The organism is Alteromonas sp. Cnat3-28, from assembly GCF_022348265.1.
Classification (GTDB): Bacteria; Pseudomonadota; Gammaproteobacteria; order Enterobacterales; family Alteromonadaceae; genus Alteromonas; species Alteromonas macleodii.
This window is the reverse complement of record NZ_JAKREY010000005.1, coordinates 115,024-172,694: the sequence shown is the minus strand read 5'-3', so window position 1 is coordinate 172,694 and position 57,671 is coordinate 115,024. Positions and strand designations below refer to the sequence as shown.

Annotated in this window: 50 protein-coding genes and 1 tRNA gene (1 of these 51 running past the window's edge); 29 read left to right on the top strand and 22 right to left on the bottom strand. The window is 44.8% G+C overall.

The features are described 5' to 3' along the window. Positions 1–88: 88 nt before the first annotated feature. A complete protein-coding gene (locus MHM87_RS07420) occupies positions 89–997 on the bottom strand; it encodes a LysR family transcriptional regulator (RefSeq protein ID WP_239258348.1) in 909 nt (302 codons plus the stop codon). Positions 998–1,105: 108 nt separating this feature from the next. Here MHM87_RS07420 and MHM87_RS07415 point away from each other — a divergent pair, with 108 nt between their 5' ends. From MHM87_RS07415 to MHM87_RS07400, 4 genes are all read left to right on the top strand, one after another. Beyond that, a complete protein-coding gene (locus tag MHM87_RS07415) occupies positions 1,106–1,972 on the top strand; it encodes a type 1 glutamine amidotransferase domain-containing protein (RefSeq protein WP_239258346.1) in 867 nt (288 codons plus the stop codon). Between the two features lie 14 nt (positions 1,973–1,986). Further along, complete coding sequence (locus MHM87_RS07410) at positions 1,987–3,141, top strand: iron-containing alcohol dehydrogenase (protein WP_239258344.1); 1,155 nt, start codon at positions 1,987–1,989, stop codon at positions 3,139–3,141. Between the two features lie 63 nt (positions 3,142–3,204). Then, entirely contained in the window at positions 3,205–4,311 is a 1,107-nt protein-coding gene (locus MHM87_RS07405; protein WP_014949897.1) for an NADH:flavin oxidoreductase/NADH oxidase, read from the top strand. A gap of 413 nt (positions 4,312–4,724) precedes the next feature. After that, complete coding sequence (locus MHM87_RS07400) at positions 4,725–6,608, top strand: bifunctional diguanylate cyclase/phosphodiesterase (protein WP_239258342.1); 1,884 nt, start codon at positions 4,725–4,727, stop codon at positions 6,606–6,608. A 144-nt stretch (positions 6,609–6,752) separates the two neighbouring features. Here the strand turns inward: MHM87_RS07400 and MHM87_RS07395 are convergent, their stop codons facing one another. Next, entirely contained in the window at positions 6,753–7,424 is a 672-nt protein-coding gene (locus MHM87_RS07395; protein WP_239258340.1) for a nitroreductase, read from the bottom strand. A gap of 229 nt (positions 7,425–7,653) precedes the next feature. Here MHM87_RS07395 and MHM87_RS07390 point away from each other — a divergent pair, with 229 nt between their 5' ends. The 7 genes from MHM87_RS07390 to MHM87_RS07360 all read left to right on the top strand — a co-directional run bounded on the left by MHM87_RS07390 (position 7,654) and on the right by MHM87_RS07360 (position 14,367). Next, positions 7,654–9,156, top strand: a complete 1,503-nt coding sequence (locus MHM87_RS07390; protein WP_239258338.1) for a catalase — start codon at positions 7,654–7,656, stop codon at positions 9,154–9,156. A gap of 239 nt (positions 9,157–9,395) precedes the next feature. Beyond that, positions 9,396–10,925 (top strand): DUF3369 domain-containing protein, encoded by a 1,530-nt coding sequence (locus MHM87_RS07385; protein WP_239258336.1) that lies wholly within the window; start codon positions 9,396–9,398, stop codon positions 10,923–10,925. Beyond that, on the top strand, positions 10,922–12,274 hold the full coding sequence (locus MHM87_RS07380; RefSeq protein ID WP_239258334.1) for a GAF domain-containing sensor histidine kinase: 1,353 nt from the start codon (positions 10,922–10,924) through the stop codon (positions 12,272–12,274). The genes MHM87_RS07385 and MHM87_RS07380 overlap by 4 nt, the downstream gene beginning before the upstream one ends. 232 nt (positions 12,275–12,506) lie before the next feature. After that, on the top strand, positions 12,507–12,650 hold the full coding sequence (locus MHM87_RS07375; RefSeq protein ID WP_239258332.1) for a hypothetical protein: 144 nt from the start codon (positions 12,507–12,509) through the stop codon (positions 12,648–12,650). Between the two features lie 207 nt (positions 12,651–12,857). Further along, positions 12,858–13,670: a helix-turn-helix domain-containing protein gene (locus MHM87_RS07370; protein ID WP_239258330.1), complete on the top strand. Its 813-nt coding sequence runs from the start codon at positions 12,858–12,860 to the stop codon at positions 13,668–13,670. 48 nt (positions 13,671–13,718) lie between these two features. Further along, a complete protein-coding gene (locus tag MHM87_RS07365) occupies positions 13,719–14,168 on the top strand; it encodes a carboxymuconolactone decarboxylase family protein (protein ID WP_239258328.1) in 450 nt (149 codons plus the stop codon). Between the two features lie 19 nt (positions 14,169–14,187). Further along, the gene (locus tag MHM87_RS07360; protein ID WP_014976860.1) at positions 14,188–14,367 is read left to right on the top strand and encodes a YrhK family protein; all 180 of its coding nucleotides are present in this window, start codon (positions 14,188–14,190) and stop codon (positions 14,365–14,367) included. Positions 14,368–14,516: 149 nt separating this feature from the next. Here MHM87_RS07360 and MHM87_RS07355 read toward each other — a convergent pair. The 4 genes from MHM87_RS07355 to apbC all read right to left on the bottom strand — a co-directional run bounded on the left by MHM87_RS07355 (position 14,517) and on the right by apbC (position 18,213). Next, a tRNA-Pro gene (locus MHM87_RS07355) sits at positions 14,517–14,593 on the bottom strand. A 134-nt stretch (positions 14,594–14,727) separates the two neighbouring features. Then, complete coding sequence (locus tag MHM87_RS07350) at positions 14,728–16,164, bottom strand: SLC13 family permease (RefSeq protein ID WP_075177467.1); 1,437 nt, start codon at positions 16,162–16,164, stop codon at positions 14,728–14,730. Positions 16,165–16,288: 124 nt separating this feature from the next. Continuing rightward, entirely contained in the window at positions 16,289–16,882 is a 594-nt protein-coding gene (gene dcd, locus MHM87_RS07345; protein WP_014976864.1) for a dCTP deaminase, read from the bottom strand. A 224-nt stretch (positions 16,883–17,106) separates the two neighbouring features. Beyond that, positions 17,107–18,213 carry an iron-sulfur cluster carrier protein ApbC gene (gene apbC / locus MHM87_RS07340; protein ID WP_239258326.1) on the bottom strand — a complete coding sequence of 369 codons (1,107 nt, stop codon included), beginning with the start codon at positions 18,211–18,213 and terminating at the stop codon, positions 17,107–17,109. 108 nt (positions 18,214–18,321) lie between these two features. Here apbC and metG point away from each other — a divergent pair, with 108 nt between their 5' ends. Further along, complete coding sequence (metG, locus tag MHM87_RS07335) at positions 18,322–20,349, top strand: methionine--tRNA ligase (RefSeq protein ID WP_239258324.1); 2,028 nt, start codon at positions 18,322–18,324, stop codon at positions 20,347–20,349. Positions 20,350–20,691: 342 nt separating this feature from the next. Further along, positions 20,692–21,531, top strand: coding sequence for a mechanosensitive ion channel domain-containing protein (locus MHM87_RS07330; protein WP_039225292.1), 840 nt, complete (start codon positions 20,692–20,694; stop codon positions 21,529–21,531). Between the two features lie 187 nt (positions 21,532–21,718). Here the strand turns inward: MHM87_RS07330 and MHM87_RS07325 are convergent, their stop codons facing one another. After that, positions 21,719–22,576, bottom strand: a complete 858-nt coding sequence (locus MHM87_RS07325) for a methyltransferase domain-containing protein (protein WP_239258432.1) — start codon at positions 22,574–22,576, stop codon at positions 21,719–21,721. An 84-nt stretch (positions 22,577–22,660) separates the two neighbouring features. On the opposite strand from MHM87_RS07325, the gene gloB reads away from it, so the two are divergent. The 4 genes from gloB to MHM87_RS07305 all read left to right on the top strand — a co-directional run bounded on the left by gloB (position 22,661) and on the right by MHM87_RS07305 (position 26,839). Then, a complete protein-coding gene (gene gloB / locus MHM87_RS07320; RefSeq protein ID WP_239258322.1) occupies positions 22,661–23,452 on the top strand; it encodes a hydroxyacylglutathione hydrolase in 792 nt (263 codons plus the stop codon). Positions 23,453–23,516: 64 nt separating this feature from the next. Further along, the gene (locus MHM87_RS07315) at positions 23,517–25,181 is read left to right on the top strand and encodes a LysM peptidoglycan-binding domain-containing protein (RefSeq protein ID WP_239258321.1); all 1,665 of its coding nucleotides are present in this window, start codon (positions 23,517–23,519) and stop codon (positions 25,179–25,181) included. Between the two features lie 80 nt (positions 25,182–25,261). After that, complete coding sequence (locus MHM87_RS07310; protein ID WP_014976870.1) at positions 25,262–26,293, top strand: hypothetical protein; 1,032 nt, start codon at positions 25,262–25,264, stop codon at positions 26,291–26,293. A 120-nt stretch (positions 26,294–26,413) separates the two neighbouring features. Then, positions 26,414–26,839, top strand: a complete 426-nt coding sequence (locus MHM87_RS07305) for a halomucin (protein WP_239258320.1) — start codon at positions 26,414–26,416, stop codon at positions 26,837–26,839. Positions 26,840–26,858: 19 nt separating this feature from the next. Here MHM87_RS07305 and MHM87_RS07300 read toward each other — a convergent pair whose 3' ends face one another. Beyond that, a complete protein-coding gene (locus MHM87_RS07300) occupies positions 26,859–27,293 on the bottom strand; it encodes an Lrp/AsnC family transcriptional regulator (RefSeq protein WP_014949919.1) in 435 nt (144 codons plus the stop codon). Positions 27,294–27,506: 213 nt separating this feature from the next. Here MHM87_RS07300 and MHM87_RS07295 point away from each other — a divergent pair, with 213 nt between their 5' ends. Continuing rightward, positions 27,507–29,513: an arginine N-succinyltransferase gene (locus MHM87_RS07295; RefSeq protein ID WP_343213319.1), complete on the top strand. Its 2,007-nt coding sequence runs from the start codon at positions 27,507–27,509 to the stop codon at positions 29,511–29,513. A gap of 122 nt (positions 29,514–29,635) precedes the next feature. Here the strand turns inward: MHM87_RS07295 and cysS are convergent, their stop codons facing one another. Then, positions 29,636–31,018 carry a cysteine--tRNA ligase gene (gene cysS, locus MHM87_RS07290; protein WP_239258319.1) on the bottom strand — a complete coding sequence of 461 codons (1,383 nt, stop codon included), beginning with the start codon at positions 31,016–31,018 and terminating at the stop codon, positions 29,636–29,638. Between the two features lie 185 nt (positions 31,019–31,203). Between cysS and MHM87_RS07285 the strand changes: the two genes are divergently transcribed. The 4 genes from MHM87_RS07285 to MHM87_RS07270 all read left to right on the top strand — a co-directional run bounded on the left by MHM87_RS07285 (position 31,204) and on the right by MHM87_RS07270 (position 35,077). Next, complete coding sequence (locus tag MHM87_RS07285) at positions 31,204–31,695, top strand: peptidylprolyl isomerase (protein ID WP_014949922.1); 492 nt, start codon at positions 31,204–31,206, stop codon at positions 31,693–31,695. A 140-nt stretch (positions 31,696–31,835) separates the two neighbouring features. After that, positions 31,836–32,561 carry a UDP-2,3-diacylglucosamine diphosphatase gene (lpxH, locus tag MHM87_RS07280; RefSeq protein WP_014949923.1) on the top strand — a complete coding sequence of 242 codons (726 nt, stop codon included), beginning with the start codon at positions 31,836–31,838 and terminating at the stop codon, positions 32,559–32,561. 113 nt (positions 32,562–32,674) lie between these two features. Continuing rightward, positions 32,675–33,289 carry an OB-fold-containig protein gene (locus MHM87_RS07275; RefSeq protein ID WP_014949924.1) on the top strand — a complete coding sequence of 205 codons (615 nt, stop codon included), beginning with the start codon at positions 32,675–32,677 and terminating at the stop codon, positions 33,287–33,289. Between the two features lie 18 nt (positions 33,290–33,307). After that, entirely contained in the window at positions 33,308–35,077 is a 1,770-nt protein-coding gene (locus tag MHM87_RS07270) for a flotillin domain-containing protein (protein WP_039236487.1), read from the top strand. A 58-nt stretch (positions 35,078–35,135) separates the two neighbouring features. Here the strand turns inward: MHM87_RS07270 and MHM87_RS07265 are convergent, their stop codons facing one another. Further along, entirely contained in the window at positions 35,136–36,041 is a 906-nt protein-coding gene (locus MHM87_RS07265) for a LysR family transcriptional regulator (RefSeq protein ID WP_239258318.1), read from the bottom strand. A 112-nt stretch (positions 36,042–36,153) separates the two neighbouring features. On the opposite strand from MHM87_RS07265, the gene MHM87_RS07260 reads away from it, so the two are divergent. The 3 genes from MHM87_RS07260 to gtfA all read left to right on the top strand — a co-directional run bounded on the left by MHM87_RS07260 (position 36,154) and on the right by gtfA (position 39,189). Beyond that, complete coding sequence (locus MHM87_RS07260; RefSeq protein WP_239258316.1) at positions 36,154–36,909, top strand: SDR family oxidoreductase; 756 nt, start codon at positions 36,154–36,156, stop codon at positions 36,907–36,909. A gap of 230 nt (positions 36,910–37,139) precedes the next feature. Continuing rightward, positions 37,140–37,319: an oxidoreductase-like domain-containing protein gene (locus tag MHM87_RS07255; RefSeq protein ID WP_014949928.1), complete on the top strand. Its 180-nt coding sequence runs from the start codon at positions 37,140–37,142 to the stop codon at positions 37,317–37,319. A gap of 373 nt (positions 37,320–37,692) precedes the next feature. Beyond that, complete coding sequence (gene gtfA / locus MHM87_RS07250; RefSeq protein ID WP_239258314.1) at positions 37,693–39,189, top strand: sucrose phosphorylase; 1,497 nt, start codon at positions 37,693–37,695, stop codon at positions 39,187–39,189. Between the two features lie 212 nt (positions 39,190–39,401). On the opposite strand, the gene MHM87_RS07245 is transcribed toward gtfA, so the two are convergent. Further along, entirely contained in the window at positions 39,402–39,842 is a 441-nt protein-coding gene (locus tag MHM87_RS07245; protein WP_275443305.1) for a helix-turn-helix domain-containing protein, read from the bottom strand. 228 nt (positions 39,843–40,070) lie between these two features. Here MHM87_RS07245 and MHM87_RS07240 point away from each other — a divergent pair, with 228 nt between their 5' ends. Next, positions 40,071–41,066: a YhdH/YhfP family quinone oxidoreductase gene (locus tag MHM87_RS07240; RefSeq protein ID WP_239258312.1), complete on the top strand. Its 996-nt coding sequence runs from the start codon at positions 40,071–40,073 to the stop codon at positions 41,064–41,066. A gap of 64 nt (positions 41,067–41,130) precedes the next feature. On the opposite strand, the gene MHM87_RS07235 is transcribed toward MHM87_RS07240, so the two are convergent. Continuing rightward, complete coding sequence (locus MHM87_RS07235; RefSeq protein WP_039225280.1) at positions 41,131–41,892, bottom strand: TerC family protein; 762 nt, start codon at positions 41,890–41,892, stop codon at positions 41,131–41,133. Positions 41,893–41,968: 76 nt separating this feature from the next. After that, positions 41,969–42,982 carry a zinc-binding alcohol dehydrogenase family protein gene (locus MHM87_RS07230; RefSeq protein WP_239258426.1) on the bottom strand — a complete coding sequence of 338 codons (1,014 nt, stop codon included), beginning with the start codon at positions 42,980–42,982 and terminating at the stop codon, positions 41,969–41,971. 99 nt (positions 42,983–43,081) lie between these two features. Here MHM87_RS07230 and MHM87_RS07225 point away from each other — a divergent pair, with 99 nt between their 5' ends. Then, positions 43,082–44,014 carry a LysR family transcriptional regulator gene (locus MHM87_RS07225; protein WP_239258310.1) on the top strand — a complete coding sequence of 311 codons (933 nt, stop codon included), beginning with the start codon at positions 43,082–43,084 and terminating at the stop codon, positions 44,012–44,014. Positions 44,015–44,147: 133 nt separating this feature from the next. Here MHM87_RS07225 and MHM87_RS07220 read toward each other — a convergent pair whose 3' ends face one another. Further along, the gene (locus MHM87_RS07220; protein ID WP_239258423.1) at positions 44,148–45,764 is read right to left on the bottom strand and encodes a carboxypeptidase; all 1,617 of its coding nucleotides are present in this window, start codon (positions 45,762–45,764) and stop codon (positions 44,148–44,150) included. Positions 45,765–45,914: 150 nt separating this feature from the next. Next, the gene (locus MHM87_RS07215; protein WP_239258308.1) at positions 45,915–46,502 is read right to left on the bottom strand and encodes an ACP phosphodiesterase; all 588 of its coding nucleotides are present in this window, start codon (positions 46,500–46,502) and stop codon (positions 45,915–45,917) included. A 182-nt stretch (positions 46,503–46,684) separates the two neighbouring features. On the opposite strand from MHM87_RS07215, the gene miaE reads away from it, so the two are divergent. Continuing rightward, entirely contained in the window at positions 46,685–47,467 is a 783-nt protein-coding gene (gene miaE / locus MHM87_RS07210; protein ID WP_239258306.1) for a tRNA isopentenyl-2-thiomethyl-A-37 hydroxylase MiaE, read from the top strand. Positions 47,468–47,677: 210 nt separating this feature from the next. After that, positions 47,678–48,277: a Yip1 family protein gene (locus MHM87_RS07205; RefSeq protein ID WP_014949940.1), complete on the top strand. Its 600-nt coding sequence runs from the start codon at positions 47,678–47,680 to the stop codon at positions 48,275–48,277. Positions 48,278–48,353: 76 nt separating this feature from the next. Here MHM87_RS07205 and purF read toward each other — a convergent pair whose 3' ends face one another. From purF to MHM87_RS07170, 7 genes are all read right to left on the bottom strand, one after another. Continuing rightward, positions 48,354–49,877: an amidophosphoribosyltransferase gene (gene purF / locus MHM87_RS07200; RefSeq protein WP_014949941.1), complete on the bottom strand. Its 1,524-nt coding sequence runs from the start codon at positions 49,875–49,877 to the stop codon at positions 48,354–48,356. 14 nt (positions 49,878–49,891) lie between these two features. Further along, on the bottom strand, positions 49,892–50,380 hold the full coding sequence (locus tag MHM87_RS07195) for a CvpA family protein (protein WP_014949942.1): 489 nt from the start codon (positions 50,378–50,380) through the stop codon (positions 49,892–49,894). 160 nt (positions 50,381–50,540) lie between these two features. Beyond that, a complete protein-coding gene (locus tag MHM87_RS07190) occupies positions 50,541–51,161 on the bottom strand; it encodes an SPOR domain-containing protein (protein WP_014976881.1) in 621 nt (206 codons plus the stop codon). A gap of 46 nt (positions 51,162–51,207) precedes the next feature. Continuing rightward, entirely contained in the window at positions 51,208–52,539 is a 1,332-nt protein-coding gene (gene folC, locus MHM87_RS07185; RefSeq protein WP_239258304.1) for a bifunctional tetrahydrofolate synthase/dihydrofolate synthase, read from the bottom strand. Next, positions 52,539–53,384 carry an acetyl-CoA carboxylase, carboxyltransferase subunit beta gene (gene accD / locus MHM87_RS07180; RefSeq protein WP_014949945.1) on the bottom strand — a complete coding sequence of 282 codons (846 nt, stop codon included), beginning with the start codon at positions 53,382–53,384 and terminating at the stop codon, positions 52,539–52,541. The genes folC and accD overlap by 1 nt, the downstream gene beginning before the upstream one ends. Before the next feature lie 309 nt (positions 53,385–53,693). Continuing rightward, positions 53,694–54,485, bottom strand: coding sequence for a tRNA pseudouridine(38-40) synthase TruA (gene truA, locus MHM87_RS07175; RefSeq protein ID WP_014976883.1), 792 nt, complete (start codon positions 54,483–54,485; stop codon positions 53,694–53,696). A gap of 204 nt (positions 54,486–54,689) precedes the next feature. Next, on the bottom strand, positions 54,690–57,671 hold the 3' portion of the coding sequence (locus MHM87_RS07170) for a FimV/HubP family polar landmark protein (protein ID WP_239258302.1). Its footprint extends 1,416 nt past the window's final position; only the last 2,982 of its 4,398 coding nucleotides appear in the window; its start codon lies beyond the right edge, outside the window — the gene reads right to left on this strand; the stop codon is at positions 54,690–54,692.

Sequence of the window (57,671 nt, the reverse complement as noted above, 5' to 3'; positions counted from 1 at the left end):
ATCAAAGACCAACAAGCCCTGTTTATTTAAACTAGGAACAAGTGGCGACGCCTTGTCTAAATGCGTCGCCCTTTTTAGGCGTCTAGCTTCAATCAGGAAGTGTCGAAAGATAGTTAATGTTTGCAAAAGCCATTATGACATCTTTGGCGAAGTCGACCCTAGGATGACGAAGCGCTCCCTTTTTCCACACTAAATAAACATCGTTTTCTGGGCCTGGCTTGCCCAGCGCGACCAATTCGCCTTTTGCAATACCTTCTTTACACAAGTAGTCAGGCAAAACCGAATAACCAATCCCCGCTTTGATAATACTACTTATTGCTCTTATATCGGGGCAAACAGCCGCGACAGGCGACTCACACGCAGCGTTAAATACCTCCGAAAAGTATCGCCGAACAAGCGGTAACTGTTCATCATAGGTTACGACTTTATGTTGGTTGAGTAGCGCTGCCGATATTTCTCTTTCTCGCAGCAACTTTCCCTGCACACGGTTCATCACTAAGATTAAGCGCTCTTTATCCAACTTCTGATATTCATACACCGCGTCAGTGGGCTCAGAGGCCGTAATGGCAAGCTCAGCTACATCGTTCTCCAACAAATGATAAATATTACTTTTGTTGCCGGTATGGATCACTAAATTCACTTTATCGGCCTGAAGCAAGTTAGCGAGTGCCGGACCTGCCACCTGACTAAGGTACTCTGCAGGGCCTGCTAGGTGTAACGTACCGTAATCGGTAGAAGCGCGACTGCGAATAGAAGCCACTTTCTGCTCTAACGTATCAATGTGACTAGCGACCTGCAGCGCCAAGTCATCAGCGATAGCCGTTGGCTCAACGCCTCTCGCTTTTCTTATGAACAACTCTTTACCGACAATATTCTCCATCGCTTGTATGTGAGAAGTGACCGCTGGCTGAGACATATGAAGGCGAGCTGCAGCACGCGTAATGTTGCCGCTTCGATAAACTTCGACAAAGGTTTTTAACTGTGTTAAGTAAGACATAATCCCTACCCATCAGATTTTTGATGACTCGTCACAATTTATCTGACTTCTCGATGTAAGCCAACCTCCCTAAGATACACGCACTTTCTAATGCGACAGGAGCTACACATGACATCAGCATTATCAATTTTATCGCTCGCCATTATTGCGGGCTTATCACAGTCGGCCTATGCGGCAGACGTTAAAGCTGCGAATGCCGGTAAAGGCGAAATACTTGTACTACTTTCAAGTGAAAATGTAATGCAACTTGCAGATGGCAAAACAGAGCCTACAGGCTATTACCTTAACGAGTTTGGTGTGCCGGCAAAAGCATTGGTAGATGCAGGCTACAAACTGGTATTGGCCACGCCAAAAGGCAATGCGCCATCTGTAGATAAAAAGTCAGTAATACCGCAATACTTTGATGGCGGCGAATCGCAAATGAGAGACATTCAAACGTTTGTAACGTCAATAGAAGGCATTGATGACACGCTGTCATTGAGCGAAGTGATTGGACAAGGCCTAGAAGAGTTTGAAGGCGTTTTCATTCCAGGCGGTCATGCACCGCTTATCGACCTGGCAAACAATCCTCAAGTGGGTGAAATTTTGTCTCACTTTCACAGTGAAGGAAAACCTACTGCCGCAATCTGCCATGGTCCAATCGCCTTACTTTCTGGGCAGTCTAACCCGCAGGCATTTGAACTGGCATTGAAATCCGGAGAGCAAGCCTCATCTGAGAGTTGGATTTATGATGGCTACAAAATGACAATCTTCTCCACTCCGGAAGAGGCCTATTTTGAAAGCACGTTAAACGACGCAACGTTATTGTACTACCCAGCAGACGCCATGGCGCAAGCGGGTGGCAAGATGGAATTCAAAGAAATGTGGGCGCCAAATATAGTAGTAGACCGTGAGCTTATTACAGGCCAAAACCCGTTTTCTGATGAACTGTTAGCTGAAAAGCTTTTACAACAGTTAAATTCACAACCTAATTAAGGACAGGCAACACTATGCTTAATTTTACGTTCAAAAATCAAACCGAAATTTTGTTCGGCAAGGGGCAACTAAGTGAAGTGCCTTCACGTTTGCCTAAACAAGCAAAAGTCCTCTTCCTCTACGGTGGCGGCTCAATTAAGACAAATGGTATTCACGATAAAGTAACGACTGCACTAGCAGGTGCTGAGGTTATTGAATTTCAAGGTGTTGAACCAAACCCAGAATTTGAAACACTGATGAAAGCTGTGAATGTCGCCCGTGAAAATGACGTGAACTTCATTCTTGCTGTTGGCGGTGGAAGTGTTATTGATGGCGCGAAATTTGTAGCTGCTGCCGTTAACTTTGCAGGCGATCCATGGGACATACTTATTAAAGGTGCAGCATTTGAAAATCCATTACCTATTGGCGCAGTACTTACTTTACCTGCGACAGGTTCTGAGAGTAACGGTAACTCGGTAGTAAACAGAAAAGAAACGTCGCAAAAACGCGCGTTTTCTTCTGAAACAGTTCAGCCTGTTTTTGCCGTACTTGATCCTGAGTTCACCTATTCACTTCCACCACGTCAAGTATCGAACGGCGTGGTTGATGCTTTTGTTCACGTGATTGAGCAATACCTTACCTACCCTGTAAACGCACCGCTTCAAGACCGCTTTGCAGAAGGAATTTTACAAACCTTAGTTCAAGAAGGTCCTAAAGCGTTAGCGACGCCTGAAGATTACGATGTGCGTGCAAACGTAATGTGGTCAGCAACAATGGCGCTTAACGGATTAATCGGCAAAGGTGTACCGCAAGACTGGGGCACACATATGATAGGTCACGAACTTACTGCGTTACACGGTTTAGATCACGCCGTGACCCTAGCAATTGTTCTACCGTCGTTAATGTTCGTGCAGCGCGACAAAAAGCAGGAAAAAATTCTGCAGCTAGGTGAGCGCGTGTTTGGCATTCAGGAAGATGACAAAGAAAAGGCCATAGACTTAACCATAAAAGCGGTTCAGGACTTTTTTGAAACTATGCAGGTTAAAACCCGCCTGTCAGACCACAACATTGAAAAGTCTGCCATTGATGGGCTAATCGAGAACCTTGAACGCAACGGCTTAACAGCGCTTGGCGAGCATGGTGACATCGACCTTGCTAAAGCCCGTGAAATTCTAACTCTCGCGGCATAACCCCTAGGTTTTAAAGCACTCAGCCTTCGCTGAGTGCTTTTGTTTATTTAGAAAGAGAGAAATATGACTGCATTATTTGAACAATTTTCGTTAAAAGACGTGACGCTTCGCAATCGTATTGCTGTGCCTCCTATGTGCCAATACTCTGCAGAAGATGGGTTTACAAACCAGTGGCATGAAGCAAACTACCAGTCATTTGCCCGAGGCGGTGCTGGATTGGTTATCGTTGAGGCAACCGCCGTCTCGCCAGAAGGACGTATCACGCCAAATTGCTTAGGTATTTGGAAAGATGAACACGTTAGTGGCTTAAAAAATGTTGCTGATCGTATAAAAAGCCAAGGCGCTGTTGCTGGAATTCAAATTGCACATGCCGGGCGCAAAGCGAGTGCTAACCGCCCTTGGGAAGGCGATGACCACATTCAGCCAAGTGAAGAAAAAGGGTGGCAGCCTATTGGACCTTCGGCAGAAGCCTTCGGGGCACACTTACCTGTTACGCCTACAGAAATGACTAAAGCCGATATTGAGCGCGTTAAGAGTGACTTTGTGAAAGGTGCCCAGCGCGCGCTTGAAGCTGGATTCGAGTGGCTTGAACTGCATTTTGCCCACGGTTATTTGGCTCAAAGCTTTTTCTCGAAGCACGCCAATAAGCGTACCGACGAATACGGCGGTGATGCGCAAGGCCGTGGTCGATTCTTACTTGAAACACTGAGCGCAGTGCGTGCGGTTTGGCCTGAAAACCTACCGCTTACCGTACGCTTTGGCGTTATCGAATACGATGGTGATGACGAACAGACGTTGAGCGAGTCTATCGAACTTGTAAAACAGTTCAAAGAAATTGGTACTGATTTCGTTAGCGTTAGCGTTGGCTTTAACACGCCTGATGCGAATATTCCTTGGGGCCCGGCTTTCCTTGCTCCAATTGCGAAAAAGGTACGTGATGAAGCCGGGATCCCGGTTGCTACAGCTTGGGGAGTAGACACACCAGAGCTCGCCAACGATACCATTGAAAACCAACAACTTGACGTTGTTATGGTAGGTAGAATGCATCTTACTAACCCACACTGGTCTTACTTTGCAGCGAAAAAGCTAGGCGTTGAAAAACCATCTTGGGTAATGCCTGCACCATATGCACACTGGTTGGAGCGTTACGCACCATCAGACGAAAGGTAATTATTGACTTTACAGGCAGCAGTGTTTTCGAGCACTGCTGTGTTTTTCCTCGTCTTTTGCCAATAACATATAATACCAGTCCGCATAGATAATTACCCACTCAGCGAGACTTAAAATGTTCGTAATCGCGGCGTGTTACCGCAGGTATAGTGGTTCTACATTAAGGTGACACAACAAAGAGTACGGACATTTTAAACTCGCCCTTCGGGAAGGTCTGGCAAGCTTCCTAGCTTCATTCTGGGAATTTGAAAGGGAACAGCCATTCCTACATTCCCACGCTTCGCTAGGAAACTTGCCAGCACCTTCTGAGTGGGCAATTATCTATGCGGATTGGTATAACGTTGCGTCTCTGCACTTGCTTTTTTCCAAGTTAGGTTTAAGGTTGCTATAAACCTTCTTCAAGATTTGAAAGAATGCAGGTTAAAGATTTTTTTTCCTCATCAGCAAAGCTTGCTGATCTAACGTCACTCCGAAGGCGCCGTGTCATTCAAATAAGCGCGGTAACAGGCTTCGGGCTTTTTGTTTCGTCTCTGGTCGCGAGAGGCATAACTTTTGATATCGTTTTACTGAGCCTGTTCTCATTAATCGTCACTGGCTCGCTCGCATACAAGTATTACGTTACCACCAGCAGCTACCTACTTTTAGGCGCTATGTCGTCAATGCTGTTTGCCCTATCCGCAACAGGTGCAGGCGTATTTGATATCGCCATGATTGGCTATCCTGGCGTCATCATATTTGCAGCTTTATTAGGTGGAATTGCCCTATTTGGCACCGTTTTATCTTTAGTGCTTCTTCAGTGCATTACGCTTACGTGGTTGATAATGCACGATGTGGTAACACCAAACCCGCCTATTTTGAGCTGGTCTCATGTGCTTTTCATCATGGTTATTTACGTTATTACGGGCTTCAGCGTTTTTGTTTTAATACAGGATATTCGTCGACTTATGCAGTCACTGCAGCAAGAGGTGTCTAAAGTTGAGCAAAATAGAGCACATATCCAGCACTTGGCACATCACGATCCGCTCACAAACTTGCCAAATAGGATTTTAGGCGAGCGACTTTTCAACGAAAAGCTACGCGAGAGTGAAGATAAAGGGCTTCAGCTCGCGCTGCTGTTCATAGACTTAGACAATTTTAAACCCGTGAATGACGCTCTTGGCCATGCTGCGGGCGATCGGTTTCTTCAAAAAATATCTCAAACCATCACCGACCACCTATCCACAAAGCAAAGTTTAATTCGCTTCGGTGGCGATGAGTTTATTGTGTTGGTGCCAGAAATATCAGACAAATCTGAAATCGATGACTTATGTAAAAACTTAATTACGTGGTGTTCGAACGAGTTCGAAGTGCTGCAAACCAAAGTGGTAGTATCGGGTTCAATTGGTGTGGCACAAGCGCCTTATGACGGAATTAAATTTAAGCAGCTGTGCCGAAAAGCGGATATTGCCATGTACGAAGCGAAACGCAACGGCAGAAATAGATACGAATACTATGACGTGCGCTTTGACGAAGAAAACGATGAAAGATTCACACTTACTCAGCGTTTGCGCCCGGCCGTACATGCCAATGAATTCGAGGTCTACTACCAACCATTGATAGACCTTGCCTCTAACAAGGTTCAAGCCGTAGAGGCGCTTTTGAGATGGCCTCAGAAAGACGGCTCAATGATATTCCCCGACAAGTTCATACCTTTAGCCGAAAGCAGTGGCTTGATCATCCCTCTTGGTGCTTGGGTATTAAATCAGGCTTGTGAATTTTGCGCTAAACAGCATGAAAACGGTCATACTAATCTTACGGTTGCCGTAAACTTATCCTTTGCACAATTCAAAGATGGTACGCTCCCCGCTGTCGTTGAGCAGGCCTTGCAAAATTCACAATTAGCACCGCAATTTTTAGAGCTGGAGCTAACTGAAACCATACTCGCGGATGAAAATGGCACCACTGGCGAACAACTCGAAGCCATTAAATCGTTAGGCGTGCACTTTGCCATTGATGATTTTGGTACCGGTTACTCTAATTTAAATTATCTACAGACATTTAGCGCTCGCAAACTCAAAATAGACCGCATTTTTATCAACACCTTGGGCATTGGAGAAAACGACGGACCTTTAGTTGCAGCAATAATCAGCATTGCCGACAGCCTTGGCATGAAAGCGGTAGCTGAAGGTATTGAAAGTAAACCCGTTTTAGAAAAGCTAATAAAAATGGGGTGTGACTTGGGTCAAGGCTATTATTGGAGCAAGCCACTCCCCGCGCCCGAGATAGAACAATTCTTAAGTAATCATCCAACAAAGTAACCACTTACACTAAAAATTCGGAAATGTTCCGCTGTGAAGGCGCTGTTTTAGAGACCCATGATATTTCAAACGGACGTTTTCATGCCGAAGGCTTAACGCAGCATTAGCTTGCTAAAAATACCCATCCGCCTAAATCGAAAAACACTAAAACCCGTGATACGTCACAAACTCTTCGTTGTCGGCGCGAGTTGAGCGAACCTCGTTTGCAGCGAACTCTGGGTCTGGATAGCCCAAGGCTATGCAAATCATAATGGCCTCATCATCAGGGATGTTAGCGTGCTTGTGTACCACATCAGACTGCATAATGCCCTGACCATTGATAACACAACCAAGCCCTAAGTCCCATGCAGCTAGCACAATGCCATACGCCAGCGACCCTAAACCAAACTGCGTGATCCCTGCTGGCTCTAAAGCCTTGTCATAGGTAAGCACCAAAGAAACGGGTGCATCAAACTGCCTAAAGCCGCGCATCATCCAATCCATACGCTTTTCCTTGTCTTCTCGGGTTATTCCCATCACGTCGAACAGCTGTATGGCTACATCAATTTGACGCTGGCGGTGAATCCCCTCGTAGTCCTCTTTGTAGGGAAAGTCTCGAGTGTGCGGTTTACCTTCAAGTGTATTTTTGGTGTTGCCTTCACGAATTCTATCAAGCACGTCGCCTGTTACTGCATGAATTTTCCAGGTTTGCGTGTTATAGGACGATGGCGCCCACTTCGCTGCGTTGATAATCGCGTCTACTGTTTCCTTAGTAACGGGCTGTTTAGTGAACCCTCTAACACTCTTTCTTGATGCTGCAAACTCTGCAAAATTCATACACTTCCTTAAACGCGGTAATTGAACTTGTTAAGTTAGAGTAAACACGACGAGTTTGCTCTTCAATAGGTGGCAAACCTAATTCAGATTGTTTGTTTTTATAGATATATATAGAGGTTTGTAAACCCTTTCATTTAGCAGTGCGTAGCAAAAGCATGTCATGAGTCAGGCACACATGATGTTTATGGAAGTTTGGCTTTCAAAAGAAGCATACGAAAGGAGTTTTATAATGGCTAAGAAACCGCAGTTAACCACGTCGGCAGGCGCCCCCGTAGTAAGTAACGAAACCACTAAAACAGCAGGAGAGCGCGGCCCCGCCCTCTTACAAGATTATCAACTAATCGAAAAGTTAGCGCATCAAAACCGCGAACGAATTCCAGAACGTGTCGTTCACGCGAAAGGCTGGGGTGCACAGGGCACATTTACGGTCACGCACGACATTACCGATTACACATGCGCTGACTTATTCTCAGAAGTGGGCAAACAAACTGAAGTATTAAGCCGGTGGTCTACGGTAGCAGGAGAATCAGGCGCAGCTGATACCGAGCGTGACGTGCGAGGCTTTAGCTTGAAGTTTTACACACAACAAGGCAACTGGGATATGGTAGGTAATAATACTCCTGTCTTCTTCATTCGTGATGGATACAAGTTCCCTGACTTTATTCGTACGCAAAAACGCCATCCGAAAACTAACCTGCGTTCACCAGAAGCCATGTTCGACTTTTGGGCTGCACAGCCAGAAAGCGTGCACCAAGTTACCATTTTAATGTCGGACCGTGGTATTCCAGTGTCACCTATGCACATGAACGGCTATGGCAGCCACACTTTCAGCATGTGGAATAAAGAAGGCAAGCGTCATTGGGTAAAGTTCCATTTCAAAACTCAACAAGGCATTAAAAACTACACCAATGAGACGTCTGAAAAAATCATTGGAAGCACTCGGGAAAAATATCAAGAAGAGCTATATAACGCCATTGAAGAAGGCAATTTCCCAAAATGGACAATGTACATTCAGGCCATGCCAGAAGAGGAAGCAGGACAGCAAAGCTATAACCCGTTTGACCTAACCAAGGTGTGGCCTCACGATGACCATCCGCTTATTGAAGTTGGCGAACTGGAAATGAACAGAAATCCAGAAAACTACTTTCAAATGATAGAAAACGCAGCATTCAGTCCGTCAAATGTTGTCCCTGGTATTGGTTTTAGCCCTGACAAAATGCTTCAGGCTCGCATATTTTCTTATGCTGATGCCCATCGCTATCGTTTGGGCACACACTATGAAGCACTCCCCGCTAATGCGCCGAAAAATAGCAAGGTAAACCACTATCACAAAGACGGCGCAATGCGCTTCTTTACCAATGATTTTGGTAACCCTGACGCCTACTACGAGCCTAACCAATACGAAGGTCCGGTGGCTGACTTTTCGGTGAAAGAGCCCCCGCTTCGCATTGATGGAGATGCCGATAGATATCATCAAGATGAAGCAGATGTGGATTACGTGCAGCCGCGAAAACTGTATGAGATGTTTTCTGATGATCAAAAAGAACGGCTATACAAAAACTACGCTGCCGCTATGGGCCCGTGCTCAGATAGCGTAAAAGAGCGTTGGTATGCCGTACTAGAAAAGGTACATCCAGACTACGCCGCAGGCGTACGAAATGCGGTAGAAAGCTTAGATACCGACGTAAATACGGTACCGATTACTGAAAATACCCCTATCGAAAATAGCTAAACGCTATTGTTGTAAGGTATCGCAGCCCAGCGGTTTTCTCCTACTGAAATCTGCTGGGCTACACAATTAAACAAACATGGCATATTTTTACTTGCCTAAAACACGTCTAACTGATGATAAAGAGACTTCTGTCATCAAAATATGCTCATTGAACTTTAGAACAAAACTTGTCGAGTAGGTTTGCGAGATTGAAAATTGTGGCTTACGTTTAATGTATCTTAACGTTTATAGCGCTATGTATGTCGTTATTTAAGAAGTCAAAAACAGAACAATCCACCTCTCGCCAAGCTCCATGGAAAATAGCCATAATCGATGATGAAGAAGGCGTACATGAGGTTACTAAACTCACTCTGCGGAAATTTAATTTCGAAAAACGCGGGGTTGAATTTCTATCAGCTCACAGTGGCGCTGAAGGCCTAGCACTTTTCAAAGCAAATCCAGACATCGCTCTCGCTTTCGTTGATGTGGTAATGGAAACTGACGATGCGGGTTTGAATTTGGTTGATGCCATTCGCAACGAGCTCAATAACCATACCGCCCGCCTTATTCTGCGAACAGGTCAACCTGGTCAGGTGCCGGAAGAAGAGGTAATCAGGCGTTACGACATAAACGACTACAAAGCCAAAACCGAATTATCATCGCTTAAACTTAAATCATGCGTATACACAGCAATAAGGTCATATCGGGATATTCAGACCATTGAGCAAGGTAAGCGCGGTATGGAAGACGTTTTAAAATCCTCGTCTTCCGTTTTAGCAAGCCAGTCTTTAGCCCAATTTGGCACCGCAGTGTTGAAACAGACACTTACACTGCTTAACCTAAACAACTCTGTACTCTACTTGTCTACTCAGCACACCGACTTATATGGCGATACGACCATGACGGTGCTAGGTGCCAGCGGCGACCTAGTTGGATTATGCGAACCTGGAATTTCTAGCCGAATTCCTGAAACCATCGAAGAAGAAATCAAACAAGTCTTAGAAAACAAAAGTCACTATCAGTCTAAAGATTTATTCATCGGCTACTACCCTATTGGAGAAGATAGCCACAACATTTTATATGTTAAGTTAGATCATCCACTGGATGCTCTGCAGCGCAAGACCTTAGAGATGTTTGCCTCTAATGTGGCGGTAATATTCCAAAATCTCACGCAAAAAGAAGACATACAAAAAACCCAAAAAGAACTCATTATGGTGCTTAGCGACGCAATCGAAATGCGGAGTAAAGAGACCGGTGGCCATGTGAGAAGGGTCATTCTTATGACCGAATTTCTCTCTGAAAAGCTTTACATGAGCCGAGAGTTTATTGAGACCATACGGTATTCAGCCGCACTTCATGATGTGGGTAAAATTAGCATCCCTGAAACTATTTTACATAAGCCGGGCAAACTCGACCCCGAAGAATGGGAGATCATGAAGACCCATGCACAAAAAGGCTATGAGCTACTTGCGGGATCTGATCGCATCGTTGCTAAAATGGGCGCCATCATTGCGAAAACGCATCATGAGCGGTGGGATGGTCAAGGTTACCCTGAAGGTTTAGCTGGAGACGACATTCCCGTGGAGGGTCGTATTATGGCAATTGTCGACGTTGTCGACGCATTGCTATCTAAGCGCTGCTATAAACCGGCATGGAGTCCTGAGGAAGTAAAAGCCTATCTTCATGAGAATTCCGGGAAACAATTCGATCCGCTAATCACCCACATTATGATAGAGCACTTCGACAGAATCCTTGAAATCCGAGCCACAGAACCGGACGAAGATGAATGAAAGAATCGCTAGAACTAATCTTATTACGCGTTAGCCAAAGCGCAGATATTGATAAAGGTGAATTAGACGTTGCTTCTAGACTTATTATCAACTCGGTGTGTGAGGGTTTGCAAATTACTCGAGCTGGCATTTGGTTGTATGATGAAATGCAAACACTGGTACAGTGCACATTGCTCATTGATAAGGGTAATGACCTGGACCACGAAAGCTTAGTACTTACCCGAAAAGACTTTCCTCATTATTTCGAGGCGCTAGATTCAGAGAGAACCATTGCGGCCCACGACGCATTAACAGATGTTGCAACATTTGAATTTGCAGAAGTGTATTTAACGCCGCTTGGGATTAGCTCTATGCTTGATGTCCCTATTCGCCACCGCGGCAAAATGATTGGGATAATTTGCTGTGAACATCAAGGCAAAGCCCGTGAATGGCATGCCGATGAAGTTGTATTTGCGGCGTCACTGGCAGACCTTTACGGGCGTGCAGTGAGTGCAAATGAGCGCGCAGATTACGAGCAGAGGCTAATTGAGGCCAACCAAACCCTTGAGCAAAAAGTAATAGACCGCACGGCTGAACTTGAGGCCGCACAAGAAAAGCTCGTCGAGTCAGAAAAAATGGCGGCGTTAGGAAATCTAGTCGCAGGCATTGCTCACGAAGTTAATACGCCGTTAGGCATTGCACTTACCTCCGTCAGTAACTGCAAAGAAGAACTAAAAGGCATCTATCGAGACTTCGAAAACGATGAATTAACCGAGCAGGGTTTTAAAGACTTCGAAGCTATTTGCTCTGAAGGGCTAAACTTGGCTGAAACAAGCCTGATGCGGGCAGCGAATTTAGTACAAGACTTTAAGCGCACTTCTGCTGACCAAACGTCGTTAGAAATAGAAGAAATTGCATTAGACGAATATATCCCTAGAGTCTGTAACCCCTTAAAACCCATGCTTCGCAAAGAACAAGTCGAGCTAAGCATAGACGTTACGCCCAATTTAGTGATAACCACCTGCCCTGGTATAATTGCCCAATTGCTAACAAATTTAATCTCGAATGCTCAGCGTCACGCTTTTGGTCCATCGGTAAATAACGACGTAAATAGAGTAAGTGTGAGCTGCAGCAAAAATGCCAAAGGCATTGTGATTAGCGTACAAGACAATGGCAAAGGTATACCAGAGGCACTTCACAAGAAGGTATTCGAGCCATTTTACACCACGGCTCGTGATAAAGGCGGTACAGGGCTGGGCCTAAATATTTTATACAACTTAGTACGACAAAAATTTAACGGTGAGATTGACTTAACATCAACCCCTGGAGAGGGAACGAAAGTAACCGTCTGTATTCCGGTTGAAGACTAGCGTGCCTCTCATTTTCCACTACCTATACCCTGCGTTATAAATTCCCTGTGCAGCGCGCGACATTATTAAAATGTCGCCCTCACGACAGACCTGAAATCAAAGGCTGGGCAAGCTAAATACAAAAGCATAACAAGGCATGTAGAAATGCAACTTTCACAATGGCGAAGTTCCGGCCACTTTTTAAACGTCGACGGTCAGCAAGTTTTTAATAAAACAGAATGGTCACCAACACATGCACTTACTTTTGGACTATATGAAGCAGCGTAAACAATACCGAGAGCGCTGGGTAAGTGCACTGCAAAATGCCAATGCCCCTCTTCGACTAACCGCAGGCATGGCTGAACCAATCTCTGGCGCGCATATGGTGGCGCGGTAGGAATAACTCATTCCCAATGCAGACGTAATTGAGCTCGATCAAATTGGGCACTATCCGCAAATTGAAAGTGCTGAAGCCGTGGTGAAATCTATAACAAGCTTTTTAGGTCGCTACGCTAACTAAACGTGAAACTTTGTCTTGATACGGCACGCGACAGGGGTAATATAAAGCTTCACTGATTTAACTCTAGACTCGCAACCAACGTTTATGGACGCTTCAACCAACAACGAAATTATTCCTGCCGCTAGCTTTAAGCAGATTGATATTGGTTTCGTGACCCCTGCTGCTTCCATAAAACGGTTTGTACAATGCATATGGGTGATTGATAACCCAGAAGGCTCAGCTACAACGCTAAACGAAAAATTTTATCCCGATGCAGGTGCTAGTTTGACTTTTTATCTCGATCAAACTAACTGTGAAGCACAATTGTTTTACCATACTCAGGTCTGCGCCATGCCGTGGGAACTGGCTTGCAGACAAATAAGTGTAAGATTTAGGCCCGGTGCCTTGAAATACTTGTTCGGTTTAACCTTTGATGACAGTCAAAACCAACAAATCGACATCGCGTTGGCTATGGTTAAGCAGCGTGATTCCTATCAACGACTGCAAGCCTATCTTATTGGAAAAACTATTAGCCAGCAGTGCTTAGCAATACAGCACTGGTTGATTGAGCTAGCAGAAAATACTGATGGAGCCTTTCAGAAATGGGAGCGCATGCTTTATCAGTCGATGAATTTACTGGTGCCCCCACAACATCTTGCCGATCAGTTCGGCGTCAGCCGAAGAACGCTGGAGCGCCAATTTCGCACGAACTTTGGTTTCTCGCCAAACAAACTGTATAAATTTGCTCAAATACGCCATGCACGATCGTTATTAACCTCAAATTCTGAAGCGCTGAGCCACGTCGCCTTGGCATGTGGTTACTTCGACCAAGCGCACTTTACGCATTCGTTTAGTGATTTCGCGCTGGAAACGCCCCTTCAGTATAGAAAGCGAAAGTTGTCGCAAATTTACAATTAAGCATTTTGCTTAGACTTTATAGTTCTCCGCAGTTTAAAGGAGATCACTATGAAAAAACGTATTACACAATCTGAGCTATATTCTGAATATCCCCATATTCTTGAACACCTCACAGGCTTAGTTAAGCCATCTTTCAAAAGTACTTTAAGTCATAAACTCATACATTTAGTTAAGCTTCGTGCGTCACAAATTAATCAGTGCGGCTTCTGCCAACACATGCACGCCGAAGAAGCGAGAGTGTCTGATGAAAATCAGTCAAGGCTTGATGTATTGTCTGCATGGAGAGAGCTAGATTGTTTCAGTTTTGAAGAGAGAACAGCATTAGCGTGGACGGAAGCGTTAACGCTTATCCACTCTTCCACTATTACTGAAGAAATGTATAACAGTGTAGAAAGCACCTTCGGAAAAGAAGGGCTGATAGAACTCACGTCTATTATTCTTCAAATTAATAGCTGGAACCGTATTTCAGTAAGCCTTCAGTTTCAACCTTCTATTTAGTAGTAAGGAAGACGTGAAAATGACTATCATGAAACAAGTACAAAATAACAAATTGGGTGTAGCCGCCTGCTTGTGCTTTTTTTGGGGAAGTACCCTTTTCTTGCCAGCCTTCAGCAAATTTGCAACCGCTGGAGTATGGTTGTTTATGGCGGGTTCTCTATTGATGCTTTTAGACATCTTGAGCATTAAAACCAACTAGGCTTTGCGCTAATAGTGTTTAAGAGTGTATATACAACTATGCACTCTTTTATTGAGCGAAATTTACTGCTGTATATTGGTACAAGAAAAGTGAGTTTCGATTTTACTTTGATATATATGGCATAAGCCATTGAATGGGGAGAGAGAAGTTGGTCGGTGTGAGAGGATTTGAACCTCCGACCCCTGACACCCCATGACAGTGCGCTACCAGGCTGCGCTACACACCGACCGAAAGAGCGGATAAGTCTACTCAAATTTGTTCACATTGCAACGAGAATTAGCAATAAGCCTGTTTAAGCGCTCAATTGCTAACCATCTTCACTAATTTCTACGTCAAATCACATAGTTGCCAATTAATTTGTTAGGCCAGCGTAACGTAACACACCCCAGTTACTACCAGTGCAACTAACACGTTGAGCACCACACCCTCTCTGGCCATAGTTTTTATGTCGAACTTTTCCGTTGAGTATGCAATGGCGTTAGGCGCTGTAGCTACTGGCAGCATAAAAGCGCAACTTGCGCTAATTGCCGCGGGGATCATCAACAACTTAGGATCTACGCCCACAGCCATACCCGCGGCCGCTAGAATTGGCATTAGTAGTGTAGATGTTGCCGTGTTAGAGGTAATTTCCGTCAAGAAGGTAACGAACAAGCAAATTCCAAGTACCAATAGAAGAACAGGAAGCGTAGAAAGTCCCGTTAGCCATGTTCCCATAAGAACACTTAAGCCTGATGACATAAATGCTTTGGCAATACAAATACCGCCAGCAAACAATAACAACATGCCCCACGGAATATCGTTTGCGGTTTTCCAATCAAGAAGTTTGTCGTTGTTTCCTTTTTCGTCTACTTCACCGCTATCGTTTCCGCTGTTTGTAAAGAACATAGCAGCAACACCCGCTACGGCAATAGTACTGTCACTTATTGTGCTTATGCCTATCCAAGCAGTCCAAAAAGGTCTGAAAATCCAAGCTAAAGCGACAGTGCCAAAAATAGCAAGAACACGCTTCTCGGCTTTTGTCCATGTGCCTGGGACAGGTAAATCGATGTTCCCCACTTGTTTAATACCGCGCGCTAACCATAAGGCCATAATAGGTACGCCTAGTATTACGATTGGTACGCCTGTTTTCATCCAGTCGATAAAGCTGTATTCAATACCTTGTGTTTCTTCATACACGCTCATAAAGATAATATTAGGTGGCGTCCCAATCGGTGTCCCTACCCCACCTAGGCTTGCCGAATAAGCGATACCAAGTATAAGCGCCACGCCAAATCGAGGATTGTCTACTGCGTTAATAATAGCGATAGCCATTGGCAACATCATTAGGATTGTTGCCGTGTTACTAATCCACATACTGAGTACTGCGGTTGTTAACATGAAGCCCAGTACCAGTTTGAGCGGGCTACCGCTGCCCGTGATACGCAACATGTAAATGGCGAAACGCTTGTGTAAGTTAGCGCGCTCCAACCCTTTTGAAAGCATGAAAGCAGCCATTAATAGAATGATAACGTGGCTTCCGAGAGCAGAGGCAGCTTCGCTGTGAGACAACACACCAAATAGCGGGAATAGCGCGAAGGGTAAAAGTGAGGTAGCGGGAATGGGGAGCGCTTCAGTCACCCAGAGCACAGCGACAAATAGCGTAATTGCTGCGGTAAAAATGATCTCACTGGGCTGATCAATGGCCCACAATCCCAAGCCACATAGTACTGAAGCGATAAAGGCAAATAGAATTATGCTGTTTTTACGTGTTGGCTTTCGTTGTAGAGTTTCTGAAGAAGGTTCAGAGTTTGTGTGCATTGCGCTTCCCGTTACTAATAGCTTTATTATAAGTGCTAGTTATTGCTCTTATATTTTCTATCAGTAATTAGCGGGAAACGCACTACGCTTTTGCGAAAAAAACGTGTTTTTAAGACGGTTTCTTTTATTTACTCTCGTCGTCTGACGAGATTCGGCTTGCAACTGCGCCTGCTTGGCCTTTGTATTTAGCGTCCACTCGTGCGTTGTACGGCTTTTCGGCTGGCGCCGATAAAACCTCAAAGCTAAGTGCCCCTATTTTCATTTTAGGGCGAAGCGCCAGCGGTAACTTACCACTGTTGTAAAACTCAAGAACGATGTTGCCCGACCAACCTGGATCTATTCGATGCGCGGTCACGTGAACCATTAAGCCCAAACGCGCAAGCGAAGAACGCCCGTCTAACCAACCTACGATGTTGTCAGGCAAAGTTACTGACTCGTGGGTAATAGCAAGCGCCAGTTCTCCGGGGTGTAGAAAGAAGGCTTTACCCTCTTCTAGTTCAATTTCATCGCTCATAACATGGTCGAGCGCTTCTTGAACCTGTGCTTTCGGCCCACTTAAATCGATAAACGGCGCTTGGTGATCTTCAAACACGCGAAATTTATTACCTAGGCGGATATCTACCGTTACACCACTTATTTGATCGTAGCTGGGTGTAGGGTCAATTTTAATTTTTCCATCTTGCAGATGTTGGTAGATATCGCGGTCGCACAAGCGCATGGTGTATTCCTCATTTCGTTAGGCCGCTATTATGCGTATGTCGCCGCATGCATTCAACTGCTCAAAGGCTTGTTTTATCTGCTTTTGCGCAATTTTCGTATAGTTTTATCAAATTTTAAATTTAAGCAATCGAACCTGGCTATAATTCACCTTTACTACACCTGTCTGAATTTACCTATCCGTCGGGCATTCCTGATATTTGTTACCTAGATATTTCAAGCTAGTTACTCTTTACCAACAATGCCAATCGGGTTGCCCTTAATGTGTCTAACTGCCCCTTTTCGAGGCGCAACAGTAAGGGCCAATTGCATAGACAGTGCTCTAGCTGCCTCGCGATAGCTTTCACTTAAGTCGCTATCAGGCGAAGTAATTAACAAAGGCGTGCCGGCATCGCCATGCTCGCGAATATGGATATCAAGCGGTAGCTGACCTAAAAGTGGCAGTCCATGGCGTTCGGCAAGCGCCTCGCCCCCGTCTTTTGAAAACACATAGTCTTTGGTACCACAGGCTCTGCACTGGTAATAACTCATGTTTTCAATAAGCCCTAATACAGGTACGTTAACTTTTTCAAACATGCTTATGCCTTTTTGGGCGTCGGCTAGCGCTAAGTCTTGCGGCGTTGTAACTACCACTGAAGCAGTCAGCGGAACCTGTTGCGCCATCGTCAGTTGAATATCGCCTGTTCCTGGTGGCATATCTACAATTAAGTAGTCCAGCACGGGCCATAGGGTTTCATCTAATAACTGCTTTAACGCCCTGCTTGCCATTGGCCCTCGCCATACGGCCGCGTCTTCCTGAGGCACTAAATAGCCAATTGAGTTCGCCACCAGCCCATGTGACATAAGGGGCTGCATGTGCTTATTATCTTCACTTTCAGGGTGAGCATCGGGGTTGCCCAACATAATGGGAATTGATGGCCCATAAATATCGGCATCCAAAATCCCTACTTTCGCGCCTTCCTGCATAAGCGCAAACGCTAAATTAATGCTGGTTGTCGACTTACCTACGCCACCCTTGCCTGAAGCCACCGCTATGATGTTTTTAATGTTGGTGACCGGAGCTACTTCTGTTTCTCCACTTGCTACACTTTGTTTAAACGTAAGCTGGTCATCGCCAAGCTTCCCTTTTAGCTGTTTAAGCACTTCTTGTTTTAGCGTGTCTAACTGGGTAGCAATACAAAATGGCAAGGTAACTGTCACGCCTCCATCTTCGTTCTCTGGCTGACTAAAAGCACACCATGGCAAGGTAACTTCAACATCTAATGAAAAATACTTGGCCAAAATTGCAGCAACTTTTTGAGTTGCCGGCTCTGCTTTGCGAGAAAAGAACATAAAATGCCTTACTAGTAGTAGAATTGTGTGAATTACGTAATGCAAAAAACGCGGTTTTCCGCTAGTATTTGCAGCCATTTTGAAACGCAAAGAATCAATAACGTCATTATGTCAGAAAAACGCCGAATTCTGGTAACCAGTGCGTTGCCATACGCAAATGGCTCTATTCACTTAGGTCATTTGCTAGAACACATTCAAACCGACATCTGGACTCGTTTTCAGCGCCTTCGCGGAAACGAATGTTACAGTGTTTGCGCCGACGATGCACACGGTACGCCGGTTATGCTTAAAGCCCAAGAGCTTGGCATTACACCAGAAGAAATGGTGGCAAGAACGCGTGCTGAACATCACCAAGACCTTGTTGATTTTCACGTAGATTACGACAACTACTATGTAACCCATTCGCCAGAAAACAAGGCGCTGTGTGAAGAAATTTACACCCGTTTAGATAACGCGGGTTACATCAGCAAACGCACCATTAACCAGCTGTTCGACCCTGAAAAAGAAATGTTCTTACCGGATCGTTTCGTTAAGGGTACCTGCCCAAGCTGTGGCGCAGAAGATCAAAACGGCGACAGCTGTGACGTATGTGGCGCAACGTATAGCCCAACAGAAGTAAAGAACCCGCGCAGCGTTGTATCGGGTGCTACACCAGTACTACGTGAGTCTGAGCACTTCTTCTTTGACCTGCCAAAATTTGAAGGCATGTTAAAAGAGTGGATCCGCTCAGGTGCCCTGCAGGAAGAAATGGCTAACAAGCTGCAAGAATGGTTTACTGAAGGTCTTCAGCAGTGGGACATCAGCCGTGATGCGCCGTATTTTGGTTTTGAAATTCCAGGTGCGCCGAACAAATTTTTCTACGTGTGGGTAGATGCGCCTGTTGGCTACATGGCAAGTTTCAAAAACTTCTGCGACCAAAACAATCTAGAGTTTGATGACTTCTGGAAAGCAGACTCAGACGCTGAGCTTTATCACTTTATTGGTAAAGATATTACCTACTTCCACTGCCTGTTCTGGCCTGCCATGCTAGAAGGCGCGGGATACCGTAAGCCTACTGGCGTAAACATTCACGGTTTCGTAACCGTAAACGGTGCGAAAATGTCAAAGTCGCGCGGCACGTTTATAAAAGGCCGTACTTACCTTGACCACCTGAACCCAGAATATCTGCGTTACTACTTTGCGTCTAAGTTAGGCGACGGTGTTACCGACATCGACCTTAACTTTACTGACTTCGCACAAAAAGTGAATTCAGACCTGGTCGGCAAAGTGGTTAACATTGCTAGCCGCTGCGCTAGCTTTATTACTAAGCGTTTTGACGGCAAATTATCTGACAACGTGATTGAGCCGGAGCTGATTGCTGAGTTCCAAAACGCGTCAGACAGCATTGCTGCACTCTTCGAGAAGCGTAAGTACCACCAAGCCGTGCGCGAAATCATGGCCCTTGCTGATAAAGCGAACCAGTTCATTGATAACAATGCACCTTGGGTAACCATTAAAGACGAGACTAAGCAGCAGTTCACACACGATGTATGCTCGCTAGGTATCAACATGTTCCGTCTGTTAGTGATTTACTTGAAGCCTGTGCTTCCTGTACTTGCAGAAAAAGCAGAAGAATTCTTAAACGATAAGTTCGACTGGAATTCACTTCAAACCCTATTGAAAGGCCACGCCATCAACAAATTTAAGCCAATGATGCAGCGTGTAGAAATGGAGAAAATCGACGCCATGGTTGAAGATTCAAAAGAAAGCCTAGCGCCAGCAGCACCGGCAATCGACCCAGACAGCCCGCTTGCTAAAGACCCTATCAGCGACACTATCTCGTTTGATGAGTTCGCTAAGGTAGATTTACGTATTGCACGTATTGCTAAAGCTGAACACGTAGAAAAAGCTGACAAACTTTTACGCTTAGAGCTAGATTTAGGCGGCGAAACTAAGCAAGTTTTTGCAGGTATTAAGTCGGCCTACTCGCCTGAAGCCCTCATCGGTAAGCACACGGTAATGGTGGCAAACCTAGCCCCTCGTAAAATGCGTTTTGGCATGAGTGAAGGCATGGTATTAGCCGCGGGCCCTGGTGGCGACGAGCTATACATTCTTGAGCCGCACGAAGGTGCAAAGCCGGGTATGCGCGTTAAGTAAGCTTTGAAGTGCCCCATAAAAATAAGGTGTCATTCAGCGCTATAACGCGACGGGATGTCACCTTTTTTATTGGGCGGTCAAAGCGGCGCCTAGATTTATAAAGCAAAAATCATATAACCAGAATCAAGGTGCAAGCACGTAACTTGGTATGCTAATAAGCCTTATCATCCTACACTCCTCCCTCACTAATTACTTACCCACTCACTAACCTTATCTGCCTAAGGCAAATCGGCTAGAAAACTCTTGTCAAAAAACAGCGCAGTTCAGTTCGGTTTGAATCTAGGCGATCTAACCCTCTTTTTTTAACGTAATCAACGTGATTAATTAATAAAAGAGGTATTTATGGAAGATTTCTTCGGGACTAATATCGATTTATCGGAATTAACCGAAAAAGCTATTTCACTGGTGATGACTTACACCCCCAAATTATTATTGGCTATTCTTACTTTGGTGGTGGGTCTCTGGTTAGTGAATCGTTTTGTAAACCTATTAGATCATCGGCTAGGTAAAAAGGATCCCACGTTAAATAAGTTTCTGTGCGGACTTATCAGTGCGGTGCTAAAAGTAATGCTGTTGATTTCAGTTGCCTCAATGATAGGCATTGAAACCACCTCATTTATTGCCGTCGTAGGTGCAGCAGGTTTAGCTATTGGTCTGGCATTACAAGGCAGCCTGGCGAACTTTGCTGGCGGTGTGCTAATACTGATTTTTAAACCCTTTAAAGTGGGTGACACCATTGAAGCAGAGGGTCATTTAGGCTCAGTGTCAGAGATACAAATTCTTTATACTGTACTTAACACTTTTGACAATAAGCGCATTGTTATTCCCAATGGCAGCCTGTCTAATGCTACGTTAATTAACGTTAGCGTATATGATAAACGCCGTTGCGACATGACATTTGGCATAGGTTACGATGACGATATCGATAAAGCGAAGAAGGTGTTGCAGCGTCTATTTGAAGAAGATGAGCGCTCGTTGACCGACCCTGCACCAAGAATTTGTGTAGGCGGATTAGGCGATAACTCAGTCGATTTAATGTTTAGACCGTGGGTCGCCACAGATGACTTGTGGCCTTACTACTGGGATATGCAGGAAAAAGTTAAAAAAGCTTTTGACGAAGAAGGTATTAGCATCCCATATCCACAACGAGATGTGCACCTCTATAAAACGAGTAACGACTAACGTCTCAGTTAGGAGATAGCAGTCTATGCTATCTCCAATTCCCCTTTCAAACTTGCGTAAAAACACGAAAGCCATCCATTTTAGTTACAACATCTTGGTAAATATAGAAGATGGTTAGCGTCTGTCGCTGCTTTCAAGTTAAGAGCTTGGCGTGCTCTCTTTGCACATGGCATACACATTAACAATACTAGCGCAGCGTGCGATTCATCGTAGAGGTCCTTACACTGGCGCCCACCGCCGAAAAACGCGGCTTCAAATTGCGTTTGGGCTTTATTGCGGTCATGGGTATAACCCGCTTTTTCGCGAGTATTACGTACACCGCACTGCACCATGGCAAGTAAGATGCTAAATAGTCTTGAAGCTTAACCGCCCCTTTCCACTTTTGTTGAAAAAAGAGCGTTGAGAACATCACTTGACGTTGTTCAACAATTTCAAATCCCAGTAGCTGAAGCCAATCTTTAATGCGATAGGACGTAAAAAAGCGTGCATCGTGTAGGATATTTCCGCGCTTAACAGGTAGAAATTTGGCAATGCCGGCGAGGCTTAAGGGGTTAAAGCCACTTATGATCACATAACCGTTTTGTGTAATAACGCGGTCTACTTCTCTTAATATTTCGTGAGGGTCTTGTGCAAAATCTAATTCATTAGCAAGTAGAAAGCCATCAATGCTGTTTTCGGCGAAGGGTAAGCAGTGCGACTGGCCAACTACCGTGTTTTCTCTACTTATTTTCAGTTCGCGTTTATCACCGCCTAACGATATACCCGATGCATTGTGATTGGGAAAGCCCTCTTTCGCTTCATTGTGGTGTGGCTGCTCGCTAGCTAGGTCATTAAACGGAACGTGATTAATGTGGTGTCGGATTGGACTAGTGTCGAGATTTATATCGGCACTTAGCGAGCCTAGTTTGGCAAAGTGATACCCAAAAATTCGCTCAGCATAATCGCTACAAACTGCATTGACCGCATGTCGAATGTGCTCTCCCGCGGGGAAATCATTCCAATTTGTAGGGTAGCGTGGCGGTTTGGCTTTAAACGCCGATCTCATTAACACTGCGCGCTCTTAGGTTGCTCTGCTCTTCACAAGTCCCTATAGTAACGCATAATTCTACCTACACAAGCAGGTACTCTTATGACGGCAGAAACACTTCCTTCAGGCGTAGCCATTCATCCTATTCCCGCTTTTACCGACAATTACATTTGGTGTATTTATAACGAGAGTAGCGCTATTGTTGTCGACCCAGGTGATGCTGAGCCAGTGCTGGCCTTTATTAAAGCCAAAGGCTTAACGCTAAGTGCAGTTCTCATCACTCATCACCACAGAGACCACACAGGTGGTATTGCTAAATTAGTATCTGCAGTACCAGATTTGCCAGTTATTGGCCCAAGAGGCAATCACATAAGAGGAATAACTAAATCTGTTTCTCAAGGCGATACTGTCTCGCTACCTGTTTTTAAAATGGCACTGCAAGTAATGGAAGTGCCAGGTCATACCCTTGATCACATTGCTTTCTTCGGGCATGGCGCATTGTTTTGCGGCGACACGCTATTTTCAGCAGGTTGCGGACGATTGTTTGAAGGTTCGCCAGAGCAAATGCATCATTCACTGAATAAGTTAAAGCGACTGCCAGACACCACGAAAGTGTTCTGTACACATGAGTATACTCAGGCTAATGTCCAGTTTGCTTTAGCGGTAGAGCCAGACAATGAGGCGCTGTGTGACTACGCACAGTGGGTGGCAGAAAAACGCGCTCAAGGTCAGCCTACACTACCAAGTAATCTCAAAGAGCAAAAAAACATAAACCCATTTTTACGGGCTCATGAACTTTCTGTGAAAACTGCTGCCGAAGCCTATTGCGAAAATAACCTGGCTGACGATGTAGCGGTATTTGCTGCAGTTCGCCGCTGGAAAGATGAGTTTTGATGCAAAAGTAAGCCGATTATCGTAACATGGTCGGTTTGCAGTGCTCCACGAGGTTTCTTCATATATGCAGTTGAAGTTTTTCCCACTGTCGCCACTGATATTGGCGCTAGGTTTAACGGGTTGTCAGTTAACCGATAATAATAACGACAATGCACAATTAGAAAGTAACGAAACCGCTTCACTAGAAGCGTGCAGTGAAATTCATAACAACGAAGAAGCCATTTCTGATTGTGAAATTGCAAGAGACGGCGTTATTGATGTTGTTCACCCCAATGATGATACGCTAGAAGAAGGCGCTGAGCTTACCGATACACCGGATATGCATACGCAGGCGGTCGTTACTGACGTATGGGAACGTGCAAGTGCGAATTTCGCCTTACCTATCCCTGACGACAAACGCATTAGCGCACAGCGTAAATGGTACCTGAAGCACCCAGAGTATATGGCTCGCGTTGTAAAACGTGCCAAGCCTTTTCTTTATTACATTACCGAAGAAATTGAAAAGCGCGACATGCCGATGGAGCTTGTGCTTTTACCAATAGTAGAAAGTGCTTTCGATCCCTTTGCTTATTCCCATGGCCGAGCGGCTGGTATGTGGCAGTTTATTCCTGGCACAGGCAAGCGCTTTGGTATGCAACAGAATTGGTGGTATGACGGACGTCGAGACGTTGTTGCGTCTACTCAAGGTGCACTTGACTATCTAACCTATCTAAACGAAATGTTTGATGGTAATTGGCTGCACGCACTTGCCGCCTATAATAGTGGCGAAGGCCGCGTTCAAAGAGCTATTAAAGCTAACAAACGCGCGGGTAAACCTACCGACTTTTGGAACTTAAATTTACCCAAAGAGACACGTGCTTACGTGCCTAAATTGCTTGCGCTGGCTGATATTCTAAAAAATAAAGATGAATATGCGTATGCGTGGCCTGAAGTTGAGAATGTTGCGGTTATCGAAGTGGTTGATATCGGCTCACAAGTCGATTTAGCGTTTGCCGCCGAACTTGCTGGTATGTCTTTAAAAGAACTACACGGGTTAAACCCAGGGTTCAATCGTTGGGCAACGTCACCAGAAGGACCACATAGATTAATACTTCCCCTTGATAAGGCTGCTGCGTTCTCTCAAGCACTGGCTAAAATTGATCAAAAAGAGCGATTGAACTGGGTGCGCCACTCGGTGAAGCCCGGCGACAGCTTAGGTAAAATCGCTAAGCAGTATCACACCACAGTGAAAGTTCTTAAAAAAGTGAATGAGCTAGACTCGTCCATGATCCGCGTGGGTCAAGCGATAATGGTACCAGTAGCACTTCAAGAACTGGACAGCTACACATTATCTCAGGAACAGCGTCTAGCCAGCTTGCAGAACGGCAACACGTCTAAGCAAAAAGTACGTCATACCGTACAATCTGGTGATACGCTTTGGGATATTGCCCGTAAGTACAATATAAGCACTAAACAGTTAGCTAAATGGAACGGTATGGCCCCTGGCGATATGCTTCACCCTGGCAAAACCTTAGTTATCTGGCAGGAAGGTAAAGCGCAAGACGGTGTTACCAAAAAAGTGACCTACACAGTAAGAAATGGCGATTCGTTGTCTCGTATCGCCAGCAAGTTCAATGTTAGAGTAAGCGACATAGGCAAGTGGAATTCACTTAATACTAAGCGCTATTTACAACCTGGTCAGAAGCTAAAACTTTATGTAGACGTTATAAGGTTGAACGCATCAAGCTAACCTTTAGTACTTAAAGTTCAATACTGTTCATGCCTAACTGCATTTACGTTACGCTTTAAGTCAGAATACAGGATAAGGAAATGCTAAGAATTAACCGAGAAAATTTGCGAAACAGTCATGAAACGCCTTGGTTAATCTTAGATTTAGTCATGTTAGGTATACTTTTTGTGAACCTAACATGGCTCATTTTCGACGCCTTATACGCCACCGACTTTGTCTATGGTCTATTGGGCACGTATTTTCCCGCTTTTCTTAGTGCTTACGATCCCGTTCACAACAACTTTCTGTTGGTCGACTTGGTGTTTATCGCCATTTTCTTCAGCGAATTTTGCTTCCGGTGGGTTGTAGCTATTGTGCGTAAGGAACACTTACGCTGGTACTTTTTTCCGTTTTTGCATTGGTACGATATCATAGGTCTAATCCCTACTGGACCTACCCGCCTATTTCGTTTCTTGCGCATATTTTCTATTTTGCACCGCCTGCACAAATTCGAAATCATCGACTTAAATCAAACCGCGGTCTTTCGTTTTTTTGCGTTTTACTACGATGTATTTGTTGAAGAGTTAAGCGACCGGATTGTTGTAAAAGTGCTCAGCGATGCGCAAAAAGACATCTCAGCAGGTTCGCCTTTATTAGACGATATCAACGCACAAGTACTGGCCCCCCGCCGTCCTGTCATTACCCAATGGATGGCTGGCGTTATCAACCATTTAGGCCAGTCAATTCAAAGCGAAGAGCACGGCGAGGTGATACGGGAGCACGTGCGCAAGAGCGTGGGTAAAGCGGTGAGAAGTAATGCACAAGTTTCTTCCCTGCATTACCTACCTGTTATCGGCAAAACCATTGAAAATACGTTGGAAGAGTCAGTCACCGATATCGTGACCACATCGCTGGTTAATCTGTTAAGCGACTTAGACGCAGAGCGCATCGACCATTTCATTTCAGTCGGCATGCACGACTATACCCCTACCGCCGATGCACTTGATAAAGAAGTACTTAACGTTGTAAACGAATGCTTAGAACTGGTGAAAGCGCACGTTGCACAGCAGCGTTGGAAGTCACATCTCACCGAAAAAGAATCGGCTATCCCCACTGGCAAGCCCGAAATTTAATTAATTTGTAAAGCGGTAGAGTCAAGGTGAACGCTAGCCAGTATTCCGTTCAGCCATTGTTCATACAAATAAGCTAATATAAAGTCCTTACGAATATAATTATAACGATTAGAGGGACTTATGATGAAAAGTAAACGCTGCCGAATGTTCAGCCGCTCATTTAACCACGCAATACTAGTAATTTGTATAGCGGCATTTGCTTCAGGCTGTATGGTGATCTTGCCGACCTCTTCTATTTCCACTAACCAAGAACCTGAAAAAATAGTTGAGCGCATTGAATACAATGCAAACCGATGCTGGTCCACACTGCATCAGCCAATCCATAGCGATATAGTCGTAAACACGTACACAATACAAAACGGCTACAAACTCACGGCCAGTCGTAAAGAAGGGAGCACCCCGCAATATCCTTTTTTACACGTCACCGTTACCCACTCAACCTACGGCAGCGAGGTATCTGTTCGAGAAGGTGAGTTTAACTTGGGCACAGACTTAAATTTAAGTGATGATGTAAATCGATGGATAAATGGCGACAATAGCTGCTAAGACTGATAAGGCGTACACACTATTTTTCAGTAGTAGACAGAATAATACTCGTCTCACTATTAAGCACGCCTTTAACGCCGCGCACTTCTTTTAAAATGCCATCTAAGTGCGCGAGACTTTCGGCGGTTATAACAATAAGTAAATCCCAATTTCCGTTTGTAGTATGAAACCGTTCAACACCATTCACCTGCCTAAGCTTACTAATAAGCTGTGTTGTACTAAGCCCTTCAAGCTCGACTGACATAAGAGCTTTTATTTTGTCTGGTTGCAGCTGCTCGTTAACACGAATAGTAAAACCGTCGATCACCCCCGAATTTACTAACCTGTCGATTCGTTTTTGCACCGTATTTCGCGATAACGAGAGGACTTCAGCTAGCACGGTTACAGGTGTTCGCGCATCGCGCTTCAATATATCGAGAAGCTCGCGATCTTTCGCATCTAAATCTACATACATAGCCATTTCCCCAATAGATAAATGAATCGTCGAGTCATTAACGCATTATCCAAGACTAATTAGCGAAAAGCATAATGATAAAACAATTGAGCATTATGCTTAAACTAAATAACAACTTGCAACACCTTGAGCATGGTTAAGTGAATTCGCCAGAGAATAAAATACACGCTCTTTTCAGTGGAAATATTTCAGCTAAGGGCTGTAGGACGTTATATGCAAGCCAGTCACATCAAAAACTCACGATCAACTACACCAAATTCCGTTTTAATGGTACGCCCCTGTGCCTTTCGCCCCAACGAACAAACAGCCAAAGACAATAGTTTTCAGAAGCCCCTTGTATCGACGGGAAAAAATAGAGCGAAAATATCAAAGAATGCGTGTGCGGAATTTGATGAGATGGTTCGGACTTTACGTATGAACCACATAACGGTAGAGGTGTTTAAAACCGAAGGGGAAAACACGCCCGATGCCGTATTTCCAAATAATTGGTTAAGTACACATCCCAATGGTTTGCTTGTCACCTACCCTATGTACTGTGAAAACCGCCGAGCGGAGCGTCGTGACGATATTGTCAGTTATCTGCAGCAACACTATATCGTACAGCAAGCTAAAGATTTATCTTTCCTTGAAGATGACGGAGATTTTGTTGAAGGTACAGGGGCTATGGTGATCGACCATGTAAACGCGCTAGCCTATGTTTGCCTATCCCAACGAGCCAATAAGAGAGCTGTAATATCGGCGTGTAAAGCTATTGGTTTAACGCCTATATGTTTTAGCGCCTTTGATACTGCTGGTACGGCGATTTACCACACCAACGTAATGATGTGTGTGGGCAGTGATTTTGCCATTGTTGCTACTAGCATGATAGAAGAAAGCGACAAAAATGTGGTGCTTTCAACACTTAAGGAGACAGGTAAAAACGTCATCGAAATTAGCGAAGAACAAGTGAATAGTTTTGCCGGAAACTGCCTAGAGCTTTTGAATAGCAATGGAAAACGTTTATTACTTATATCAGACACTGCTTTTAGTTCAATGAACGAAGAGCAACTAGCTTTACTACCCAGCGATCTTACTTTACTTCCCATCGCAGTGCCTACTATTGAAATGGGAGGAGGCTCCGTCCGCTGCATGGTCGCGGGTATTCACCTTGAGTGTAAAACGATTGGCGCTAAACAAACTACGACTAATAACATCAGCTTTGACACCCGCGTGAGGCTAGCAAAAGGTGATGACTTGGAAGGCTTGCTTGCGTTAGCTGAAGCTGCATCGCCAGGTATGACAACCTTCCCACCGGATAGAGCAACGCTTGATAACAAATTAAAGCGTTCAATTAGAGAAGAACAAAAACTTATGCGTCAAGAGCGTCCAGACTACCTTTTGTTTGTATTGGAGGACCTTCGAACTGGCAAGCTTATTGGTACATCTGCAATTTTTGGTGAATTAGGAAAAGAGGACAGTTTTTATAGTTACAAGCGAGAAAAAGTCGCACAGCGAAATAAATCACTAGGCGCACACTACACCCACGACATACTGCACCTAAGTCACCATTTTGAGGGGTACGCGGAAGTGGCATCACTCTACTTACTGCCTGAATACAGAAAACACTTCAACGGAAAACTACTTTCAAAAGTACGCTACCTTTTTATGGGTTTACATCAGCATGTATTTCCAAAGCAAGTCATGGCCGATCTACGAGGCTATGTAAATAAGGATGGGGAATCGCCTTTCTGGAATGCCGTCGGACGTCACTTTTTTCCTATGACATACGCTGAAGCGGATTTATATGGTGCCGTAAACGGAAATCAATTTATTGCTGATTTAATGCCCAAACTTCCACTGTATGTAAATATGTTACCCAAAGAGGCTCAGTCGGCTATTGGTAAACCACATAACGACGGCCAACCCGCTATGGCAATGCTAGAAAAAGAAGGGTTTAAATTCACGAACTACATCGATATTTTTGATGGTGCGCCAAGTATGGAAGCTGAAGTTTCAAGCCTAAAAACTGTCAAATCAACAAAGCAAGTAAGAATAAAAGTTGGCGAAGGTACAAGGCGCGGCACCGAGAGTAAAATGAAGCTTATCGCCACGTTAAGCCAGCCTTTTTATGCAATGATGGCAGAAACCGAAGAACAAGACGAAATAGCTGTTATTTCTCGCAAAACAGCACAAGCATTAAACGTTAGCTCGGGATATACCATTTTACTTTCAGATGTTTAGCCTCGTGCGTATATCCAAAAACCGCTGTTCAATGACGAAAACTCGGTGTGCGCTTTGAGCTTAACTAAAAAGAAAGCCCGCAAATGCGGGCCTTCATTCTGTTAAAAAGTATGGGCTGCTAATTACGCTTTACGCCACGTAGTACCGCTTGGGCCGTCTTCTAACACTACGCCTTTTGCGTTTAACGCATCGCGTGCGGCATCTGCCGCTGCCCAGTCTTTGGAGGCACGGGCATCGTTACGCTGTTTAATTAACGCTTCAATCTCTGCTGCTTCATCGTCATTGCCTTCACCGCCTTTAAGGTAAGTATCTGGGTCACTTTGAAGCATACCTAAAATTGCACCTAGACCTTTAAGAACAGCAGCCAGTTTACCTGCTTCTTCTACGTTATCTTTTTGGCGGTTAAGCTCACGTGCCACATCGAACAACACCGAAAAGGCTTCAGGTACGTTTAAGTCGTCGTTCATTGCCGCTTCAAAGCGCGTTAGGTAGCCACCGTGGTTAAGGTCAGTACTTTCGTCTACTGTTACACCACGCAGCGCGGTGTACAAACGCTCTAGGGCGGCCTTCGCTTGAGTAATATTGTCTTGAGAGTAACTTAACTGGCTACGGTAATGCGCCGACATCAGGAAGAAACGCAATGTTTCTGAGTCGTGCTCTTTAAGCACATCGCGCAAGGTAAAAAAGTTACCCAATGACTTAGACATTTTTTCGTCATTAACCTGTACCATACCCGCGTGCATCCACACGTTTACGTAAGGTGTGTCATACGCACAGCACGACTGAGCCACTTCGTTTTCGTGATGTGGGAACGTTAAATCTGAGCCACCGCCGTGAATATCAAAGTGCGCACCAAGATGCTTATGATTCATTGCAGAACATTCAATGTGCCATCCCGGACGTCCCTCGCCCCATGGCGATTGCCATGCAGGCTCACCAGGCTTGGTGGTTTTCCACAGTACGAAGTCTAGCGGGTCGTCTTTTCCTGCCGCCACTTCAACACGAGCACCCGCTTTAAGCTGATCTAAGTCTTGTTTGCTTAACTTGCCATAATCTTCGTACTTGCTTACGTCGAATAGTACATCGCCGCTTTTAGCTTGATAGGCGTAGCCTTTGTCCATGAGTCGCTGGATAATTTCAATGATCTCATCCATATGTCCACTTACTGTCGGCTCGACGTCTGGCTCTAGTAAGTTAATCGCCGCAAAGTCTTCGTGCATCATGGCAATAGTGCGTGCAGTTAGCGCCTCAAAGCTTTCGCCATTTTCATTGGCGCGAGCAATAATCTTATCGTCGATATCGGTGATATTGCGCACGTACTTCACATCTAAACCAAGGTGGCGCATGTAGCGTACTAAGACATCGAAACTCAGGTAAGTACGGGCATGACCCATATGACTTAGGTCATAAACGGTAATACCACAAACATACAAACCCACTTTCCCTTCTTGAAGCGGTACAAACTTCGCTTTTTCACGGGTTCGGGTGTTGTAAAGATGTAGCATGTCTATATTTCCTATTTGTCATAATTTTTCGGCCGCAAAGTTTAGCACTGTCACGATTTAAATGGTACAAGCCTTTTGCAACGATATGGCTGGGTTTTGCGATAACCGTCTCTTTGCGCTAACGACTCGTTTTGCGCTAAAATGCCGCCACTTTATATGTATGCTAACACACAGGACAAACCACAATGGTTACGTTAAAAACAAATTTCGGTGACATCACCCTAGAGCTTTTTGAAGATAAAGCGCCTAAAACGGTAGCTAACTTCATTTCTTACGTTGAAGACGGTTTTTTTGATAACACTATTTTTCACCGTGTAATCAACAACTTTATGATCCAAGGTGGTGGTTTTACGCCAGATATGGATCAGAAAGACACAAAAGACCCTATTGAAAACGAAGCGGACAACGGCGTAGCAAACGAAGTGGGAACAATCGCGATGGCGCGTACCCAAGATCCACACTCTGCGACGGCTCAGTTTTTTATTAATGTAAATAACAACGACTTCCTTAACCACTCTAGCAAGTCTGTCAATGGTTGGGGCTACTGTGCATTCGGTAAAGTAACTGAAGGTATGGATGTTGTTGAAAAAATTAAGGCTGTTAAAACCGGTAACAGCGGCTATCACCAGGATGTTCCTGTTGAGCCTGTTATCATTGAAAAAGCGACTATTTCTTAAATAGCCGCTGACATCTATGCTTGAATAGCTGTCTCAATAACGCCTTGGCCAATATGATTTTCAAGACATACTCAAGGCCTTGAGTTAAAAACAAGCCGCGTTACTTTAACGCGGCTTTTTAAACCACAATAAGAAGATTTATGTCGTTCACCTACTTCATTGCCGACTTGCACCTAAGTGCCGACCGCCCTGACATTACAGAATGCTTAATGCGCTTTTTAAAAGAAGACGCGATTAATGCTGATGCACTTTACGTTCTTGGTGACTTGTTTGAAGTTTGGATTGGCGACGACAACGTTACTCCATTTAACACTGCCATAGCATCAGCTTTCAAGGCAGTGAGTCAGCATTGCCCTATTTACTTTATTCACGGTAATCGCGATTTCGCCATACGTGAAAAGTGGCTATCAAAAGCCGGCATGACGTTATTAAACGAACAAGAAGTTGTAGACTTATACGGCACACCTACCCTGCTTACTCATGGTGACGAACTATGCACTCGCGATGTTGCTTATCAAAAGTTTCGCAAGAAATCCCGCGGTTGGTGGTGGCCACGTTTAATGCTTGCGCTTCCTTTATGGTATCGACAGCGTGTTGCCGATAACGGTCGCAAGGAAAGTAAGGCAAAGCAGCAAAATCTTAAGCCAGATATTATGGATGTCACGCCTGAAGAAGTGGTGAAAGTCATGGAAAAATGGGGCGTGCAGCGCATGATACATGGCCACACACACAGACCCAACATTCATAGCCTTACAGCAAACGGCAAGCCTGCAACTCGTATTGTACTTGGCGATTGGTATGATCAAGGCAGTGTATTGAAGGTTACTGAGAATGATGTGATGCTGCAGAAACATAACTTCAGTTAGTCCCCATCATTATTTGTTACAAACTAGCCGAAAGTACATGTGTCAGACGCTGGCTTAATTTTTGTTCTGTGGTATAAAGAATAAAAGCAAGTTAGTCATCATGGATGGTGTAAATGACAGATGTTCTTCTTTCCCCTACAAACTTCTGGTTTAGCATTTCGCTTATAGCCGTTTTCTTTATTTTCATACTAGAACTTGTTAGCACTATTTTTGGTATAAGCCTGTTGGGGTTAGGCGATGATTTTGCAGAGTTTGATGGCGATGGGTTTCTTAATACCTCGTTTGCCAACTGGCTTAATATCAATAAAGTTCCCTTTCTTATTTACCTGGTAGTACTTCTTACTCTATTCGGTTTAGTTGGCTTGATGGTAAACGGCTTAACAGCGAGTGCACTCGGCTATACCTTGCCAGCTTTCCTATCCGTTCCTCTTGCATTTGTTATTGGCGCATTCGTAACAGCTAAAACCGTAAAGGTAATTTCAGGCTTGTTGCCTAGTGTAGAGTCTAGCGCGGTTAACAGCGATGACTTCATTGGGTCTGTGGCCGAAATCACGATTGGAAAAGCAAGCCGAGGCAACCCAGCTGAAGCAAAGTTTACCGACCATTATTCACAGCCTCATTTTGTATTAGTAGAACCTTTCGAAGATGAAGAGTTGTTCGCACAGGGAGAGCGCGTCATTTTAGTTCAGAAAAAACAACACAGCTGGTTAGCAACCCGCTACCTATAACCTAAAAGAGATAAAAGTATGGATACAATTCAACCATCTAGCTTGCCGTCAATACTCTTTATTGCCGGTGCTATTGTTGTAGGGCTTATCGTTATTGGCCTTATCTTTGCCAAACTTTACACCCGCGCGACGAAAGAAACAGCGTTCGTAAGAACCGGTTTAGGCGGTGAAAAGGTCATTAAGGACGGTGGCGCTATCGTGCTTCCTGTCGTTCACGAAATAATTCCAGTAAATATGAACACCCTTCGTATAGAAGTGGAAAAAATTCAAAAAGACGCGCTTATTACCAAAGATCGCATGCGTGTTGATGTTAAGGCAGACTTTTATTTACGCGTGGCCCCCAATGCCAATGGCATATCAATGGCTGCGCAAACGCTAGGAACGCGCACCACTCGCGCTGAAGAAGTTAAGAAACTAATGGAGTCTAAGTTTGTTGACGTACTACGTGCCGTAGCTGCTGAAATGAGTATGACCGAAATGCATGAGCAGCGTGCTGACTTTGTACAAAAAGTTCAGCAAAGCGTGGCTAACGATCTTGAAAAGAACGGTCTTGAGTTAGAATCGGTGAGCTTGACTGGTTTTGACCAAACCGACCTACAGTTTTTCAATGAAAACAACGCTTTCGATGCCGAGGGGCGTGCACGCTTAACGAAGATCATTGAAGAAAAGCGCAAAGAAACCAACGATATTCAACAAGAAAACCGCATTTTCATTGAACAGCGTAATTTGGCTGCTGAGAAACAATCACTAGAGGTGAAACGAGACGAAGAAGAAGCTCGCTTAGCCCAAGAGCAAATTCTTGCCTTTAAACGTCAGGAACAAAAAGCAGAAATTGCTAAGCAGCGCGAAATGAAAGAACGGGAAGAGCGCGAAGCAGAGATCGCTAAAAACCGTGCTATCGAGGCTGCGGAAATTGAAAAATCACGGGAAATTGAAACCCAAGAAATTGCTAAGCGTCAGGCATTAGAGCAAGCGCGCATTCGTCAGCAGCAAGAAGTTGAGGTTTCTGAGCAAATTAAACAAATTGCCGTTGCGACAAAATCTGAGGAAGAGTCGGCCGCGCGTGCTAAAGCTGCTGAAGCGGAAAAGGCTAAAGTGGAAAAAGTGGAAGCAGTAACTACAGCGAAAATGGTGGCAGAAGCTGAGCGTAAGAAACAAATTGAAGTTATAGACGCGCGCAAAGAGGCAGAGCGTGAGGCTGTGGGCATTACCGTAGAAGCACAAGCTAAGAAAGAAGCAGCTGAAAACTCTGCTGCCGCCATTCTTACGGAAGCTAAGGCCGCTGCCGATGCAAAAATGCTTCAGGCTGAAGCTGATGAGAAAGTGCTTGCTGTTGAAGCACAAGGTAAACAAGCGCTTTATGAGGCTGAAAATACGCTTAAGACCGAGCAAATTGAGCTGCAAAAAGCCCTTGCCATGCTCAAAATATTGCCTGAGCTTGTGGCACACGCCGTTAAACCACTTGAAAACATAGAAGGTATTAAAATTCTTCAAGGCTACGGCCAAGGGAGTGGCGTGAAAGGCGATCACACCGTTGCTACTGCTGGTAGTGGTTTAGCTGAACAAGTAACGCAAGCCGCACTAAGCTATCGTGCTAACGCCCCACTGGTAGACTCTATGTTGCGTGAAGTGGGCTTGGTCGATGCGGAAAAAGGCACATTAGATGATTTGGTAACAGGCAACAGCGACATACTGACCAAGGCCAATGCCGTAAAACCTAAACCTATTGTGGCGGCACCAGAAAACCTAAATGGTAATAAAGCGTCGGAAGAGCTTCCAGCTGATTAATGCTCATTGAGCTAGTATCTAGCTAGCTAACACGACACAACACCCAAAGCCCTGTAATTCAACAGGGCTTTTTGTTTTCACGTAATTTATCAACTAACCATTCTGAAAATACTTTTAACCGAAGTGGCATTTGTCTTGTAGAGGGGTGCAGAAGATTTACCGGCATCGCCTGGGCCTCGAATTCAGGAAGCACACGAATTAGTTTTCCTTCTTTCAGCTCTGACTCAACCCCCACACTTGGAATTTGCGCAATACCTAATCCACTTGCGCACGCCGCGAAGTAGGCCTGGGTACTGTTAACACTTAACAAGCTTTGCATTTCGACAGTTTGGAGTTCTTCACCTTTCATAAATTCAAATTCTGGTGTTTTGTGACTTAGGGTATGGGAATAATCAATAAGCTTGTGATTAGCTAAATCTTCCAGCGACTGCGGTACGCCCCACTTCGTCGCATAATCAGGACTTACACAGTTATAAATTGGATAAGTTAAAAGGCGACGGGCAACCAAACTGCTATCCGCTAATGCACCAACCCTAATCACACAGTCAAACCCTTCTTTAATAAGGTCAACTTTGCGATCGACACTGCTTACTCGCAACGTAATCTTGGGGTAAGTAGAGATAAACTCACCTAAAATGGGAAGCAGAATATTGGTTGCAAATCGGCTTGGCATATCGATACGAAGCTCGCCACTTACGCTGTCTGCTGACGTTATGAATTGTGATTGTAAGGCGTCCCATTCACTCAATAAGGCAATACTTTGCGGCAAAAACGTTTCTCCATCAGAGGTGAGAGAAACGCTTCGCGTACTTCGGTTAAAAAGGCGCGTGCCCAACTGCTTTTCAAGATTTGTTACCGCTTGAGAAATACTCGATTTCGGTAAACCAAGAAGTGCGGCCGCCGCACTGAAGCTTCCCAATCTCGCGGTTTCTACAAACCGTGTAAGCATATCGAACCTGTCCATCTTTCGCCTATTGTTCACCAAATAAGAACAATGTTATCGCTTTAGGTAGGTTTTTCATACCAATTTTAGTCAATATAATCGTCTACGAATTAATCAACAAAGAGAGATAACAATGGCGATTGCATTAATAACAGGTGGAAGTCGAGGTCTTGGGCGCGCTGGCGCATTAGCACTGGCGAAAAAAGGGATAGACGTTGTTATCACGTATAACACTAATGAAGCAGCAGCCGATGAGGTTGTTAAAGAGATTCAGAGCATTGGAAGAAAAGCCTGTGCCCTGCCCCTTACCACCGCCGCCTCGCATTATTCGTTCCCGGAATTTCTGGTTACGCTTAAAGACGTCCTGAAAAATCAATTTGGCAAACAGGCTATTACCTATCTGGTAAATAACGCCGGCGTTGGTCTAAATGCTTCTTTTACAGAAACAAGTATAAAACAGTTCGATACGCTATTTGATATGCATGTGAAGGGACCTTATTTTTTAACCCAAACACTGTTACCTATTGTTGAGGATGGCGGAGCAATACTGAATGTTTCCTCTGGCTTGGCAAGATTTTGCTTCCCAGGATACAGCGCCTACGGTATGGCTAAAGGAGCCATAGAGGTCATGAGTCGTTACCTGGCTGCAGAGTTAGGAGCCCGTAAAATTAGAGTAAACACCCTGGCTCCAGGTGCCATTGAGACTGACTTTAGCGGTGGCTATGTTCGCGATAATAGCGAAGTCAATAATGCTATAGCCTCTCAGACCGCTTTGGGCCGCGTTGGCCAACCCGAAGATATAGGTGGCGTTATTGCAGCGCTATTAAGTAACGATAGTTATTGGATTAACGGCCAAAGGATTGAGGCATCTGGTGGTATGAAGTTGTAACACCATTAGCACGATGGCGTTGATGTCAGCTTTCACTTATTAACGAAAATAGGTTAAACGCCTTTGTAACCTTTCAAGCTGCAAAGGCGTATCATAAGGAGTAACATACACAGGCAAAGTTGTATTCTCTGCGCTTAAACATTAGGTTTGGACGTGAGGATATTGTTAAGCCTTGAAAATATTATCTGAGATTTAGATATTTTTAAGGAAGAAAGTCGAGGATAAGTGCTATGAAGTCGCTACCCGAAGAACCAGAGAAACCATTAAGAGACGATTGTTGCGGCGGAGGTTCGTGTTGCCCATGTATTTGGGACGTATACTACGAAAAGCTTGCTAAGTGGAAAGAAGCAAAGCGAGAATTTGACGAGTTAGCGAATAATGAGTCATCAGACACAAGGTCTCCAGACTAGCGGTCCGTACTCGTATTTAAAAATGCCCTGTTCGCTATTTCCTACTATTGAACAGCCCTCGAACAAGCTATCCTGCCTTAGAACTTGCCTAATTTAAACCGCCGCATGAGCGTTCGACAGTTCCATTTTTTAAACTTCTCATTTACAAATTTCTATTCTACTGCTATTTTATCTTAATCGATTAAGATTTTGATTTTCTGTGAGTCTCAACCAAATTTGGTCAGTCAATAGCAGAAGATTAAGAATTAAGCTAAACCCGTTACATGGTTAATTTTGAATCTGCCAGACTGGTAGTGCTTAATTCGTAGTAATGTGTGCTCGCGATACGTAAGAGAAGTACGAGCAAGCGCATGCTGAATTTTGGAGAGTTATCATGTCTATACGCAATGGCGTTCAACTAATCACCTATGCAGACCGACTAGGCGATGGCAACATCGAGAGTCTAACAAGCATACTTCAGGGCCCGTTAGGTGGCCTGTTTACGGGTGTTCACATCCTTCCTTTTTACTACCCTTACGATGGTGAAGACGCGGGTTTCGATCCTATCGATCATACCTTGGTCGATGAGCGCTTGGGCGATTGGGACAACGTTAAAAAGCTTGGCGAATCGGTAGATATCATGGCCGACCTCATTGTTAACCATATGTCGGGGCAAAGTGAAGCGTTCAAAGACGTGCTGAAAAACGGGCGCGAATCGAGTTATTGGCCGCTGTTCTTAACCAAGGAAGATATTTTTAAGGGCAACGATCAAACACAAATTGACGAACAAATAGCACAAGTGTTCCGCCCTCGACCCACACCGTTTTTCAGCGATTACGAGGTGGGCACAGAGACTGGTAACCCTGAAACCGTGCCGTTCTGGACAACTTTTACCTCTAATCAAATTGATATTGATGTGGAGTCACAGTTAGGCAAAGACTACCTATCTTCTATTCTTCAGTCGTTTACTGAAAGTAATGTTGATCTTATTCGCTTAGATGCGGCGGGCTATGCAATTAAACGCGCAGGTTCGAACTGCTTTATGCTTGAAGAAACCTTCGAATTTATCGAAGAATTATCAAACCGCGCACGTGGTATGGGCATGCAGTGTTTGGTCGAAATACACAGTCACTATCAAACTCAAATTGATATTGCTGCGCGTTGCGACAGTGTTTACGACTTCGCTTTACCTCCGCTTGTACTACACACCTTGTTCTCTAAAAATGCAGAGGCATTGGCATACTGGCTTTCAATTTCGCCACGTAACTGCTTTACCGTGCTAGATACTCACGATGGCATCGGCATTGTTGACGTGGGCGCGAATGGTGACAAACCAGGCCTGCTTACCGCAGATGCGATTAATTCGCTCGTTGACCAAATACATGAAAATTCCAATGGCGAGTCTAAAAAAGCCACCGGTGCCGCTGCAAATAATGTAGACCTTTACCAAGTAAACTGCACATATTACGATGCGTTAGGTAAAGATGACTTCGCTTATTTGGTTGCACGCGCCATTCAATTTTTTAGCCCGGGTATCCCTCAAGTTTATTACGGTGGCTTGCTTGCTGTTGAAAACGACATGGCTTTACTTGCTAAAACCAATGTTGGCCGCGACATCAACCGCCCATACTTGTCTACTGCCATGGTAAGAGAAGCCGTTGAAAAGCCAGTGGTTAAAGGCTTGATGCAGCTTATTAGGCTAAGAAACGAAAGCGATGCTTTTAACGGTGTATTTGACGTGAGTTACATCAACAACGTATTCGTGCTTTCGTGGAAAAACGGCAACCATGCGGCGTCACTAAACGTGAACTTCAGCACAATGGAAGCAACTGTTCATACAGTGGATAATGGTGAAGAAAGTGTGTTGTCAATCGACTCGCTACTTGCTTAAAGCGCACTCTCTAGCGTTAGTTTAGCTACTTAGCGCTCAGCTATTCAGGAATTAACACGTGCCGTTAATGCGCTTAAACGCATTAGCGGCACGTAAACCTTGTATTAGCCATTACGATTTAAGTATTACAAGCCCCACCAGAAGAACTGATATTATCGCGAATTAACTCAGTACTCGTTTACCTAAACAACGTATTATTTTGTGTTGGTGTTTTATCTGTAGTCGTCGTTATACGCCCTACCCCAGTCACATAGCTGACGTAAAGTTGGCTCTAGTGTGCGGCCTAAATCGGTAAGAGAATACTCTACACGAGGGGGCACTTCAGCATACACTTTCCTGTTTACCAACCCATCACGCTCTAACTCTCTGAGTTGCTGTGTAAGCATTTTTTGGGTAACGCCTTGTAATCGTCTACGCAACTGACTGAAACGTAGCGTTTTATGGCAAAGGTGCCACAAAATAACCCCTTTCCATTTACCGCCTATTATCTCAAGGGATACTGCTACGCCACAAATGTATTGATTTGAGTCGTTCTTATTTTCTGCAGCATTGGGCTTATTATCTTGTTTCTGGCTTTTTAGGACGGCGTTATTGTCAATGTCTGATGTCACATCACTTTCCTCTGCCACTACACTGTTCAAAGTTGCGGTCATACTACTCCCTCTTAGAGTAATTACGTTCATATTCACTACGTAAAAGGCATTATTATTAATGTCAGCATTGATGTCTGTGGTCTTTGTTAAAGCGACCAGTCGAACAAAGGATTTACATCACGCCAATAGTATCTTTTAGGGTACTACCCTACTAAAAAGTACATACTTGCGCAAAGTTTATATATCGTCACAATGGGTAGCGTAATCATTCGACTAACGGAGACAGGTATGACATCGTTTAAAGCTTTGCTTGTAGAAAAGCAGGAAGATAAATCCTTCACGCGCAACGTAACGCAGCGCTCAACTGATGACTTGCCTGAAGGCACGCTACTCATTAAGGTGCATTATTCATCGCTTAACTACAAAGATGCACTGTCAGCCACCGGCAATCCAGGTGTGAGCAGAAACTTTCCTCATACCCCAGGAATTGATGCAGCAGGCACGGTGGTATCGTGTGGTGACAATCGCTTTAAAGAAGGAGACGAAGTTATTGTCACCGGATTTGACCTCGGCATGAATACCGCTGGAGGCTTTGGCGAATACATCAGAATTCCAAGTGAATGGGCGGTAGCTAAGCCAAATGGACTTACGTTGAGAGAGTCAATGATCATTGGTACCGCAGGTTTTACTGCAGGACTATCGGTACAAGGCTTGGTTGAACACGGCGTGACTCCTGACAAAGGCGATATTCTAGTCACTGGCGCTACAGGAGGCGTGGGCTCTGTCGCTGTTGCCCTGTTGGCAAAAGCTGGCTTTTCGGTTGTGGCATGCACCGGAAAAAAGGAGCATGAGGCATTCTTAAAAGCACTGGGGGCCTGCAAAGTGATAACCCGCGACGAGTTATTGGAAAATAAAGAACGCCCTATGTTAAAAGAGCTATACGCTGGCGCTATTGATACGGTAGGCGGTGAATATTTAGCGCAGGCAATTAAAGCGACACAATATGGCGGCACAGTAACGTGCTGTGGCCTAACCGCATCTGCTGAACTTAACGTAAGCGTATTTCCTTTTATCTTACGAGGCGTGTCGCTTCTCGGTATCGACTCTGTGCAGTGCCCTATGCCACCCCGTTTGAGGTTGTGGGACAAGCTTGCTAGCGAATGGAAGCTGGACTGTCTTGACGATCTTACTGAGGAAGTAACACTTGATGCCGTAAATGAAAAAATAGACGCAATCTTAAACGGGCAGATTTCTGGCCGTACTTTGGTTAATGTTCAAGGCTAAGCACATAAAAAGAAGGCACCTTAATATGGTGCCTTCGGTTTATCTGGCTCGCCCCTACGAGTGACTAGTTCCCGTCGTTACTCATTTTTTTAGCCAAGTGAATGGTGCTGACCTGCTTTGCTCTTCGCGAGCGAACCTTAATATTCAGAATTTCTACAATAAACGAGAACGCCATCGCAAAATAAACATACCCCTTAGGTACATGAACATCAAAGCCTTCTGTTATTAAGGTAAAGCCCACTAAAATCAAAAACGATAAAGCCAGCATTTTGATGGTTGGGTTTGCATCCACAAAGTCGCCAATCGGCTTTGCAGCTACTAGCATCACTGCTACTGACGCAACAATAGCAATAACCATGATGCTCAAATGTTCAACTAACCCTACTGCTGTGATAACAGAGTCGAGAGAAAAGATAACATCGAGCACCGCAATTTGAACCAAAATTGAGAAAAAACCAGAAGCTGCTACTTCCGTAGTTGATGCTTCGGTCACCTCGAAACTGGCATGTATTTCGTGGGTTGATTTTGCAATAAGAAAGAGGCCGCCCAACACTAAAATAATGTCACGGCCAGATATTTCATTCCCAAAGAGGCTAAATAACGGATTAACTAAGCCCATTACCCAAGCCAAACTAAATAGCAATAACAGTCGCGAGCCCATGGCTAAACCAAGGCCTATTTGACGTGCTTTATTTCTTTGATGTTCAGGTAGCCTGCCCACCAATATTGAAATAAAGATTATGTTATCAATACCAAGCACTATCTCTAATGCCATTAAGGTGCCTAATGCCACCCAAGCTTCTGGACTCGCAAGCCATTCAAACATTTGCGCTATAAACCTTAGCCAAAACCACCTAATTTAGCGCATAGTATTACGGAATATCATCTCAAGCACGCTTTCTTTAGAAGCCCTCTAGAACCAACTTACCGATGGCTCGCCCTTCTTCTAAAATTTTGTGAGCCTCGATTAAGTTAGCCGCATTTATTTTACCTAAATGCTTGCCTACAGTAGTCTTAATTTTACCGTCGTCGATAAGCGATGCTACATGAGTAAGTAAGCGGCTTTGCTCTGCCATATCGTCGGTTTCAAACATTGAGCGCGTAAACATGAACTCCCAATGAAGTGACAAGCTCTTCTGCTTAAGCTTGGCTACGTCAAGACTTTCTGGGTCGTCAATTAGCGCCAGTTTGCCCTTCGGCTTCATAACTTCAACAAAGCTATCAATGTACTGGTGTGTGTTATTTAAACTTGCGACATGCGTCACTTCACCAATGTTTAAGGCCTTGATTTGCTCAGCCATAGGCTTGCTGTGATTTACTACGTAGTCGGCACCTAACTCCTGAACCCAGCTTTTTGAGCTTTCACGCGAGGCAGTGGCGATCACGGTAGCCCCCGTTAGTACTTTAAGCAATTGCAGCATAATAGAACCCACGCCACCAGCTGCGCCTACCACAAGCACAACCTCATCGCTCTTTTCACTTTGTTGCCTTAGAGCAAGATGATCAAACAACAATTCGTATGCTGTGATTGTGGTTAGAGGAAGTGCCGCAGCATCGCTGTCTGACAGAGACTTAGGCGCTTTACCGACAATACGTTCATCAACTAATTGAAACTCTGCGTTTGAGCCCGCTCTGGTAAGGTCGCCAGCGTAGTAAACTCTGTCACCAACTGCGAACTCGGTAACATCAGCGCCTATATCAACGATTTCACCTACTGCATCCCACCCCAGAATTTTGGGATCACCTCCATTAGGATTAACGCGATGACGAATTTTATAATCGACCGGGTTGACTGCTATCGCACTTATTTTTACAAGTAAATCTCGACCCGACGCGCTGGGCTTTTTGATGTCAATATCCACCAGTGCATTAGGCTCATTAATACCAAGTGAGTGGGTATAACCAATAGCTTTCATCATTTGTCTCTCCTTTGAGTAATATCATCATCATACTCTTGATTAAATTTGGATAAACAGCACAATAAAAGAAACATTATCAAATAGTTTTTGAAAGCCATGTTACTCGACGACTTGAATGTAGTAATAAAAGTTGCTGAATTTAGAAACATTACTGCAGCAGCGACACATTTGAATATGCGTACAGCAACCGCAAGTGCTGCGGTCAAACGCGTAGAACAGGCCCTTGGTGCCGAATTATTTGTTCGTACTACACGCTCACTACGCCTGTCGTCTGCGGGTGAAAGGTTTTTGCCAACGTGCCAAGAAGCCATGTCAATGCTGGCTAATGCCAAGCAGAACTTAAAGGGCGATACTGGCGTGATTGAGGGCGAGCTTAGGTTAGGTTTATCGTCTGATTTAGGCCGAAATGTGATTGCGCCTTGGCTAGATGACTTTATGGATTTGCATGACAAAATAACCGTAAAGCTCAACCTGAGTGACAGCAACATTGACTTTTATCGCGATCCCGTCGATTTAGCGCTAAGGTACGGTACTCCAACCGATGCGAATGTATACGGTTTCAAAATTTGTGATGTACCAAGTTTACTTGTTGCCTCCCCATCTTATATCAGCTCTCATGGTGCCCCTGAAAAATTTGAAGACTTGCAAGCACACAACGGGCTTTTTTACCAACTACACGACAAGGTATATAACGAATGGGAGTTTTTTCACAAAGGGACACCGCTGAAGATAAAAATGCGAGGCAACAGAACCGCAAACGACGGAGAAATAGTAAAGCGTTGGGCAGTCGCGGGTAAAGGTGTTGCTGTTAAATCTGGCTTAGATGCGTGCGACGACATTTTAAAGGGTCGACTTGTAACCTTGTTGCCCGAATATCAACCTAAACCGAAACAGCTTTGGCTGATTTGCCCTAGCCGCCAATCTATTACTCCAGCAGTAAGACTATTCAGAGATATGCTGAAAGAGCGCTGCGCTGAATGTTTAGCGCAGCTCAAGGAAGCTGGTGTAGTTGTAGAGAGTAAAAACTAGTCGCTTAAGCTGACATTAGAGGTGCAAACCACAGTTCTCTCACAAATGACAAACGGCTGTCGTTACGTTAACCAAGTAACGACAGCCCAATAATGTGTAAACACCTATTATCAACTAAGCGATTTGCCTTTCACTATCGCTTGTATTCAGCAGGTATGCCTTTGCCTGGTGTGCTCATTTTAATAAACTCGCGTAGGTCTTGGTTGGACTGTTTTAAATCGTCGTGACGCAGATACATCATGTGGCCGCTGCGATATCCCTTAAAGCTCAAACGGTCTTTTAAATTGCCACTTTGATCGAGCTGCCACATCGTATACTTGGCATCAAAGTAGTTCGTAGCGCCGTCGTAATAGCCAGCTTGAATCATCACATTCAGATACGGGTTTTGCGCCATGGCCAATCGCAAGTTCTCACCCGTTTGATTATTGCTTCTATCCCATGGGTGCACGTTCCCAAACATGTTGTACTTAATATCAGTTTTGTAGTTTAACTCTTCACGCAAATAGTAATTAATAGCGGGCGTGAACGAATGAAGCCATGATGTTAGCTCAGCCCAATAGTCAGGGCGGTCGCCGCTTTGCTTAGCATCTATACCCAAATAGCGGCTGTCTAAACGACCTAGCGTCTTCCCTTCGTCGCGCAGTAAGTCTTTCCAGAAAAATGCAGTGCTCACGTCTAAGTTGTTTTGCGCAATAGACGCTTCACTTAACCCAGAATAGCGCGCCATTTGCTTTAACACATCGCGCTTTTCCGTTTCACCAATGAAGCCACCTTTGGCCAGAGCAGGAATAAGCGTATTGATGGTGAAGTCTTCAACTTCAGGCAATAGCTCAGTAAGATCTTTGTTTTGCAACGCGGGTTCAAGCTTATTGTGATACCACGCCGCAGCAGCAAAATAAGGCAGTCGATTAGCGGCTTTTACCGGCCCGTTGCGCTCTATACCAATATCGGTTGGCGATACAAGCACAACGCCGTTTAAGTACATCCATTGGCGATTTTGAAGCTCTAATGCTAATCCTGACACACGCGTCGTGCCGTAACTTTCACCGATAAGATATTTAGGTGAACGCCAGCGATTATTACGCGTTACAAAAGTATTCACCCAGTCTGCCAAATAGCTAATATCGGCGTTTACACCAAAGAACATTTTCTGCTGTTCATCTTGCGATGGCATGCTGCCGTCAGCTTTAGGCAGCACACGGCTGTACCCTGTATTCACTGGGTTAACAAACACAATGTCTGCCACATCCAAAATGGAGTAAGGGTTGGTTTGAACACCATAGGGCTGAACTGGATAGCCTTCATCGTCAATATTAAGAATACGAGGGCCTGTGTAGGCTACATGCATCCACACTGACGCAGAGCCTGGACCACCGTTAAAAGAAATAATAAGCGGGCGCTCAGAATTCTCTTTTACGTCAGTGCGCTGATAGTAAGTGTAAAACAAAGTGGCAACCGCTTCGTCTTTACTGTTCCAAACCGGTTGAGTACCCGTGGTAGCACTGTACTTTACGCGCTTGCCTAGGATTTTAGTTTCGTGCTCTGTCACTACACTGCTATCAATTTTTATTGAACGGGCATGTGCAGATGCGCTTTCTTCTTGCGCTGAAGCACTGGTAGTTAAGCTTACAAAAGCAATTAAGGCTGCTGTTAACCATGCTAGGGTCGCGTGCGATTGCGCTTTGTGCTTATTTTTACCCAGACTTAATAATACGGGCGATGTATTTCTAACTAAGGATTGAATATTCATCATTATTATCTTTGAGTGTCGTTAATTTTATCTTTTTTGTGTTGTCTTTGTATTGCACGCTTTACTATATCGCTGTTCACATGACAGCTTAGCAATGAACGACAAAACGACCAATTTCTTCGATACATTTCTGTAACACGGTTAAGCCTTTCAAATATTCTCAGGGCCATTGATTTTTATGTGTGTAATGAGTTCAGGGAAAAACGTTAAGAATCTCGCTTCAATCTCGTCTCTGTTCGCATTAATATCATCCACAGCAAGATGAAACGTGTTGGGGAAACGAATACGTTTAGCAACCACAGCAATCGCCTTAGCAATGCCCTCTTCCTTAGCATAATCTTCAAACCAGTGATGGGTTATCATATGCCCAACACTGTGCTGCATCGTTCTTGGCATAGTGGGCAATCGCTGTTCTAACAATGCGAAACTCTGTTTTCTGAAGTCGTCAAAACCCTGTGCTGTAAACGACGCCCAATGTTTAATTAGCAAGTGATCGAAGTAGATATCCAGCGCCACAGGTGCAAAGCGCCGACGACTTTTATGAAATAACGCCTTTGCTGCTAAGACGCTGGTATGACTGTCGGTGAACCTATCCACTTCATAGTGGTTTTTGAGACCTAGCTGTACCGCTTGTCCAAACTCTTTAATATCAACACCCCGCCTGAAGTCTCCGAGTAAGTTACCGAATTGAGAATCGGCGGTTGGTCGGGCTAAGAAAAGATGGGCAAGATAATTCATTTTGTAATTTATTGGTCTCTATTTTAAGTTGTAAGGGCTTGTAGGTATCAAGTAAAATTGCGGTTCAATTCAGATACGCTGAATTTTGTACTTTTATAAACCGAAACTGCCGAGACTAGCGTTGGCAGCAACCAAATTCAAATGTAACTGAAAAACCGTAGCACTTAAAATTGAGTTTCAACATGTCTGTAATCTCCACTTCTGAAGTCACGTCTCTACTTTCACCCGTCAATGCCTTTTTACATTGCGAGACGCCACAGTCGTGGATAGACGAAGCGCAGAAAGAGGAAAACCTTCGCGTTATCCTTACTGACCACCTAATTTGCGAGCTTAAAGCGGCTCAGTCGGCTATGTACCTACTTCGCCGCTATGTAGCCAATGAGGAAACCAGTAAGGTATTGCTGGGCTGGTTGAAACCTTACGAAGACTTCACTTACCGCCACGAAGGCGATTGGCAATCGCTTAATACTAAGCACCTTTCCAAAAATGTATTTAACACAGAAGGGCTAGACCCTTTTAAAAAAGACATGCTTGATAAAATGGTCATGCTAATTAAAGAAGAGCTTCATCATTTTTACCAAGTGCTAGAAATTATGCACGAGTTGGGGTTTGAATATAAGTCGGTAACATCCAGTCGTTACGCAAATGGCTTATTGCGTCACGTACGCACTTACGAACCTGAAAAGCTCATCGACAAGCTCATTTGTGGTGCCTACATTGAAGCGCGCTCCTGTGAACGCTTTGCCAAACTTGCGCCGTATGTTTCCGAAGATTTAGGTAAGTTCTATGTGTCATTGCTGCGTTCAGAAGCCAGACATTTTGAAGACTACCTAACGCTGGCTGGGCAAATCGCTAAAACTGATATTTCAGAGCGCGTTGCCCACTTCGGAGACGTTGAAAGGTCATTGATTGAAAGCGACGAAGACGAATTGCGTTTCCACTCAGGCGCACCACGCTTAAGTTAACGCTTTGCATCCGTTTATAAATTAATCAATTTATATTGACGGCTTAGTAATTCTGCTGCACACTCAATTTGTAAACATATTGTTAACGGCGGTGTTTAGCGCTTTGCGCTGTGTTTGTATTTCCTTGGTTTTACGGTTAATCCGTGTGTTCTCCCTGCCTCACAACAATATTTTTTAAAATAATAACGTTGGTGAATAAGGCAGGACTTTATGATTTTGAATCATTTAATTGGTATTTACACTCATCCAAAAGAAGAGTGGCAAACCATTGATACCAAACACGAAACCTATTTTTACGCGCTTACCCATATCGCTTTTATATCTCTCATTCCTTCACTCGTGGCCTATTATTCCAGTGCCCATACTGGCTGGAGTATCGGCGCAGGTGACATAATTCGCCTTAGCGAAAATACCGCCATAATGATGGGTATAGGCATGTATTTTGGCTTAATTGCAGGCGTGGTCGCATTGGCTGTACTTATTCATGAGTTGGCTAAAGCGTTTGATGCGACGCCAACTTATACGCAGTCGCTGGAACTTGCGGCCTACACGGCTACACCGTTGTTTATGGTGGGCTTCGCAGGTCTTTACCCAGAACTCTGGGTAGTGATGACGGCGCTGTTAGTCGGTATTAGCTATTCGGTATACCTGCTCTACTCTGGCGTGCCAATTTTGATGCATATGCCAGAAGATAAAGGGTTCATTTACTCAAGCTCGGTAGTGACATGTGGGCTAGTATTGCTCGTTATTCTAATGACAGGTTCAGTTTTGGTGTGGGGACTGTCCGGCGGACCAGTATTTGTTCACTAGCCTCTTTCATTGAAATAAAGCATTAGAAAAGCCGCTTTAAAAAGCGGCTTTTTGTTATATCAAAGAGCGTCTTACATTAATCAGCGGCATCAATATTATGCACATCAAGATTGCTAAGCTCTGCTTGCACCACTGGCGCTTTTCTTGACGCTTCACCGCGCGACATATCAATTCGCTCAAGGTACTCTTGGTCGATATCCGCAGTAATATAGTTCCCATCAAAAACAGACGTTTCAAAACGCTGAATGGTTTCGTTCTCTTCGCGAACGGCATCCACCAAGTCAGAAATGTCTTGGAAGATAAGGCCATCTGCTTGGATAAGCTCTGCAATTTGATCGATTTCACGACCATAAGCAATCAACTCGTTTGCCGATGGCATATCAATACCATACACATTTGGGAAACGAATTTCTGGAGCAGCTGACGCAAAGTATACTTTCTTCGCACCTGACTCACGCGCCATCTCAATGATTTGACCCGATGTTGTACCGCGCACGATAGAGTCATCGACAAGTAGTACACTCTTACCTTTGAACTCAGATGAGATTGCGTTTAGCTTACGGCGTACTGATTTTTTACGCATGGTTTGGCCAGGCATAATGAAAGTACGACCAATGTAGCGGTTTTTAACGAAGCCTTGGCGATATGGCAAATCCAGTGTGTTCGCGATTTGAAGCGCCACATCCATCGACGTTTCAGGAATAGGAATAACCACGTCGATATCCAGATCTGCCCATTCGCGCTTAATTTTTTCACCTAGCTTACGGCCCATGTTTACACGCGATGCATAAACTGAAATGCCATCTATGAAGCTATCTGGGCGAGCAAAATAAACAAACTCAAAGATACACGGAGAGGTTACTGGATTCTCGGCGCACTGTCTGGTGTGCAGTTGACCCTCTTCGGTAATGAATACCGCTTCACCTGGCATTACATCGCGTACAAACTGGAAGCCAACAGCATCAAGCGCCACGCTTTCAGATGCCACCATCCATTCCTCACCCAGCTCGCTCATACGCTTACCGAGTGCTAGAGGACGAATACCGTGCGGGTCGCGAAACGCTACAATACCTTGGCCGATGATGGCCGCAACAACTGCGTAGGCACCACGAATTTTCTTATGAACTTTCGTTACCACTTCAAAAATGTGTTCGGCACTTACGCTTAAACCTGCTACCTGCTGCAGTTCATGCGCAAGAATGTTAAGCAATAATTCTGAATCTGAGGTGGTGTTGATGTGGCGGCGTGCAATGCGGAATACTTCTTCCTGTAGCTCATGAGCGTTGGTAAGGTTGCCGTTATGAGCAAATGCAATACCAAACGGCGAGTTCACATAAAACGGTTGCGCCTCTGCAGAGCTTGATGTACCCGCGGTAGGATAGCGAACATGGCCAATACCCATGTTGCCAGACAGCCTCTTCATATGACGCGTATGGAAAACATCTCGAACCAAACCATTTGCCTTACGCAAATTAAACATATTTTGGTCGATAGTCATTATGCCTGCGGCATCCTGTCCACGGTGTTGAATAACCGTTAGACCGTCGTACAGTGACTGAGCTACGGGCGTTTTACCAACTATTCCGACTATACCACACATGTGCGTTACCTATTTCAAGCGGGATTTAAGAAACTGGAGGAGTCTTTCACATAGCTGAAAAACCACTCAATGATGACACCAAACTCTGGAATGAGTACCGATGCTTGCCACCAATCTGAGGAAGCTGCACCAGTAAAGGTATCCATAAAAAAGAGCAATGCGCTAACTATAAGCACGCCACGCAGTGCGCCAAAAACTATACCGAGGGCCCTATCTGTTCCAGACAGCCCTGTTGCCTGAACCAATTGGCTAATCACGTAATTGATCATGCCGCCAAGAATGAGCGTGGTGACAAACAATGCTGCAATTGCAGCACCGTTTTTTAAGTAAGGATCGTCAATGGCTGTGAAGTAAACGGCGAGGTCAGCGTAGAAGTTGCTTGAAATAAAGAGTGCAGCAAACCATACCACTAACGAGATGGCTTCTTTAACAAACCCTCTGATCAGGCTTATTAAGGTAGATACCGCAATGATACCCAGTATGGAAAAGTCTACCCAGTTCATCGTCTCTTTATTGCGTTGATGTTGCTTTTTATCGTAAAGCAACGAGCCTTTGGCGAGATGGCGCGCATTCTAACAGAAGATAAAAATATTACTAGTCTGTAATACCAATCCCTGTTGCTCTGTCCGTGCTTAATTCGACAAGCACCAGGAACAATGCGCACTATTCAACTTTGAACGTAGTGACCTTACCTTTAAGACTCGTGAGTTCCTTTAAGTGAGGTAGTGCCGATTCCAGTTTTTTCTTGTCTAAATCTGGGCCAACGAAAACTTTATTAAGCGGGCCAGAACTGGTTTGAATTTTGCGACTAAACGCACGATACCCAGCCTTTTCCAGTTTCGTCAGCAGTGCCTTCACGTTTTTCTCGTGTCGGAAGCTGCCAAGTTGAATAACCCAACCAGCGTCATCGTCTGCGGCACTTTTTGTATTAACCACCGTTTGGCTTGCTAGATTGTCTTCTTCTTCAAAAGTTTTCACCGCTGGCGCTTTTGCGGTAGTGGCTTCACCTGCACGACCACTTTCCCCTGCGCCAGAAGAATCCAAATCATCATCTAATGCCGTTTCATCTTGGATTTCAACCGCTGGCACCGCAGCTTTCGCCACGCGCTCTGATGGGAAAGATTCCGGCTCTACGATGGGCTTTTTAGGCGGATTAGCAGGTACAGAGACAAAAGGTTCTCTGTTTGTTTGCTTTTTGCCATCAAGAAAGTCTGGTAAAAAGATTACCGCTAGGGCGACAACAATAATTGTCCCCACCAGTCTATTCTTTAATGCCGATGTCACTGTGCTCTCCTGCTTGAATACACGGTTTTACTCTACAAGGCGCGTGTTAGTTTTGCTCAGCAAGCACGTCTGCTACGGTAACAAAAGAACCAAAAACGAGAATAAGTTCACCAGTTTGATAATCTGCAAGCGCGCGCTGATATGCCGAGGTCACGTCCTGAAACGTGTCTATATTCTCTATGGTTGTGCCGGCATTAACAAGTGCATTTTCAAGTACTTCTGCCTTGCAGCCCCGAGGACCACTCGTTGACGCTACGTACCACTTGGCATTAAGTGTCGCCAGTGGCGCTAAGGTCTCTGCAATAGACTTATCTTTTAGCATGCCCACCACAACGCGCATTTGGCTTACATCGTAACGGTTTAGCCAATCTTGCATAGCTGTCGTCGCTTGTGGATTATGGGCAACGTCTACAACTACTATCGGGGAATCACTGATAGTCTGCTGGCGCCCCGGCATAGTGGTGTTCTCAATAATATCTCTTACCACGCTTTCTTCGGGCAGCAAATCTAGTAGCTCCAGCGCGGCCAACGCTGTACTCGCATTTTGAAGTGGAATTTTAGGATAAGGTAGCGACGTATAACTATTGCTCTTCCCTTTCCAGCTCCACTCACTGTAATCACTTGCTACCACTGTTTCGAAATCTTGTGTAGCCCAACGTACGTTAGCTTGTAGCTCGTTAGCCACATCGTAAAGCGATGATGGAGGAAACAGCTCACCAACTACTGCATTGCCGCTTTTGCGCATAATGCCCGCTTTTTCCCGAGCAATTTTTTCGCGGGTATTACCAAGCCAATCTTGATGGTCAAGATCGATAGTCGTAATAACAGCCAGATTGGGGTCAATAATGTTGGTGGCATCCAAACGTCCGCCTAGGCCTACTTCAAGAATGACCACATCAACAGCCCATGACTGCATCATTTTCATGGCAGCCAGTGTACCGAACTCAAAGTAAGTTAGAGTAATAGGTTCGCCACCCGTGTCTTTTCGCGCGCTTTCAACAAACTCAAATGCATTTACAAATTCATCGGCAGGCGGTAATTCGCCGTTGTAACGCACGCGTTCACGATAGTCGGTTAAATGGGGTGAACTGTATACCGCAACACTTTTGCCTTGCGAAAGCATGGCCTGCTCAAGTAAGCGGCACGTTGTGCCTTTACCGTTTGTGCCTGCAACAGTAATAACCAAAGACTGGCTAAGTGAAAGTGCCATGGCATTGGCCACTTCTTTCACTCTGTCTAGCCCCATATCGATGGCGCTAGGATGAATAGATTCTAGGTAGGATAACCACTGGCTCAGGCTTTCTTGCGAAGATGAAGACGCTGAAGCGTTTTCTGCGTGTGGCGCTGAGCCAGTATTTAGATTGTTTTCGTTATTCACTAATTCTTATAATGCAACTTAACCAACAGGCTGTGTAATCTATCACGCATATCTCTGCGGTCAACAATCATATCAATTGCACCTTTCTCAACAAGGAACTCACTGCGTTGGAAACCTTCAGGCAGCTTTTCTCTTACTGTTTGTTCGATTACGCGAGGACCCGCAAAGCCGATTAGCGCTTTTGGCTCGGCTACGTTTACGTCACCAAGCATCGCCAAACTTGCAGATACACCACCCATTGTAGGGTCTGTAAGTACACTAATATAAGGCAGGCCTTTCTTACTCATTTTAGCAAGCGCTGCAGATGTTTTAGCCATTTGCATTAGCGACATCAGTGCTTCTTGCATACGCGCACCGCCACTAGCACTAAAGCAAATAAGCGGCATATCGTTTTCTAAGCATGCATTAACAGCAGCAACGAAGCGAGCACCTACAACCGATGCCATTGAGCCGCCCATAAACGCAAACTCAAAACACGCAACTACTACAGGCATACCTTTTAGCTTGCCCTGCATTACCACTAGCGCGTCTTTCTCGTTCGTTGCCTTTTGTGCAGCAACGATACGGTCTTTATAGCGCTTAGAGTCTTTAAACTTAAGTACGTCTTGCGGCTCGTGCTCTGCACCTAACTCAACGCGATCGCCATCATCTAGGAACGCATCGATACGGCGGCGTGCCGTAATACGCATGTGATGGTCACATTTAGGGCAAACTTCCTGAAGTTTTTCCAGTTCGCTCTTATACAGCACTGCTTGGCATGAACCACACTTCGTCCAGATACCCTCTGGTACGTTACCTTTGGTTGATGTTTGCGTGCGAGGAAGAATTTTTTGAATCCAGCTCATGGAAATTGAATCCTTTGTTTTTTGTTTGCCGACCATGACAATTGATGTTTGTTCATACTTGTGCTCGACAACACATTAATTTTTTAAGTTTCATACTGTATTACAAAGAAAAAATACGTAACACAATAGAACAGCTACCTAATATAGCGCGCTATTAGACCACAATACAACGAAATGGAAAAAACAAAACTGGTCTTAGAAGTTGGCAGGGGATGATTTGAAGATACACGCTTCAATACAACCTGAGTTAACTGCTAGGCGATGTGCAGCTAACTCAGATTGAAAAATTTAAAGGCGAAGGTAGATAGATTAGGCTTCTGGAAGGAATAGTGGTCCTAAAGGCGGCTTAGGTAAACCGTGCTCGTCAGGGTAAGTGACGTCGACCAAGTACAACCCATTTGGCTTCGCCGTAGCTGCAGATTTACTTCTGTCTTTCAGGCTTAACAAGTGAGCTATCCAATTTACATCTTGCTCCCCTGCCCCAATCTCAACAAGCGCGCCCGTGATATTGCGAACCATATGATGCAAGAAAGCATTGGCGCGAATATCGATAATAACGTATCGCCCTTGGCGATATACGCATACATCAGTAACGTTGCGAAATGGTGTTTTACTTTGGCAAAGCGCTGCGCGAAAAGAGGTAAAATCTTGTTCGCCTAGCAATGCTTGTGCGGCAACATGCATTTTTTTCTCGTCTAATTCGCGGTGGATATGGGTAACCCCGGAATGGAGAATAGCAGGACGCATTTTCGCATTATGAATAACGTAACGATAGCGGCGATGGGTAGCAGAAAAACGTGCATGGAAGTCATCGCTGACGTTCTTTGCCCAGGTAACAGCAACAGAGTTAGGCAGATTCGCATTTACGCCGAGTGTCCAAGCGCGCTCTGAGCGTGGTGCATCACAGTTAAAGTGAACCACTTGCCCAGTAGCGTGTACACCAGCATCGGTACGTCCAGCGCACTGCACTTCAATGGGTTCGTTGGCTACTGTCGATAGTGCCTTTTCAAGATGTTCCTGAACACTTGGTACTTCACGCTGGCGTTGCCATCCGTATACAGCAGCACCGTCGTATTCAATCCCTAAGGCAATTCGCCCCATATCTGTATTACCCCGTTTCTGAAAAGGCGCTAAGTGTAGTCATGTCGCTTGCAACATGCAATGCCGCTAATACGCAAAACTCTTTTAGGTCATAGAAAATAAATGTACATCACCTAAAACAAAAACGGCCTGTATATCTTGTAAATACACAGGCCGTTCATTATGTCTGGCGAACAATCTATTGTGTGCGTCCGCACAGATTATCTAGGCGATATTCGCTATAATCGCTGCAGCTTCCTGTTTTTGCTCTTCGCTACCCTCTTTCATTACTTCTTCAAGCAACTCTTTTGCAGCGTCCACATCGTCCATTTCAATATAAGCGCGAGCTAAGTCTAGGTTAGCGTTCTGCCCCGCGTCTTTATCTATATCAATCACCGTATCTTCATCAGATACACCTGTGAAGTCAGATAAACTTACATCAAGATCTAGCGCTTGGCTATCCGGGTCAATAGCGTCTGCATCATCGCCATCGTCCATTAAAGCCTCTACATCAAGGAAGTCTTCTGGTGGCGTTTGCGCGTCACTTTCACCATCGACATCACTAAGTAAGGCGGCAAGATCTAAATCAGGGTTATCGAGTTTAAGATCATCCTCTTGAGCCTTTTCAGTCTCAGCGGATTGAGCCTCTTGTTCGTCCTCTTCAATTTCAGTTGGTGTGGCAATATCCAATTCCACATCATCTGGAATTTCAAGGTCGTCTAATGCAAGTTCCGAATCATCTTCTTCAAGGGCGAAAGTATCTTCGTCGTCTTCTTGCTCAGACTCAAAAGCACCATCTTCGTCTAGCTCAAAGGTTTCATCTTCTTCGTCTAGTTCAAACGTATCATCGCTTTCGTCGAATCCAAGGTTGTCGTCACTCCCTTCTAACTCGAATGTGGCTTCATCATCTTCCTGCTCAAGTTCGAAAGTATCTTCACTCTCTGCTGAAGATGCTTCTGGATCCTGACCGTCGTCATCACTTTCAATTTCACTGGTGTCGACATCACTTGTATCAACAATAGCGTCTGACTCAAGACTTTGAAGAAGCTCATCGAATTCCGCACTGTCAAGATCGTCAAGAATCTCGTTGTCGTCTACATGGTCATCGTCACCGGAAGCAGACAACCAGTCGTCAAGGCCTGGAACATCGTCAAGTTCGTTAAAGTCTTCTTCGCTGTTCTTATCTGAATCGCTTTGGTTTAAATCAGTTTCTTCAGGTGAGCTCGATTCTTCAGCAGCACTAGATTCTGATGATATTTCGTCACCTTCATCTTCACCGTCTACTACACCGTCAATTTCTTGCTCTAATTCAAAGCTTTCTACTTCGTCATACGCAGCGTTTAACAGGCTGTCGTCGTATTCATCACTGTCTTCTGCTGAAGCATCTTCCGCTGGCTCTGTTGGCGCTGAGGGCTTTTCCTGCGCTGATGGCTCTTCCTGCGTTGATGGCTCTTCTCCCGCTAAAGGCTCTTCCGTATCCATCTGACTGAACGAAGGAATATCATCCATCATCTGTCTTTCAAACGCCTCAATAGCGTCATCTAGTGGATCGTCTGACGTTTGCCCTGCCTTTTCTTCAGCGTCTTCATCGACAGCGTCGAGCTCTGGCTCTACGTCTGTTTCTGGCTGTAGTTCTGCCTCGGCTTCCGTTTCTAGCTCTACTTCATCTTCCGAGTCGGCTTCAGACTCAGCTTCAAATTCTAGCTCTGATTCCGGCTCTGGCTCAGATTCAAGTTCCGTTTCTAGTTCAGGCTCAATCTCAGCGTCTTGTTCTGCTTCTATTTCAGTGCCAAACTCTGGCTCTGAATCTAGTTCTGACTCTGGTTCACCTTCGGCTTCCGCCTCTAGCTCTACTTCATCTTCCAAGTCGGCTTCAGGTTCAGCTTCAGTTTCAGGTTCAACTTTTTCTTCTGGTTCTTGGTCTTGTTCTGTTTCAGAATCGATATCCTGTTCTAATTCAGATTCAAGCTCAGGCTCAGCTTCAAATTCAAGCTCTGACTCCGTCGCTGGTTCAGACTCAAGTTCCGTTTCTAGTTCAGGCTCAATATCAGCGTCTTGTTCTGTTTCTACTTCAGTGCCAAACTCCGGCTCTGAATCTAGTTCTGACTCCGTTTCACCCTGGGCTTCCGTCTCTAACTCTACAGCATCTTCAAAGTCAGCTTCTCGCTCAGCTTCTGCTTCTGACTCGCTCAAAGCTTCAGGTTCGAACTCTGCATCTGTTTCATCATCTGGTTCTATTTCAGACTCAAGCTCAGAAAGTAGCTCGTCTGTCAGCAAATCTACATCTTCACTGCTTTTAGATTCTTCAGCTTCTAGTTCAGCAAGCAACTCATCAGTTAGCGGGTCGCTAAAATCATCTTCGCTTGCATCTTCTTCATCGCCTTCAGGCGTTTCAAGATCTACGTCTTCTTCGTGAGCTTCAGGACTAACTTCAGGCTCGCCATCTAACTCTGCTTCAAGCTCTGCAAGTAGTTCATCAGTAAACGGATCGTCAAAATCACCTTCCTCATCGGATTGAGTAGGTAAATCGCTAGAAGCGCTTTCATCGAGCTCATCATCAGCTGAAGGCTGTTGATCCGCTGAAGGCATTTGATCCGCTGAAGGCTCTTCAGCAAGCTCATCTTCCGCCTGTAGCTCAGCAATAAGCTCATCGGAAAGAGGGTCACTGAAGTCCGCGTTAGTTTCGATTTCGTCGGTGACTATTTCGTCTAAATCGTCGGTAATGGCATCAAGACTCTGAATAGACTGCGGCGACGGCGAAGAAGTTGTTATTTCTTCCTCAAGATCATCTTCGTCTTCGTCATCTTCTTCACCTAGGCCACCCATCATTTCGATTTGCTCAATTTCATTTAACAAATCGTCGGTGATTTTATCAATTTCTTTATTTTGCTGATTAATCTCGTCGTCGAGCTTGCTCAACATATCCTCATTGATAAGGTCGTCATTGCTGTCTAGCTCATCAGTAAGACCTGCATCAACGCCGTGCTCTTCTAGCAAATCGTCAATACTGATTTCAGGCTTATCGTCCTCATCTTCTACGGTTGGCAAAGAAGAAACACTTTCTGTTTCTTCGCCAGCGTCAGATAAATCATCAACCGAGCTTGCAAGCAACGCGTCGATATCGTCTTCATCAACGTTGTCAGATTCTGCGGTTCCGTTGACCTCAGCCAGTATGTCGTCAGGGTCTATGTCGCCCGACTCATCTAG

Coding starts and splice junctions, on each gene's coding strand:
- MHM87_RS07395 (WP_239258340.1), bottom strand. CDS start 7,424: ATGAATTTTGCAGAGTTTGCAGCATCAAGAAAGAGTGTTAGAGGGTTC.
- MHM87_RS07265 (WP_239258318.1), bottom strand. CDS start 36,041: ATGGACAGGTTCGATATGCTTACACGGTTTGTAGAAACCGCGAGATTG.
- MHM87_RS07305 (WP_239258320.1), top strand. CDS start 26,414: ATGATGAAAAGTAAACGCTGCCGAATGTTCAGCCGCTCATTTAACCAC.
- MHM87_RS07410 (WP_239258344.1), top strand. CDS start 1,987: ATGCTTAATTTTACGTTCAAAAATCAAACCGAAATTTTGTTCGGCAAG.
- gtfA (WP_239258314.1), top strand. CDS start 37,693: ATGTCTATACGCAATGGCGTTCAACTAATCACCTATGCAGACCGACTA.
- MHM87_RS07370 (WP_239258330.1), top strand. CDS start 12,858: ATGGACGCTTCAACCAACAACGAAATTATTCCTGCCGCTAGCTTTAAG.
- MHM87_RS07390 (WP_239258338.1), top strand. CDS start 7,654: ATGGCTAAGAAACCGCAGTTAACCACGTCGGCAGGCGCCCCCGTAGTA.
- MHM87_RS07310 (WP_014976870.1), top strand. CDS start 25,262: ATGCTAAGAATTAACCGAGAAAATTTGCGAAACAGTCATGAAACGCCT.
- MHM87_RS07195 (WP_014949942.1), bottom strand. CDS start 50,380: ATGAACTGGGTAGACTTTTCCATACTGGGTATCATTGCGGTATCTACC.
- MHM87_RS07230 (WP_239258426.1), bottom strand. CDS start 42,982: ATGAAAGCTATTGGTTATACCCACTCACTTGGTATTAATGAGCCTAAT.
- apbC (WP_239258326.1), bottom strand. CDS start 18,213: ATGTTCTTTTCTCGCAAAGCAGAGCCGGCAACTCAAAAAGTTGCTGCA.
- lpxH (WP_014949923.1), top strand. CDS start 31,836: ATGTCGTTCACCTACTTCATTGCCGACTTGCACCTAAGTGCCGACCGC.
- MHM87_RS07405 (WP_014949897.1), top strand. CDS start 3,205: ATGACTGCATTATTTGAACAATTTTCGTTAAAAGACGTGACGCTTCGC.
- MHM87_RS07270 (WP_039236487.1), top strand. CDS start 33,308: ATGGATACAATTCAACCATCTAGCTTGCCGTCAATACTCTTTATTGCC.
- MHM87_RS07245 (WP_275443305.1), bottom strand. CDS start 39,842: ATGACCGCAACTTTGAACAGTGTAGTGGCAGAGGAAAGTGATGTGACA.
- cysS (WP_239258319.1), bottom strand. CDS start 31,018: ATGCTACATCTTTACAACACCCGAACCCGTGAAAAAGCGAAGTTTGTA.
- MHM87_RS07300 (WP_014949919.1), bottom strand. CDS start 27,293: ATGTATGTAGATTTAGATGCGAAAGATCGCGAGCTTCTCGATATATTG.
- MHM87_RS07215 (WP_239258308.1), bottom strand. CDS start 46,502: ATGAATTATCTTGCCCATCTTTTCTTAGCCCGACCAACCGCCGATTCT.
- MHM87_RS07295 (WP_343213319.1), top strand. CDS start 27,507: ATGCAAGCCAGTCACATCAAAAACTCACGATCAACTACACCAAATTCC.
- MHM87_RS07325 (WP_239258432.1), bottom strand. CDS start 22,576: ATGAGATCGGCGTTTAAAGCCAAACCGCCACGCTACCCTACAAATTGG.
- MHM87_RS07350 (WP_075177467.1), bottom strand. CDS start 16,164: ATGCACACAAACTCTGAACCTTCTTCAGAAACTCTACAACGAAAGCCA.
- MHM87_RS07205 (WP_014949940.1), top strand. CDS start 47,678: ATGATTTTGAATCATTTAATTGGTATTTACACTCATCCAAAAGAAGAG.
- MHM87_RS07225 (WP_239258310.1), top strand. CDS start 43,082: ATGTTACTCGACGACTTGAATGTAGTAATAAAAGTTGCTGAATTTAGA.
- MHM87_RS07315 (WP_239258321.1), top strand. CDS start 23,517: ATGCAGTTGAAGTTTTTCCCACTGTCGCCACTGATATTGGCGCTAGGT.
- MHM87_RS07235 (WP_039225280.1), bottom strand. CDS start 41,892: ATGTTTGAATGGCTTGCGAGTCCAGAAGCTTGGGTGGCATTAGGCACC.
- MHM87_RS07400 (WP_239258342.1), top strand. CDS start 4,725: ATGCAGGTTAAAGATTTTTTTTCCTCATCAGCAAAGCTTGCTGATCTA.
- MHM87_RS07255 (WP_014949928.1), top strand. CDS start 37,140: ATGAAGTCGCTACCCGAAGAACCAGAGAAACCATTAAGAGACGATTGT.
- MHM87_RS07420 (WP_239258348.1), bottom strand. CDS start 997: ATGTCTTACTTAACACAGTTAAAAACCTTTGTCGAAGTTTATCGAAGC.
- metG (WP_239258324.1), top strand. CDS start 18,322: ATGTCAGAAAAACGCCGAATTCTGGTAACCAGTGCGTTGCCATACGCA.
- MHM87_RS07260 (WP_239258316.1), top strand. CDS start 36,154: ATGGCGATTGCATTAATAACAGGTGGAAGTCGAGGTCTTGGGCGCGCT.
- miaE (WP_239258306.1), top strand. CDS start 46,685: ATGTCTGTAATCTCCACTTCTGAAGTCACGTCTCTACTTTCACCCGTC.
- MHM87_RS07385 (WP_239258336.1), top strand. CDS start 9,396: ATGTCGTTATTTAAGAAGTCAAAAACAGAACAATCCACCTCTCGCCAA.
- MHM87_RS07375 (WP_239258332.1), top strand. CDS start 12,507: ATGCACTTACTTTTGGACTATATGAAGCAGCGTAAACAATACCGAGAG.
- MHM87_RS07240 (WP_239258312.1), top strand. CDS start 40,071: ATGACATCGTTTAAAGCTTTGCTTGTAGAAAAGCAGGAAGATAAATCC.
- accD (WP_014949945.1), bottom strand. CDS start 53,384: ATGAGCTGGATTCAAAAAATTCTTCCTCGCACGCAAACATCAACCAAA.
- MHM87_RS07415 (WP_239258346.1), top strand. CDS start 1,106: ATGACATCAGCATTATCAATTTTATCGCTCGCCATTATTGCGGGCTTA.
- MHM87_RS07380 (WP_239258334.1), top strand. CDS start 10,922: ATGAAAGAATCGCTAGAACTAATCTTATTACGCGTTAGCCAAAGCGCA.
- MHM87_RS07275 (WP_014949924.1), top strand. CDS start 32,675: ATGACAGATGTTCTTCTTTCCCCTACAAACTTCTGGTTTAGCATTTCG.
- MHM87_RS07220 (WP_239258423.1), bottom strand. CDS start 45,764: ATGAATATTCAATCCTTAGTTAGAAATACATCGCCCGTATTATTAAGT.
- dcd (WP_014976864.1), bottom strand. CDS start 16,882: ATGCGCTTGTGCGACCGCGATATCTACCAACATCTGCAAGATGGAAAA.
- gloB (WP_239258322.1), top strand. CDS start 22,661: ATGACGGCAGAAACACTTCCTTCAGGCGTAGCCATTCATCCTATTCCC.
- MHM87_RS07285 (WP_014949922.1), top strand. CDS start 31,204: ATGGTTACGTTAAAAACAAATTTCGGTGACATCACCCTAGAGCTTTTT.
- MHM87_RS07330 (WP_039225292.1), top strand. CDS start 20,692: ATGGAAGATTTCTTCGGGACTAATATCGATTTATCGGAATTAACCGAA.
- MHM87_RS07360 (WP_014976860.1), top strand. CDS start 14,188: ATGACTATCATGAAACAAGTACAAAATAACAAATTGGGTGTAGCCGCC.
- purF (WP_014949941.1), bottom strand. CDS start 49,877: ATGTGTGGTATAGTCGGAATAGTTGGTAAAACGCCCGTAGCTCAGTCA.
- truA (WP_014976883.1), bottom strand. CDS start 54,485: ATGGGGCGAATTGCCTTAGGGATTGAATACGACGGTGCTGCTGTATAC.
- MHM87_RS07365 (WP_239258328.1), top strand. CDS start 13,719: ATGAAAAAACGTATTACACAATCTGAGCTATATTCTGAATATCCCCAT.